The 57,671-nt window shown below is 45.8% G+C and carries 57 protein-coding genes (1 of these 57 running past the window's edge); 30 read left to right on the top strand and 27 right to left on the bottom strand.

Annotated features, from left to right (window positions below; all coding sequences use genetic code 11):
• Positions 1-168 carry the 3' end of a TAXI family TRAP transporter solute-binding subunit gene (locus tag A3763_RS16605; protein ID WP_068512041.1) on the top strand. 840 nt of this gene lie to the left of the window's left edge, so 168 of the gene's 1,008 nt are visible here — the last part of the coding sequence; the start codon falls outside the window, past its left edge; it ends in the stop codon at positions 166-168.
• A 174-nt stretch (positions 169-342) separates the two neighbouring features.
• Here A3763_RS16605 and glyS read toward each other — a convergent pair whose 3' ends face one another.
• The 3 genes from glyS to A3763_RS16590 all read right to left on the bottom strand — a co-directional run bounded on the left by glyS (position 343) and on the right by A3763_RS16590 (position 3,942).
• Positions 343-2,412, bottom strand: a complete 2,070-nt coding sequence (glyS, locus tag A3763_RS16600; RefSeq protein ID WP_068512038.1) for a glycine--tRNA ligase subunit beta — start codon at positions 2,410-2,412, stop codon at positions 343-345.
• Positions 2,412-3,413, bottom strand: coding sequence for a glycine--tRNA ligase subunit alpha (gene glyQ / locus A3763_RS16595; protein WP_082865010.1), 1,002 nt, complete (start codon positions 3,411-3,413; stop codon positions 2,412-2,414). Before glyQ ends, glyS begins: the two co-directional genes overlap by 1 nt.
• Before the next feature lie 88 nt (positions 3,414-3,501).
• Positions 3,502-3,942 (bottom strand): YtoQ family protein, encoded by a 441-nt coding sequence (locus A3763_RS16590; protein ID WP_068634511.1) that lies wholly within the window; start codon positions 3,940-3,942, stop codon positions 3,502-3,504.
• 159 nt (positions 3,943-4,101) lie between these two features.
• Between A3763_RS16590 and A3763_RS16585 the strand changes: the two genes are divergently transcribed.
• Positions 4,102-4,689, top strand: a complete 588-nt coding sequence (locus A3763_RS16585; protein WP_068634512.1) for a hypothetical protein — start codon at positions 4,102-4,104, stop codon at positions 4,687-4,689.
• 78 nt (positions 4,690-4,767) lie between these two features.
• On the opposite strand, the gene A3763_RS16580 is transcribed toward A3763_RS16585, so the two are convergent.
• Genes A3763_RS16580 through metG form a run of 7 tightly spaced genes read right to left on the bottom strand, consistent with a single transcriptional unit; the run spans position 4,768 to position 12,907 of the window.
• Positions 4,768-5,547 (bottom strand): electron transport complex subunit E, encoded by a 780-nt coding sequence (locus tag A3763_RS16580; RefSeq protein ID WP_082865008.1) that lies wholly within the window; start codon positions 5,545-5,547, stop codon positions 4,768-4,770.
• Positions 5,547-6,278, bottom strand: a complete 732-nt coding sequence (gene rsxG / locus A3763_RS16575) for an electron transport complex subunit RsxG (RefSeq protein ID WP_082865009.1) — start codon at positions 6,276-6,278, stop codon at positions 5,547-5,549. The genes A3763_RS16580 and rsxG overlap by 1 nt, the downstream gene beginning before the upstream one ends.
• Positions 6,279-6,281: 3 nt before the next feature.
• Positions 6,282-7,328, bottom strand: a complete 1,047-nt coding sequence (gene rsxD / locus A3763_RS16570) for an electron transport complex subunit RsxD (protein WP_068512028.1) — start codon at positions 7,326-7,328, stop codon at positions 6,282-6,284.
• 1 nt (position 7,329) lies between these two features.
• Complete coding sequence (gene rsxC, locus A3763_RS16565) at positions 7,330-9,639, bottom strand: electron transport complex subunit RsxC (protein WP_231872230.1); 2,310 nt, start codon at positions 9,637-9,639, stop codon at positions 7,330-7,332.
• Complete coding sequence (rsxB, locus tag A3763_RS16560) at positions 9,636-10,226, bottom strand: electron transport complex subunit RsxB (RefSeq protein WP_068512026.1); 591 nt, start codon at positions 10,224-10,226, stop codon at positions 9,636-9,638. The genes rsxC and rsxB overlap by 4 nt, the downstream gene beginning before the upstream one ends.
• Positions 10,227-10,808: an electron transport complex subunit RsxA gene (gene rsxA / locus A3763_RS16555; RefSeq protein ID WP_068512022.1), complete on the bottom strand. Its 582-nt coding sequence runs from the start codon at positions 10,806-10,808 to the stop codon at positions 10,227-10,229.
• A gap of 56 nt (positions 10,809-10,864) precedes the next feature.
• Positions 10,865-12,907 carry a methionine--tRNA ligase gene (gene metG, locus A3763_RS16550; RefSeq protein ID WP_156490485.1) on the bottom strand — a complete coding sequence of 681 codons (2,043 nt, stop codon included), beginning with the start codon at positions 12,905-12,907 and terminating at the stop codon, positions 10,865-10,867.
• A 266-nt stretch (positions 12,908-13,173) separates the two neighbouring features.
• Between metG and apbC the strand changes: the two genes are divergently transcribed.
• The 6 genes from apbC to bluB are packed head-to-tail and all read left to right on the top strand — an operon-like array spanning position 13,174 to position 19,005.
• Positions 13,174-14,271, top strand: coding sequence for an iron-sulfur cluster carrier protein ApbC (apbC, locus tag A3763_RS16545; protein ID WP_068509003.1), 1,098 nt, complete (start codon positions 13,174-13,176; stop codon positions 14,269-14,271).
• Between the two features lie 58 nt (positions 14,272-14,329).
• On the top strand, positions 14,330-15,370 hold the full coding sequence (gene cobT / locus A3763_RS16540; RefSeq protein WP_068553739.1) for a nicotinate-nucleotide--dimethylbenzimidazole phosphoribosyltransferase: 1,041 nt from the start codon (positions 14,330-14,332) through the stop codon (positions 15,368-15,370).
• Positions 15,371-15,412: 42 nt separating this feature from the next.
• Positions 15,413-16,183, top strand: coding sequence for an adenosylcobinamide-GDP ribazoletransferase (locus A3763_RS16535; protein ID WP_197470230.1), 771 nt, complete (start codon positions 15,413-15,415; stop codon positions 16,181-16,183).
• A 20-nt stretch (positions 16,184-16,203) separates the two neighbouring features.
• Positions 16,204-17,142, top strand: coding sequence for an adenosylcobinamide-phosphate synthase CbiB (cbiB, locus tag A3763_RS16530; protein WP_068552820.1), 939 nt, complete (start codon positions 16,204-16,206; stop codon positions 17,140-17,142).
• A 9-nt stretch (positions 17,143-17,151) separates the two neighbouring features.
• On the top strand, positions 17,152-18,276 hold the full coding sequence (locus tag A3763_RS16525) for an aminotransferase class I/II-fold pyridoxal phosphate-dependent enzyme (RefSeq protein ID WP_068552818.1): 1,125 nt from the start codon (positions 17,152-17,154) through the stop codon (positions 18,274-18,276).
• Positions 18,277-18,288: 12 nt separating this feature from the next.
• Positions 18,289-19,005, top strand: a complete 717-nt coding sequence (gene bluB / locus A3763_RS16520; protein WP_068552817.1) for a 5,6-dimethylbenzimidazole synthase — start codon at positions 18,289-18,291, stop codon at positions 19,003-19,005.
• On the opposite strand, the gene A3763_RS16515 is transcribed toward bluB, so the two are convergent.
• From A3763_RS16515 to A3763_RS16500, 4 genes are all read right to left on the bottom strand, one after another.
• Entirely contained in the window at positions 19,006-19,707 is a 702-nt protein-coding gene (locus tag A3763_RS16515) for a hemolysin III family protein (RefSeq protein ID WP_082865041.1), read from the bottom strand. It abuts the gene before it with no gap.
• A gap of 82 nt (positions 19,708-19,789) precedes the next feature.
• On the bottom strand, positions 19,790-20,221 hold the full coding sequence (locus tag A3763_RS16510) for a secondary thiamine-phosphate synthase enzyme YjbQ (protein WP_068552815.1): 432 nt from the start codon (positions 20,219-20,221) through the stop codon (positions 19,790-19,792).
• Positions 20,222-20,253: 32 nt separating this feature from the next.
• Positions 20,254-21,273 carry an NAD(P)-dependent oxidoreductase gene (locus A3763_RS16505; RefSeq protein WP_231872229.1) on the bottom strand — a complete coding sequence of 340 codons (1,020 nt, stop codon included), beginning with the start codon at positions 21,271-21,273 and terminating at the stop codon, positions 20,254-20,256.
• A gap of 53 nt (positions 21,274-21,326) precedes the next feature.
• A complete protein-coding gene (locus tag A3763_RS16500; protein ID WP_068633972.1) occupies positions 21,327-23,372 on the bottom strand; it encodes an EAL domain-containing protein in 2,046 nt (681 codons plus the stop codon).
• Between the two features lie 230 nt (positions 23,373-23,602).
• On the opposite strand from A3763_RS16500, the gene dcd reads away from it, so the two are divergent.
• From dcd to A3763_RS16480, 4 genes are all read left to right on the top strand, one after another.
• On the top strand, positions 23,603-24,169 hold the full coding sequence (gene dcd / locus A3763_RS16495; RefSeq protein WP_068508620.1) for a dCTP deaminase: 567 nt from the start codon (positions 23,603-23,605) through the stop codon (positions 24,167-24,169).
• 33 nt (positions 24,170-24,202) lie between these two features.
• A complete protein-coding gene (locus tag A3763_RS16490; protein WP_068508619.1) occupies positions 24,203-24,853 on the top strand; it encodes a class II aldolase/adducin family protein in 651 nt (216 codons plus the stop codon).
• A gap of 31 nt (positions 24,854-24,884) precedes the next feature.
• Positions 24,885-25,487, top strand: coding sequence for a DUF416 family protein (locus A3763_RS16485; RefSeq protein WP_068508616.1), 603 nt, complete (start codon positions 24,885-24,887; stop codon positions 25,485-25,487).
• A gap of 191 nt (positions 25,488-25,678) precedes the next feature.
• Complete coding sequence (locus A3763_RS16480) at positions 25,679-26,605, top strand: hypothetical protein (RefSeq protein WP_068508614.1); 927 nt, start codon at positions 25,679-25,681, stop codon at positions 26,603-26,605.
• 50 nt (positions 26,606-26,655) lie between these two features.
• Here A3763_RS16480 and A3763_RS16475 read toward each other — a convergent pair whose 3' ends face one another.
• Positions 26,656-27,309, bottom strand: coding sequence for a TetR/AcrR family transcriptional regulator (locus tag A3763_RS16475; RefSeq protein ID WP_068508613.1), 654 nt, complete (start codon positions 27,307-27,309; stop codon positions 26,656-26,658).
• A 170-nt stretch (positions 27,310-27,479) separates the two neighbouring features.
• Between A3763_RS16475 and A3763_RS16470 the strand changes: the two genes are divergently transcribed.
• From A3763_RS16470 to A3763_RS16445, 6 genes are all read left to right on the top strand, one after another.
• Positions 27,480-29,162 (top strand): acyl-CoA dehydrogenase family protein, encoded by a 1,683-nt coding sequence (locus A3763_RS16470; RefSeq protein ID WP_068508611.1) that lies wholly within the window; start codon positions 27,480-27,482, stop codon positions 29,160-29,162.
• A 248-nt stretch (positions 29,163-29,410) separates the two neighbouring features.
• Complete coding sequence (locus tag A3763_RS16465) at positions 29,411-29,686, top strand: hypothetical protein (RefSeq protein WP_068508609.1); 276 nt, start codon at positions 29,411-29,413, stop codon at positions 29,684-29,686.
• Positions 29,687-29,877: 191 nt separating this feature from the next.
• Entirely contained in the window at positions 29,878-30,375 is a 498-nt protein-coding gene (locus tag A3763_RS16460) for a hemerythrin domain-containing protein (RefSeq protein ID WP_068508607.1), read from the top strand.
• A 34-nt stretch (positions 30,376-30,409) separates the two neighbouring features.
• Entirely contained in the window at positions 30,410-30,799 is a 390-nt protein-coding gene (locus A3763_RS16455) for a putative zinc-binding protein (RefSeq protein WP_068508605.1), read from the top strand.
• Positions 30,800-30,895: 96 nt separating this feature from the next.
• Entirely contained in the window at positions 30,896-33,199 is a 2,304-nt protein-coding gene (gene mrcB, locus A3763_RS16450) for a penicillin-binding protein 1B (RefSeq protein WP_068508603.1), read from the top strand.
• Positions 33,190-33,723 carry a tetratricopeptide repeat protein gene (locus A3763_RS16445; RefSeq protein ID WP_068553114.1) on the top strand — a complete coding sequence of 178 codons (534 nt, stop codon included), beginning with the start codon at positions 33,190-33,192 and terminating at the stop codon, positions 33,721-33,723. Before mrcB ends, A3763_RS16445 begins: the two co-directional genes overlap by 10 nt.
• 87 nt (positions 33,724-33,810) lie before the next feature.
• Here the strand turns inward: A3763_RS16445 and A3763_RS16440 are convergent, their stop codons facing one another.
• Together A3763_RS16440 and A3763_RS16435 are read right to left on the bottom strand one after the other, a co-directional pair.
• Positions 33,811-35,709, bottom strand: coding sequence for an HD domain-containing phosphohydrolase (locus A3763_RS16440; protein WP_068633973.1), 1,899 nt, complete (start codon positions 35,707-35,709; stop codon positions 33,811-33,813).
• A gap of 86 nt (positions 35,710-35,795) precedes the next feature.
• Positions 35,796-36,899, bottom strand: coding sequence for a PilT/PilU family type 4a pilus ATPase (locus A3763_RS16435; protein WP_068510380.1), 1,104 nt, complete (start codon positions 36,897-36,899; stop codon positions 35,796-35,798).
• A gap of 198 nt (positions 36,900-37,097) precedes the next feature.
• Between A3763_RS16435 and A3763_RS16430 the strand changes: the two genes are divergently transcribed.
• Positions 37,098-37,403 (top strand): cytochrome c, encoded by a 306-nt coding sequence (locus A3763_RS16430; RefSeq protein ID WP_068509251.1) that lies wholly within the window; start codon positions 37,098-37,100, stop codon positions 37,401-37,403.
• Positions 37,404-37,544: 141 nt separating this feature from the next.
• Here A3763_RS16430 and A3763_RS16425 read toward each other — a convergent pair whose 3' ends face one another.
• From A3763_RS16425 to A3763_RS16395, 7 genes are all read right to left on the bottom strand, one after another.
• Positions 37,545-38,510 (bottom strand): GNAT family N-acetyltransferase, encoded by a 966-nt coding sequence (locus A3763_RS16425; RefSeq protein ID WP_068554061.1) that lies wholly within the window; start codon positions 38,508-38,510, stop codon positions 37,545-37,547.
• A gap of 52 nt (positions 38,511-38,562) precedes the next feature.
• Positions 38,563-39,330: a tRNA (guanosine(46)-N7)-methyltransferase TrmB gene (gene trmB / locus A3763_RS16420; protein WP_082865329.1), complete on the bottom strand. Its 768-nt coding sequence runs from the start codon at positions 39,328-39,330 to the stop codon at positions 38,563-38,565.
• A 116-nt stretch (positions 39,331-39,446) separates the two neighbouring features.
• Positions 39,447-39,878, bottom strand: coding sequence for an arsenate reductase ArsC (locus A3763_RS16415; protein WP_068509254.1), 432 nt, complete (start codon positions 39,876-39,878; stop codon positions 39,447-39,449).
• Positions 39,879-40,235: 357 nt separating this feature from the next.
• On the bottom strand, positions 40,236-41,216 hold the full coding sequence (locus A3763_RS16410; RefSeq protein WP_068509256.1) for a GlxA family transcriptional regulator: 981 nt from the start codon (positions 41,214-41,216) through the stop codon (positions 40,236-40,238).
• Between the two features lie 170 nt (positions 41,217-41,386).
• Entirely contained in the window at positions 41,387-42,898 is a 1,512-nt protein-coding gene (locus A3763_RS16405) for a YifB family Mg chelatase-like AAA ATPase (RefSeq protein ID WP_068509257.1), read from the bottom strand.
• A 194-nt stretch (positions 42,899-43,092) separates the two neighbouring features.
• Positions 43,093-43,341: an accessory factor UbiK family protein gene (locus tag A3763_RS16400; RefSeq protein ID WP_068509259.1), complete on the bottom strand. Its 249-nt coding sequence runs from the start codon at positions 43,339-43,341 to the stop codon at positions 43,093-43,095.
• Positions 43,334-43,630 (bottom strand): hypothetical protein, encoded by a 297-nt coding sequence (locus A3763_RS16395; protein WP_156490560.1) that lies wholly within the window; start codon positions 43,628-43,630, stop codon positions 43,334-43,336. Before A3763_RS16395 ends, A3763_RS16400 begins: the two co-directional genes overlap by 8 nt.
• 139 nt (positions 43,631-43,769) lie before the next feature.
• On the opposite strand from A3763_RS16395, the gene glnK reads away from it, so the two are divergent.
• The 4 genes from glnK (at position 43,770) to A3763_RS16375 (ending at position 46,727) form a co-directional block, all read left to right on the top strand.
• Complete coding sequence (gene glnK, locus A3763_RS16390) at positions 43,770-44,108, top strand: P-II family nitrogen regulator (protein WP_068507212.1); 339 nt, start codon at positions 43,770-43,772, stop codon at positions 44,106-44,108.
• A 67-nt stretch (positions 44,109-44,175) separates the two neighbouring features.
• A complete protein-coding gene (locus A3763_RS16385; RefSeq protein ID WP_231872228.1) occupies positions 44,176-45,435 on the top strand; it encodes an ammonium transporter in 1,260 nt (419 codons plus the stop codon).
• 175 nt (positions 45,436-45,610) lie between these two features.
• Positions 45,611-46,009 carry a PilZ domain-containing protein gene (locus A3763_RS16380; protein WP_068509265.1) on the top strand — a complete coding sequence of 133 codons (399 nt, stop codon included), beginning with the start codon at positions 45,611-45,613 and terminating at the stop codon, positions 46,007-46,009.
• Positions 46,010-46,118: 109 nt separating this feature from the next.
• Positions 46,119-46,727 (top strand): SOS response-associated peptidase, encoded by a 609-nt coding sequence (locus A3763_RS16375; RefSeq protein WP_068509266.1) that lies wholly within the window; start codon positions 46,119-46,121, stop codon positions 46,725-46,727.
• A 9-nt stretch (positions 46,728-46,736) separates the two neighbouring features.
• Here A3763_RS16375 and A3763_RS16370 read toward each other — a convergent pair whose 3' ends face one another.
• Entirely contained in the window at positions 46,737-47,477 is a 741-nt protein-coding gene (locus A3763_RS16370; RefSeq protein ID WP_068552962.1) for an SDR family NAD(P)-dependent oxidoreductase, read from the bottom strand.
• Positions 47,478-47,738: 261 nt separating this feature from the next.
• On the opposite strand from A3763_RS16370, the gene A3763_RS16365 reads away from it, so the two are divergent.
• From A3763_RS16365 to A3763_RS16350, 4 genes are all read left to right on the top strand, one after another.
• Positions 47,739-50,099: a molybdopterin oxidoreductase family protein gene (locus A3763_RS16365; protein WP_068552963.1), complete on the top strand. Its 2,361-nt coding sequence runs from the start codon at positions 47,739-47,741 to the stop codon at positions 50,097-50,099.
• Positions 50,100-50,142: 43 nt separating this feature from the next.
• On the top strand, positions 50,143-50,364 hold the full coding sequence (locus A3763_RS16360) for a YheU family protein (RefSeq protein WP_068509273.1): 222 nt from the start codon (positions 50,143-50,145) through the stop codon (positions 50,362-50,364).
• Positions 50,365-50,369: 5 nt separating this feature from the next.
• The gene (locus A3763_RS16355; RefSeq protein ID WP_068509275.1) at positions 50,370-51,401 is read left to right on the top strand and encodes a hypothetical protein; all 1,032 of its coding nucleotides are present in this window, start codon (positions 50,370-50,372) and stop codon (positions 51,399-51,401) included.
• A 99-nt stretch (positions 51,402-51,500) separates the two neighbouring features.
• The gene (locus A3763_RS16350) at positions 51,501-51,860 is read left to right on the top strand and encodes a hypothetical protein (protein WP_068509277.1); all 360 of its coding nucleotides are present in this window, start codon (positions 51,501-51,503) and stop codon (positions 51,858-51,860) included.
• Positions 51,861-52,312: 452 nt separating this feature from the next.
• On the opposite strand, the gene A3763_RS16345 is transcribed toward A3763_RS16350, so the two are convergent.
• Positions 52,313-53,116, bottom strand: a complete 804-nt coding sequence (locus A3763_RS16345; protein WP_231872227.1) for a MipA/OmpV family protein — start codon at positions 53,114-53,116, stop codon at positions 52,313-52,315.
• Positions 53,117-53,659: 543 nt separating this feature from the next.
• On the bottom strand, positions 53,660-54,019 hold the full coding sequence (locus A3763_RS16340; RefSeq protein WP_197469628.1) for a cupin domain-containing protein: 360 nt from the start codon (positions 54,017-54,019) through the stop codon (positions 53,660-53,662).
• A 102-nt stretch (positions 54,020-54,121) separates the two neighbouring features.
• Here A3763_RS16340 and rapA point away from each other — a divergent pair, with 102 nt between their 5' ends.
• From rapA to A3763_RS16325, 3 genes are all read left to right on the top strand, one after another.
• Entirely contained in the window at positions 54,122-56,881 is a 2,760-nt protein-coding gene (gene rapA, locus A3763_RS16335) for an RNA polymerase-associated protein RapA (protein ID WP_068509282.1), read from the top strand.
• Entirely contained in the window at positions 56,878-57,090 is a 213-nt protein-coding gene (locus tag A3763_RS16330) for a DUF3820 family protein (RefSeq protein WP_068509284.1), read from the top strand. The genes rapA and A3763_RS16330 overlap by 4 nt, the downstream gene beginning before the upstream one ends.
• A 268-nt stretch (positions 57,091-57,358) precedes the next feature.
• Positions 57,359-57,671: hemerythrin family protein (locus A3763_RS16325; protein WP_068760237.1), on the top strand; the 313-nt coding region annotated here is incomplete at its 3' end.

The raw sequence follows: 57,671 nt of genomic DNA, 5'->3' as shown, positions 1-57,671 counted from the left end.
GTTATCTACCAGTTAACCAAGTCAGTATTTGAAAATTTCCTCGAGTTTAAAAAACTTCACCCTGCATTCCATGCTCTCGATAAGACCAAAATGGTTAAAGAAGGCTTATCAGCCCCCTTACATGCCGGAGCAGTTCGCTACTACAAAGAAGTAGGTTTGTTGAATTAGTCAGCTGCCAATATTCTTTCAGTTGTTCTGTGGCCCACTAGAGGGTTAGCACAAGCTTAATCAAGCGCGAAGAAAAAACCTCTGCAAGAGATTAAGACCAGAAACAAAAAAGCACCACTCGAATGAGCAGTGCTTTGCTAGCAAGAAGGGAAAGCCTAACTTAGTGCTTAGGTGCTACTTAGAAAGCAGCGAAATATCTGCCACTCGCAGGAATAGCTCGCGCAGCTGACTCAACAAGGCTAAGCGATTATTCTTCAACGCTTCATCATCGGCCATAACCATGACATCTTCAAAGAACTGGTCAACAACTTTTTGAAGACTTGATAGCTCAGTCAAAGCAGCTTGGTAGTTACCTTGGTCAAACAATGGCGTTACAGTTTTTGCTAGGCTATCTACCTGAGCTGCCAAATCCTTTTCAGCTTGCTCAATCAGCTTACTCTGGTCGACCTGATCTGCCAACTCGCCCTTATTCTTCGCCAGAATATTGGAAACACGCTTATTGGCTGCCGATAAGGCTGAAGCCGCTTCGAGGCCCAAAAAGTTGCTAACCGCTTTGATGCGCTGATCAAAGTCGACCGGACGTGTAGGCCTACGAGCGTTAACCGCTAAGAAGACTTCAGCAGATACATTTTCATCCTGATACCAGGCACGGAAACGTTCCAACATGTAGTTCAATAAGTCTTCTTGGACACTATTGTTTTCCAAGCCTTCGTATTGCTCTAGCGACCAATTAATTAGGTCAACCAGATCAAGATCCAATTGCTCTTCAACAATGATTCGAAGCACACCTAAAGAAGCACGGCGCAAGGCAAATGGGTCTTTAGTACCCGTTGGAGGCTGATTGATACCAAATAGACCAACCAGTGAATCAAGTTTCTCAGCAATAGAAAGTGCACAACCCGTTTTTGTGGTCGGCAAGCTGTCGCCCGCAAACTTAGGCATGTACTGCTCATTCAACGCTAAAGCAACTTCTTTAGATTCTCCATCGTGCACAGCATAATGATAACCCATGGTTCCCTGTAAATCAGAGAACTCTAGAACCATTTCTGTCACCAGGTCAGATTTAGCTAGCTCTCCTGCACGCTCTGCATCGGACGCATTGCCACCAATTGCTGCGCCAATCTTCGCAGCTAGCTTTGATACACGTTCAGTTTTATCGTAAACCGTTCCCAATTTACTCTGGAAGACAATTTTCTTTAACTGCTCACGACGCGAGGCCAAAGTGGACTTCTTATCCGTTTCAAAGAAGAAGGCCGCGTCTGCCAGGCGAGGACGAATAACACGCTCGTTACCCTGAATTACCTGCTGAGGGTCCTTACTTTCGATATTCGCTAGCGTGATGAAGTTTGGTAGCATCTCGCCATTCTTATCCAAAGCATGGAAATACTTCTGATGCTCTTTCATCGAAGAAATCAGTGCTTCTGTCGGCACCTCCAAAAAGCGCTCGTCGAAGCGGCCGACTAAAGGTACGGGCCACTCATTTAGAGACGCGACTTCGTCCAACAAGTCTTCATCAATCACAGCCACACCACCAATACCTTCAGCAGCAGCCGTCACACCCTGACGAACCTTTTCCTTACGCTGATCATAATCTGCAATCACTTTGCCTAGCTCTAACAATAGAACTTCGTAGTCATCTGCTTTAGTAATTTCAATCTCACCCTGACTATGGAAGCGGTGACCGCGAGTCTTTCGACCAGCTGGAATATCCAGAATACTGCCTTCTACAACCTCATCACCGAAAATCATCAATACCCACTGCAGCGGTCGAACGAACTCAACCTTTTGAGCTCCCCAACGCATACGCTTAGGAATAGGCAACTTGTTCAATGACTGGGCAACAATGTCATTCAACAAAGATTTGGTTTCCTGACCTTTCTCTAGCGAGCGGTAAACTAACCATGTTCCTTTCGGCGTTTCCATTTCTTCTAGGTCTTCAGGCTTAATACCTAACGAGCCGGTAAAACCAGTCAAGGCGCGAGAAGGATTCCCTTCAGCATCATAAGCGGCTTTCTTTGACGGGCCTTTCTTTTCAACTGACTTATCAGCTTGCTGCACGTCCAAACCTTTAACTCGAACAGCTAAACGTCTGGGGCTAGCGAAAGCCTTTACCTCAGCATAGTTCAAAGCCGCATCTTTTAAGCCTGCTTCGATACCACTGGTAAAGGAGTCCGAGAGCTTCTTCAGTGCTTTCGGTGGAAGTTCTTCAGTCCCGATTTCAACGAGAAAATCTTGCGTAGACATTATTTCTTGCCTCCTTTGTCCGACTTTGAACCAGCGTTTTCTAAGCTGGCAAGGACTTCTTCACGAATCCCTTCAGGAGCCAGAGGGAAGCCTAATTCTTTACGACTATCAAAATATGCCTGGGCAACGGATCGTGCCAAGCCTCGAACACGCAGTATATAGCGCTGACGTTCAGTGACCGAGATCGCATGGCGGGCATCCAGCATGTTAAATGTGTGGGAAGCCTTAAGCACCAACTCATACGCTGGTAATGGCAAACCCTGGTCAATCATCTTCTGACTTTCAGCTTCACAGGTATCAAACTGTGCAAAAAGCGCATCAGTATTGGCGTGCTCAAAGTTGTAAGTCGACATTTCCACTTCGTTCTGGTGGAAAACATCGCCATAGGTCACATCACCATCTGGCCCATGCGCCCAGATTAAGTCATAAACGCTATCCACACCCTGAAGGTACATCGCGATACGTTCCAAACCGTAGGTAATTTCACCGGTTACCGGGTAACATTCGAGCCCGCCAACCTGTTGGAAGTAGGTGAACTGAGTTACCTCCATACCATTCAACCAGACTTCCCAACCCAAACCCCAGGCGCCTAGTGTAGGAGATTCCCAGTTATCCTCTACAAATCGAATATCGTGGACAGTGGTATCAATACCCATCGCCGCTAATGATTCAAGATAGAGTTCCTGAATATTCAGGGGTGAAGGCTTCATCACCACCTGGAATTGATAGTAATGCTGCAAACGGTTCGGGTTCTCGCCATAGCGACCATCTGTAGGTCGTCGACTTGGCTGAACATAGGCGGCATTCCAGGTCTCGGGCCCTATTGAGCGCAAGAAAGTAGCCGGGTGAAAAGTACCTGCTCCAACTTCCATATCAAGCGGCTGCAGGACTACACAGCCCTTACTCGCCCAGAAGTTTTGCAGGGCCAGAATCAGCCCCTGAAAAGTTTTAACGTCAGGCGCACCTGCACCGACTTCGTTTGCTTGGGTCTCGTTAGACACGATCGTACCACCAGATTCTTATAGAGTGAGAAACAAAAGAGCGGCATTATAACGTAAAACACGCCGCCTTGTAGCGAGATTAGCCCGACTATTGGTTGATATACTTCAAAATTTCAACTACTTGTTCCGGCGTTTCGGTCACCGCCATCGCTGCACCGTCAATTTCTTTCAAAGGATGCGTCAGTTCTGGCGCATGCATCACAATAATCGGCTTACCCTGACCAATCGCAATACCGGCGTCGAATGCTGCATTCCACTGCTTGTATTTTTCACCAAAACGCACCACAACAATGTCAGATTTTTCAATCAGGGTCATCGTACGTAAGGCGTTAATTTTTGCTGCTTTGTGGTCTTTCCAAAAGTTGTTATCTTCCTCTCCAAGAATACGAACACCAACCTCATCACTGGCTTCATGATTGGTAACTGGAGAATAAACGTCTACATCCAAGCCGTTTGATGCTAAACCCGCAACAATCCGCTCACGCCAATCACTATGAATTTCACCAGATAAATAAATGCTGTATTTCATGACAAGTGTCTCCCTAATTTCATATTAATGTTATATATTGTGCTTGTGATTTTATCGGAGTGCGAACTCTAACGAAATGTGATCTATTCAGCAAAATATTGATGTTGAAGCGAATAGATACGTTCACAAAGGACGAGCCCTACAAGGAGGGGGCAGTATATGGCAATTTATGATCACCAGTACGGCGAATTATCTTACTTCCGAGTCTTTCGAGCATGGGGAGGTAAAGAACACCAAGAGTATGTCCGTATCAAACGCAGTCGCAAAGCTGCGTATTCCAAAGCCCAGGAAATCGACGCTCGCTTTGCCAAAGCCCAGAAAGCTTACGGTTTGCAGCAAGCACTCTCTACCGAATATCATATTCGCGAAAAAGGCACGATCCGAGGTTTACGCCGCATTGTCGTTAAACGAAAAGGGCGTGCGCCGGCTGATGTTTTTGAGCTGCGTATTAACGTACCTTGGGAAGATGAAATAAAACGCACCACTATCTCCATAGCCGTCCACGGCGAGGAACAAGCTTTCCGTTTATCTGTAGAGAAGATCTGTGAATGGTATGGACTAAAGCCCCGTTCTGAGGCTGCCAAAGCAATGCAAGAATGTCTTCCTGCTTATCAAGTAAGCGCTGAAGAAGAAAGCAAACATCAAGAAACTGCAGCAATTTCTGAGCTTGTCGTTAAGAAAGCAAAAGATGAGTTTTCGAATATTACTGACGGTCTAATGAAAGGCCTGAAGCGATTTACCGCTTAAGTTGATAGAGTACGCACGATACAGCTGAAATGCTGTGTCGTGTCAACTGCACTATCTAAGCACCTTCCCCGTTATAGGCTAAGCAATCTTGCCGGTTACACGAACCCGCTTACTGCCCTTTTCTTTCTTTGTTTCAGTTTTCGCTTTTGCTGCCGCTGCACGTTGATCAATGATATTCTTCAGCGCAATGATTAAACCCATTCCAACAAACGCTCCCGGAGGCAAAATAGCAAACAGGAAGTTAGGGTAATCTTCGAAAACCTGAATTTCCCAAGCCAGAGCCATATCACCAAAGATCAGGTTCATTCCGGTAAACAGGGTTCCTTGACCAATGAGTTCACGCATGGCGCCCAGCAATACCAATACCACGGTAAAGCCTACTCCCATCATCAAACCATCTGTTGCGGCTGGCAATACAGGGTTCTTACATGCATATGCATCGGCTCGACCTAAGATTGCGCAGTTAGTCACGATTAATGGGATAAAGATTCCAAGAATTTCATACAATTCATAAGTGAAGGCTTGCATCAATAACTCAGCACAAGTCACTAGCGAAGCAATAATCATCACAAAAGCAGGTAGTCTGACTGAATCTCTCACATAGTTTCGAATCAACGAGACCGATACATTAGACCCAAGCAAAACCAAGGTTGTCGCCAACCCCAAACCTAAAGCATTAACTACTGTGCCGGTTACAGCCAATAAAGGGCACAAACCCAGTAGCTGAACCAAGGCTGGGTTATTGTCCCACAAGCCATTCTTAACTAGTTTGTTGAACTCGCCACTGCTAACAAAGCTTTGCTTCGCACCTTCGCTTTGTTCCGGTATTAAATCTGCGCTATTTTCTGCTGCTGCCATTATTGTGCCTCACCTGCTGCAGTATCAGTTCCCGACTTAGAACTCATTGCCTGATCCAGAATCCGATCTTTGTTCTCACTAAAGTAGATCAGCGCTTTATGCACCGCACTGACTATCGCACGAGGTGTAATGGTTGCACCTGTTAACTGATCAAAGTCTCCACCATCTTTCTTCACTTGCCACTGAGTTTCAGTCAAGTTCGCCAAAGACTTGCCGTTGAAGGATAAAACCCAATCAGACTTCTTCAAGTCGATTTTATCACCTAAGCCCGGCGTCTCTTTATGCTCTATCACTCTCACACCCTTAAGCTCCCCCGACATATCAATACTCATAATCAAACGTATAGGGCCTGTATATCCATCAGGCGCCACAACAGGCAATATTAGGTGGGTAGGAAGCTGATCTTTTAAAGCGATGAATGCCTCTACTGGTTCAATAGTCCCCAAGGCTTCAGATGGAGCTAGTGTAAAGGCATCATCGAGTAATTCATTATCGAACTCAGAAAGTGGCACAATCTGCAATAAGGCCTTTGACCTTGCTTGCTTCACCTGCTCTGCAATTTTCTCTTTCGTCCCCTGTTGGGTAAAGGCAATTAAACCGGCAGTAATAATTGCGAACAAACCCAGCCCCCACGCAGACCGAAGTATCGACAAGCCCAGGGTGTCTATCGTTTCAGAAAGCGGTTCGCCCAGCTCTTCTCGTTCGTCAGTTGGATTAAGCTTATCAGTCATCTCTTAAGCCTCCTCTTTCTGCTTGGCGCCGCGTTTTGCCGACTCATAGCCATAAGTTCTTGGCTGCGTATAAACATCAATCAGGGGTGCTGCAAAATTCATCAATAGCACAGCGAAAGCAAAGGCATCAGGGTATGCACCATAAACGCGAATAATATAGGTCAGTAAACCGATACCAATACCAAAAATCAAACGGCCACGAGTCGTGGTACATGAGGTAACGGGATCCGTTGCTATAAAGAAAGCTCCCAGCATGGTCGCACCAGACAGCATATGCAGGCTAAGCGGTGCGAACTGGTCTGCATCATAGCCCAAGACAAGCGCTGGCAAGGCCAAGCCAAGGATTACTCCCAAAGGCGTCTGCCAAGGTATGATCTTTTTCACAAGTAACACCAGGCCACCTGCCAGGAACATCAGATTTACCCATTCCCAACCCAAGGAAAATCCGGCACCAAATACCGGATTTTGCAGAACGACATCCGCAGTAGAGTGTGCAATTTCATGCTTATAGACATCCAAAGGCGTCGCCCCACTATAACCATCTGCTATGGTACCACCCCATATTGCATCAAGCGTTGCTCCCAGCGTTGCTGGAGAGTCCAATAAAGTCTGCGGTGTTGCCCAATTGGTCGTCATCGCTACAGGAAAAGATACCAGCACCAAAGCATAACCCACCATTGCCGGGTTAAAGGGGTTATACCCCATTCCTCCGTATAAGTGCTTGGCAAAAACAATAGCAAATGCTGTCGCTACCAAAGATACCCACCAAGGCGCAAAAGGAGGCAGAGCAATCCCCAGCAACACTGCTGTTACAAGCGCACTGTAGTCGTTAAGGTAAAACATAACAGGGCGCTTACGAATCTTCAGAATCAAGATTTCGCAAACAATCGCCACCACGCTGCACCAAAGAACATTGTGCAAGTTGCCCCAGCCGAAAAAAATCGTCTGTGCAATCAGGCCGGGAATAGTCAAGCCGATGACCCAGCGCATCATGTTTGCAGTTCGATTAGAACCTTTCGCATGCGGTGAAGTGAGCGTCAACAATGCCATCTTAGTTACCATTCTCTTGTGATTTCTGCACATCGCCTACTTTAGCGCGCGCACTATTCAGTTCATCTTGAGCGACTTTTACCCGCTGCTTGTTTTTATCAACGGCACGGGTTAATTTCTCGACTTGCTCTGGTTGAGCATTTGCTAAAGCGTCTTCCATCTTCATTAGCTTTGATTCCGCCTTTTCCACAGCTAGACTCAAAGCATCCAGATCAGGCAGTTCTTCCTTTTCACTTTCTTGTGAGCCTGACTGAGTCGAAGCTAATGCCTGTTGTGCCTCCTCGAATGCCTGTTTGGCTTGCTCAACACGCACTTTGTTCTTGTCGACAGCACGGGTTAGTTTCTCTACCTGCTCGGGCTGAGCATTTGCAAGTGCATCTTGCATTTTTGCCAACTTAGATTCGGCTTTCTCAAATGCTAGCTGCAACTCATCTACAGCAGCTTGATCTATGCCCTTAGCCTCACCCGCTTCTTCACTTTGCATCGCAGGTTCTGAGTTTGCTTTTTCCCAGGCTTGCTTAGCCTGGTTAACTCGCATTTGGTTCTTTTCTACAGCTCGGGTTAATTTCTCTACTTGCTCAGGATTATTTTCTTTTGCCGATTCAAGTGCATCGAGCATCTTATCCAGTTTCGATTGCGCCTTATCCCAGGCAGTTTTTAACTCTTCCGGGCTTTGCTCTATTGCTTCTGCAACTTCCTTAGCTTTCTTTGCTTCCGCTCTAGCCAAAGCTTCCGCAACCGCCGCTTTCTTGGCATCTATCTCTGGCGCTTTCTCTGGGGCCGCAGCAGCCTGAGCCTTTTTCTCTGCTTGCGCTTTCGCAGCGGCTTCGGCTCTGGCTTTACGCTTCGCCGCTTTTTCAGCCGCTTCACGATCGAGACGCTCTTGACGTGCTTCAAAACGCTCGCGCGCCTGATCCGACTTCAACTGATCAGCGCGCTGCTGCTTAATTTCACCTTTAGCATGACGATAATACTGAACAAGAGGAATCGAACTTGGGCAAACAAAGGAACAAGCACCACACTCAATACAATCGAACAAATTGTGATGCTCTGCCTTTTCATATTCCTGCCCGCGCGCAAACCAATACAGCTGCTGAGGCAAAAGCTCTGCAGGGCAGGCTTCAGCACACAAGCCACAACGAATACAGGCTTGAGCCGGCTCAGGCAAAGGCATTTCTTTTAGATCAGGAGCCAGAATACAGTTAGTGGTTTTCACGACGGGCACATCAGTATCTACTAGATTGAAGCCCATCATCGGACCACCCATTATCAGGCGTTCGTATTTGGCCGGCTTGTAATCATACTGACTCAATAGCCAACTAATCGGCGTCCCCAGAAGCACTTCGACATTGCCACGTTTGCCTATTTGCTGCCCGGTTAAGGTCGTAATCCGTGAAATAAGCGGCTCACCAAAGCGCACGGCACGATACATTGCAACGACTGTACCTACGTTGTGACAAACCACACCAATATCCGCAGGAATCTTAGCACTCGGCACTTCCTTCCCGGTAAGGATTTTTATCAGCTGTTTTTCACCACCGGAGGGGTACTTGGTTGGCACAACACAAACTTCAATGGTGCAGTTGCCGGTTTCAATACTCGCCAAAGCTTGCTGAAGAGAACGAATCGCTTCAGGTTTATTATCCTCAATACCAATCAAACACTCTTTCGGCTGAAGCACTTTGATCAGCAATCGAAGCCCTTCAACAAGTTGATCAGCCCGCTCACGCATCAATCTGTCGTCTGAGGTAATGTAGGGTTCACACTCTGCCGCATTCAGAATAAGCGTAGAAATGTCTGCACCTTTTGGAGGGTTAAGCTTCACATCACTTGGGAAACCAGCTCCGCCCATTCCGGCAATCCCTGCAGCACGAACTTTCGCTCTTATTGTGTCAGCATCCAGAGATAAGTAATCCTCACTCGCATCCAATTCACACCACTGGTCCTGGCCGTCTGTCTTCAAGGTAATACATAAATCTGAATTACCAGAAGGGTGCGCCACAACTTGCTCAGCAATACTTTCTACCACACCTGAGCTGGGTGCATGCAAGCCGACACTGATATAACCGTCTGCTTCAGCCAATAACTGGCCTTTTTTTACTTGTTGACCCACTTCAACCAAGACCTTGGAGGCTTGACCAATATGTTGCTGTAAAGGTAAAACAAGTAGTGGCGGAATGCCCGCCTCAGTAATCGCTGTCTCGCTCGATAGCGACTTCATTTCCGCCGGGTGAATACCACCATGAAAGTCTGATAAGGAACGTCCACTCGTGGCAATGATCTGTGTATTGTTCTGTGTCATGGCACTCATACAGACTGCACCTCCACAGGCTGAGACTTATCCGTAGCAATAATATGTACAGGCTTGGGTAAGTCCCAATGCCATGCTGATAGCCCCTTATCTACTGGCACCATATCGATACAATCTACCGGGCAAGGCTCTACACACAAATCACACCCAGTACATTCAGATTCAATAACTGTATGCATGTGCTTAGCCGCCCCTAAAATCGCATCGATAGGACACGCCTGGATACACTTAGTGCAGCCTATGCACTCATCTTCACGAATTACTGCGACCTGCTTGGCTTTTTCTTCACCGTGCTCAGCATCCAAGGCCATCGGTTCAACGTCTAATAAATCGGCCAGGGCCTGAATAGTCGCTTCGCCACCGGGAGGACATTTGTTGATATCTTCGCCCGCAGCAATACCCTCAGCATAAGGTCGGCAACCTGGGTGACCACATTGGCCACATTGAGTCTGAGGTAATAAACCGTCGATCTGATCAACGATTGGGTTGCCATCAACTTTAAACCTGACGGAAGCAAAACCCAGTAATGCGCCAAAAACAACAGCTAGCGCTAATAGCGCGACAATGGCGGTAATAACAATACTCATCTAGATATTCACCAAACCAGTAAAGCCCATAAAAGCGAGAGACATCAGCCCCGCCGTGATCATACCAATAGCTGAACCTTTAAAAGGCGTTGGCACATCAGCCACAGCAATACGTTCTCGCATTGCTGAAAATAGGATGAGCACTAAGGAAAAACCAAGCGCGGCACCAAAGCCATACATAATCGACTCAACAAAGCCGTTCTGCTTTTTAATGTTTAACAGCGCCACACCCAATACTGCACAGTTAGTGGTAATCAGCGGCAGAAAGATCCCAAGTACTCGATAGAGTAAGGGGCTGGTTTTACGAACAACCATCTCGGTAAACTGCACGACCACAGCAATCACCAAAATAAAGGTAATGGTCTGCAAGTACTCCAAACCTAGCGGCTGTAATAAGTAGGTAAAGGCCAAATAACTGCATACTGAAGACAGAGTCAGGACGAAGGTTGTCGCCAAGGACATCCCCATCGCTGTTTCCAGCTTGTTGGATACCCCCATAAACGGGCATAACCCCAGAAACTGAACCAGTACAAAGTTATTCACCAGAATCGTACTGACAAGAATTAGCAAATATTCAGTCATTCATTTCTCTCTAAAATTGAGACCCGTTATTATCCTTTTTAGTGCCACAAACCCAACTACATGATTCTCATGCCTGGCTGTGCACCGGAATGAGGCTCAAGCAACCAGATATCTTTGCCACCAGGGCCTGCAGCCAATACCATGCCTTCCGACATACCAAACTTCATCTTACGAGGTTTAAGGTTCGCTACCATAACCGTTAGCTTGCCAATCAAATCTTCTGGCTGATAAGCCGACTTGATACCAGAGAATACTTGCTTTTGCTCTGTTCCCAAATCCAAAGTAAGTTTCAGTAGCTTTTTAGCCCCTTCAACATGCTCTGCGTTCTTAATCAATGCAACGCGTAAATCCACTTTGGCAAAATCATCAAACTCAATTTCTGGCGCAATTGCCTCACCACCAGGCAAATCACTTTCTTCAACTGGCTTCTCTTCTTTCTTTCCTAGCTGCATTTCTGCCGCCGCAGCTTCTTTAGAAGCTTCAACCATCTTATTGACCTTATCCATTTCGACACGCGTCATCATCGGCTTAAACTTGTTGATTTGATGATCTAACAATAGCTCGGTACGCGCATCCCAGTTCAATTCAATGTTTAAGAAGCCTTGCGCCTTTTCAGTCATACCCGGTAGCACTGGCGCTAAATAGGTCATCAGCTGGCGGAACATATTGATACCATTGGAGCAAATTTGCTGTAGCTCAGCTTCTTTGCCTTCTTCCTTGGCAATCACCCAAGGTGCCTTTTCATCGATATACTGATTTGCCAGGTCAGCAAGCTCCATAATCTTACGAATCGCCTTACCAAACTCTCGACCTTCGTAGAAAGCTGCAATCTCGTCACCTGCATAGATAAACTTCTGAAGCAGCTCGGTTTCTTCACAACTCGCTGCTAACTTGCCATCAAAACGCTTAGTAATAAAACCGGCACAACGGCTGGCAATATTCACAACCTTACCGACCAAGTCAGAATTAACACGTTGCGCAAAATCTTCCAGATTCAAGTCCAGATCATCGACCGCATTAGTCAATTTGGCCGCAAAGTAATAACGCAGGTATTCAGGGTTTAGGTGCTCTAAATAAGTACGCGCTTTAATAAATGTGCCTCGTGACTTGGACATCTTCTTACCATTTACGGTAACGAAGCCATGAGCATGCACCGCATTCGGTGTACGATAACCCGCGCAGCTCAGCATTGCTGGCCAAAATAAAGCATGGAAATTAACGATATCTTTACCGATAAAATGATAAAGCTCGGTATCTGAACCTGCCTTCCAATATTCGTCGAAGTCCAAACCCTCTGTCTTATCACACAAATTTTTGAAACTCGCCATATAACCGATCGGCGCATCCAGCCATACGTAGAAGAATTTACCTGGCTGATTTGGAATCTCGAAACCGAAGTAAGGCGCATCGCGGCTGATATCCCATTCTTGCAGACCTGAATCCAACCACTCCGCTAGCTTGTTAGCAATTTGTGGCTGTAAGGCACCACTACGCGTCCACTCTTTAAGGAAGTCCGAAAAATCAGGTAATTTGAAAAAGAAGTGTTCAGATTCTTTTTCAATCGGTGTCGCACCGGAGATTACTGACTTAGGGTCAATCAGCTCCATCGGCATATAGGTCGCTGCACAGACTTCGCAGTTATCACCGTACTGATCTTCTGCCTTACATTTAGGGCAAGTACCTTTTACGTAGCGATCAGCGAGAAATAGATTCTTCTCAGGGTCAAAAGCCTGGGTAATGCTACGCGTGGCAATCTTGCCGTTAGCGGCACACGCCTCGTAGATAGAAGAAGAAAGAGCTTTATTTTCTTCGGAGTGGGTGGAGTGATAGTTATCAAAATGAATCTGGAAATCAGCAAAGTCCTGCTGATGCTCCGCTTTTGTTTTATCTATCAGCTGCTCTGGCGTGATGCCTTCCTTCTCGGCACGCAGCATAATGGCTGTACCGTGTGCATCATCTGCACAAACATAGGTACATTGCTCACCACGTGATTTCTGGAAACGAGTCCAGATATCGGTCTGAATATATTCCAACAAATGACCCAGGTGAATCGGGCCGTTAGCGTAAGGAAGGGCACTGGTTACCAGAATTTTTCGCACTGAATTCTCTTCTCTTGTAGATAAACAATTGCCCACGTAAGTTGGAAATAAGAACTCACTGGACAATCAAAACAATTCGGGAGTAAAAACCGCGCTATCATACCTATCTATTGGACATTTTTCATCCTGATATCGTGGTAAAGTTTGTTTCCAAACCAGGACGCTTAAGATTATATCCTCAAGAGACAGAAATTAGCCCTGCCCTTTCGTGCTATTTATTCTTTATAATGCGCCTTTCTTTCAAGAACCTTAGCAATGGTAGCAACATGTCATCAGTTAATCAGCGCGAGCTAGAAGATGCGATTAAAGGCTTTAATGACCCTTATCTAAACAAAGATTTGTTTTCCTTGGAGGCCATCAAGTCCCTTACTTACGACAATAAGCAAGTAAAGCTCGATATTGAAATGCCTTACGCCTGCAAAGGTACTTTAGGCGCAATGCAGCAGATACTTACGAGCAACCTGGAGTTTGTTGATGGCGTCGAAAGTGTCGATATATCTGTCTCTTTCAAAATAAAGGCGCATAAAGCGCAAGGCCAGGTTCCTGCTTTCGAACGCGTCAAAAACGTCATTGTGGTAGCGTCTGGCAAAGGTGGTGTTGGTAAAAGCACCAGTTCAGTTAACCTGGCACTGGCACTCGCTCAAGAGGGCGCAACTGTTGGTATTCTTGATGCTGATATTTACGGCCCAAGCGTAGGTATGATGCTGGGCATTCCAGAAGGCCAACGCCCTGAAACTGAAGAAGAAAAGTTCTTTGTGCCTATCGAGGCTCATGGCATACAGGCAATGTCGATGGCCTTTCTTGTAGATAATAACACCCCCATGGTTTGGCGCGGCCCCAAAGTTAGCGGTGCTTTGATGCAACTAGCCACGCAAAGCCTATGGAACAACCTGGACTACCTGATTATCGATATGCCACCAGGCACGGGTGACATCCAACTCACCTTGGCGCAGAAAATCCCTGTAACCGGCTCCGTTATTGTCACCACACCTCAAGATATTGCCTTGCTTGACTGCAAAAAAGGCATCGAGATGTTCCGCAAAGTAGACATTGATGTACTCGGCGTAATCGAGAACATGAGCACTCACATTTGTAGTGAATGCGGCCACCATGAACCCTTGTTTGGTGAAGGTGGCGGTGCACGTATCGCACAGACTTATCAGACCGAAGTACTTGGGGAGATGCCCTTACACAAAACCATTCGTGAACAAACCGATGCAGGCCAACCAACCGTTGTGGCAGAGCCTGATAGCGAAGTGTCTCACTTATATAGGGATATAGCGCGCAAGGTTTCGGCAGCAATTTCGCAGAAAGCACTCGACCCAAAACGAGCCTTCCCGAATATTGTTGTTAGCCGGGGCTAATCACCAAGAAACAGCAACTAAGACAATAGACACTTAATTTTATATCAGGATACCTCCTATGCAATGGCTTAATGACGCTGCTCAAGCAATTAATCTGGAAGCCCAAACAGCGGCAAGTACTCGTCAGGGGCAACTAACCAAGCCACCCGGTTCATTAGGCCAGCTGGAATCGCTAGCAATCAAATTTGCTGGCTTACAAGGCAAGGAAGTACCCACTATAGACAAGATCATGATCCGTATTTTTGCTGCAGACCACGGTGTTGTTGATGAAGGTGTTTCGGCCTTCCCTCAAATCGTGACAGGTGAGATGGTAAAAAACTTTGCCGCTGGCGGTGCCGCGATTACCGTATTAGCTCGCCAATTGAATGCTGATTTCGGCGTAATTAACCTAGGCACAGTCAATGAACTCGCTCCCTTAGATAGCGTGACTGACCAGCGTATTACTGCCGGCACCGCGAACTTCTGCCAGCAAAGCGCGATGAGCGAGGAACAACTAAGCCAAGCACTAGAAGCCGGGGCTCAATCAGCATCACAAGCAAAAGAGTTGGGTATCGAGCTGTTTATTGGTGGTGAGATGGGCATAGGTAATACCACCAGCGCTTCCGCTTTAACAGCAGGCTTGACTGACTTACCTGTGGAGCAGCTCATCGGAAGAGGAACGGGTATTGATGACGAAGGTATCCAGCGAAAGCTCAAGGCTGTACAACAAGGCTTAGACCTTCACAAAACCAGTGATACGACAGCAAGCGAACTATTGGCCAAGCTTGGCGGCTTTGAAATTGCCGGACTGGTTGGCGCCTATATTCGCTGCGCTCAACTGGGTATTAGCGTTTTGGTAGACGGTTTTATCAGCTCGGCAGCAGCCTTAGTAGCAACGCGAATTAACCCCTCTATTCGTCCCTGGTTGTTTTTCTCTCACTGTTCAGAAGAAGCCGGTCATAAACACCTATTGCAAACACTTGAAGCCGAACCCTTGCTGAGTCTAGGTATGCGGCTGGGCGAAGCTAGTGGTGCCGCCGTCGCTGCGCCCCTCTTACAGTCTGCCTGTCTGCTTCATGCCCAAATGGCAACCTTTGATCAGGCTGGCGTCAGTCAGTAATTTGAGCTGCCATAATCGCCTGCTACACACGGAGCATTTTTTGTGAGCCAACGAGAAACACCCGCTGCTAATCAAATTAAAGCGGCGATCATTGCCCTTCAATTCTTGAGTGCAATCCCTGTTGGCCAGCAATCTGCTCCGACTGAGAAAGAGATAGGCGCATCACTCAGCTGGTATCCACTTGTTGGTCTATTGCTGGGTATAATCTTGTGCTCAGCATCATTACTTTTGAGCTTTGTTTTTCCAACACTTCTAAGTGCGGCTCTAATCTTAACGCTATGGGTAGTGCTTACCGGCGCTCTACATCTCGACGGTTTTGCCGACAGTGCTGATGCCTGGATGGGTGGGCTTGGCTCAAAAGAAAGAACTCTGCGACTTCTGAAAGATCCAACATCTGGCCCAATTGCTATTGCAGCGACTGTTTTATTAATGCTTTTGAAGCTCTTAACTATTGAGCTAATCATCAATCAGGATATTTGGCTGCTTATCTGGCCCCTGGTATTTGCTCGCATCAGCGCCAGCCTGCTATTTGTTACCACACCCTATGCACGAAAAAGCGGTTTAGGAAGTGCAATTGCCGAGCACAAGCAAGATCACCAAGTTTGGCTTGGTTCTATCATCCTCATGCTCGCTTCCTGCTACTTTCTAGGCTGGGCAGTCATCATCCCCCTGCTATTCGTAAGCTGCTTAAGTTTCTACTACTTGCGCTCTCGCATGATGAAGCGGCTTAAAGGGTGCACAGGTGATACAGCCGGCGCCATGATCGAGATACTCGAATGCATCACCCTGCTAGTTCTCGTTGCCTGCCAATAAATATAACAAGGAAATAACACATGTACTTTTCAATTTGCCTCTTATTGGCCTTGTTCCTCGATAAGGTCTTTGGCGAAGCCAAGCACTTTCATCCTCTCGTTGGCTTTGGCAATCTCGCCACCGACCTTGAGCACAAGTTAAATAGCGGGTCCGGCAAACGGCTTAAAGGCATCATTGCACTGACATTCCTATTAGTGCCTACCGTTCTACTCGCTTTCTATTTGGAGTTACTTACACTCAGCGAACCGATCGCTCACGTCGCCTTTGCCTCGTTCGTCTTATATACAGCGCTAGGTTGGCAAAGCCTCAAAGAACATGCTGAAGCGATTATTGAACCTTTAACCAAAAGGCATCTAGGTGAAGCTCGGAAGAAAGTCGCTCGAATTGTTAGTCGTGACACCAAGCATTTAACGCCCGAAGACGTCGCAAGCGCCAGTACAGAGTCTGTACTCGAAAATGGTGCTGACGCAATCTTTAGCACTATTTTCTGGTTTATTGTTGGCGGCATACCGGGCGTTGTTCTTTTCCGCCTGGTGAATACTCTCGATGCTATGTGGGGCTATAAGAACACTCGCTACAAGGACTTCGGGTGGGCTGCTGCTCGCCTTGATGATGTAATGAACTACCTTCCGGCTCGACTGACTGCACTTAGTTATGCGCTATGCGGGCAAACACGCAGCGCTTTTCAATGCTGGAAAACACAAGGTAAATTATGGAAGAGCCCCAATGCAGGCCCAGTCATGGCTGCTGGAGCTGGTGCACTTGAATTAAAACTAGGCGGTAGCGCCTGCTATGACGAAACACTTGAACAGCGATCTACGCTTGGCCCTAAACATGGTCAAGCGGCTTGTGCGCAAAGCATTCAAGAAGCGCTCAAGCTGATTAAACGCAGTCTAATTCTTTGGTGTGCTGCACTTATTTTTCTTGAAGGCTACTTCTTTCTGATTCGTTTCTATTAGGCCCCCAGGATGACAACGCAACAAACACATATTGTCCATGGTGGCGACTTAGTCAGCGCCTCGATTCGCTATAACATTCCCGAATCAGATTGGGTGGATCTGTCAACCGGCCTTAACCCGATCACTTATCCTTGCGATGACATTCCGGCAACCGTATTCTCTAGATTGCCTTACCCTAGCCCGGAATTCAGGAAAACAGTCGAAGGCTATTATGGCCCGCATGCCTACCGCTCACTTGCTGGTACTCAAGAGATTATTCAACAACTGCCTTTGCTATTAGCAGATCTTCCTGTGATCTTGCCGTCCCTGGGTTACCAAGAGCATCAGTGTGCGTGGACAAACAAAGGCGCTGAGATTAGTTTTTACGATGCCTGCATCTTATCCAAAGCTGACGCCATGATTGAGCGGCTGATTGAAGCTAACTCACAACAGCATTTACTTATTATCAACCCGAATAATCCAAGCGGGCTCATGATTCCTCTAGAGAGCCTGTTCTCCTGGGCTGCCATGCTCGGAACTGACGCAATGCTGATCGTGGACGAAGCATTTATCGATCTAACACCTAAAGCCAGCCTACTCTCACGCCCACCCCTGCCCGATAACATTTTAGTACTGAGATCTTGCGGCAAATTCTTCGGCTTAGGCGGTATTCGGGCCGGCTTCATATTTGGCTCACCTAAAAGTCTCTCTCGCATACAGTTTCCGAGCAACCCTTGGCCACTCAACGGCCCAGCTATGCACATATTAAGCAAGGCCCTGCCCGATCGATACTGGCAACATGCCAGCCGAAAGCGCATCCAAAAGAGCGCCCAAGAAATCCAAAGCTTATTTGCGCCCTTGGTTCACAACAAAGCGCTCAAACTATTAGCTGATAGAGGCCTGTTTATTAGCTTCCAAGGTAGCCCATCTTATCTCAGCGAACTCTATGAGTTCTTCGCAAAAGCAGGTATTCTCTTGCGCCTTATATCTGTGAACAACGATTTTGCCATGCTACGAGTCGGCCTTGTTGATCATTTGGATAAAACGAGCATTGAACGAATCCGGCAGTGTGTTGCCCAAGTTGCCAGCAAAAATGCCTTTGATTCGTTTATAAAAACCAGGCCTCGAAGGTCAATTTCTGAGCGTAACAAATAGAGTATTTTTTCAATGTCCGCCGAAGACCAGACTGTAAACTTTACGCACGATGAACGCGAAGCGCTCTATAAAACCATTTTTAATCGACGTGATGTCAGAGGAGAATTCAAGCCCGACCCGATTCCGGATGAGGTCTTGGCCCGCATATTGAAAGCCGCACATCATGCGCCCTCGGTTGGCTTTATGCAGCCCTGGAACTTTATGTTAGTTCGCTCAAAAACAGTTCGACAACAAGTACAAGAGGCTTTTACTGATGCCAATAACGAAGCAATGGAAATGTTTCCGGACAACAAGAAGCCCCTGTATCAGTCTCTGAAGCTCGAAGGAATTTTAGACTCACCGCTTAACCTTGTCGTCACCTGTGACCGTCAACGCGGCGGCCCTGTTGTGCTAGGCCGCACACATATAAAAAGCATGGACTTAAACAGCACCGTCTGTGCCGTTCAGAACTTATGGCTGGCAGCACGCGCTGAGAATGTAGGTATTGGCTGGGTTAGTATCTTTGATCAGGACAGAGTAAAAGCAATTTTAGGCATTCCCGAACATGTCGTACCTGTCGCCTACCTATGTATGGGCTATGTCTCTGAATTTAAAGTGAAGCCCGAACTCGAAAGCAAGGGGTGGCGAGAACGTCTGCCATTGGAGGACTTAATCTACTTTGATCAATGGCAGCAACAAAACCGTGACGACAGTCTAATAAAAGTTATCTCTGACCAGCCCGAAGTTTAATTATACAGCGACCTGAGGTGGCAAAACGTAGTAATAAACACTGAAGAAATGACAAATACTGCCCCCCAGTACAAACAGATGCCAGATTGCATGGTTATAGGGAATTCGTTCGACCAAATAGAAGACAACACCAAGAGTATAGATTATTCCGCCCAAAGCGAGTAAAAACACTCCTCCTTCCGGTACTGATGCGAGCAAATCCTCAGCACTTAGAATCACCAACCAACCCATAAGCAGATAGCTCGCGACGCGCAAAAGTGAAAACCGATGCTTGAAACGTATTTTCAAGAAGATACCGAAAAATGCAATGCCCCAAACAAGGGCTAATAAGCCCCAACCACCGACTTCTCTCATACTCACCATGAGGTAGGGTGTATAAGAACCTGCAATCAGGAGGTAAATAGCACAGTGATCGAACATCTTCAGCTTATCTTTTTTAACCGGGCATCGCTCGGCATGATAAAGCGTCGAAGCTAAGTATAAAGCCGTTAGACTCAAGCCAAATATACTAAAACTGGCGACTCTCCATACATCATCCATTGGAATTGCAGCGATTAACAAGACAAATAAACCCGCAATGCTTAATAGCACACCTAGCCCGTGAGTTAAGGTATTTAGCAACTCGTCTAAACTATGTTCCAGGGTTTCCACCCGCTTATTATCAACTGGCTGATCGCCCGTTTTGTCCACCACTTTGCTCATAATCACAACTTGCGCCTCAAATTTAAGTGCACACATGTTAGCTGAAGTTGGACAGAATAAGTAGTCTATTTTTTAACCATAGTTAAGTCTGACCCTGCATAGTGACTACTAACTTACGTGAACCAGCTTGATTTCTATGCTCCCCAAGATAAATCCCTTGCCACGCACCCATCGAGAACCTTCCCGAGTTAATCGGAATAGTTAAAGAGCAGCCTAGCAGCGAGGCTTTGATATGAGCGGGCATATCGTCAGAACCCTCGAGTATATGATCATAATAGGGTGCATTTTCCGGCACAAACTTATTAAAGTGCTTTTCCATATCACTGCGGACATCCGGGTCTGCATTTTCATTTAATGTGAGTGATGCTGAGGTATGTTGAATAAACAGGTTCGCTAGACCTATTGAAATCGTATTGAGCTCAGGTAAGGCTTGCTCAATTTCCCGAGTGATCAGATGAAAACCGCGGGAGCGGGCTTGAAGCTCAAGTTCTTTTTGTAGCCATACTGTGCTCATCGTTAAAGTCGCGCCCTCTTGATTCAAATTAACTAAACAATGTAAGCCTGGGGTTCTCCCTCGGCAAATCTTCTAATATTTGCGGCAGCTTTGTCCAACAAGCGCTGACGCGCCTCTTTACTCGCCCAAGCACAATGAGGGGTAACAATTAAGTTTGGAATTTCTCTATCCAGTAGTACATTTCCACCCTTAGGCGGTTCAACGGATAAGACATCTGTTGCTGCGCCGGCCAAGCGGCGTTCTTTCAATGCCTCGGCCAAAGCGTTTTCATCCACAATGCCACCTCGAGCAAGATTTAATAAATAGGCCGAAGGCTTCATTTTAGACAGGGCATTGGCATCGATTAGATTTGTAGTTTCATCACTCAGCAGGCAATGAATAGATAAGACATCAACTTGCGGCAATAGCTCTTCCAAAGCCAAGCGAGGATAGCCATCAACACTTTCCAAGCTTTGACCGGAACGAGCTGCCAGTATAACCTTCATGCCAAAGCCTTCGGCCATTTTTGCAACACCCTGTCCAAGGTCACCATAACCGAGCAGGCCAAGCGTCTTGCCTTCCAGTTCAACAATAGGGTAGTCCATCAAACAAAAAATCGGACTTGTACACCAGCGTCCATCTTGAACATCTTTAGCGTAATCCAATAAACGGTTTGTTAGTGCCAGCAACAAAGAAAAGGTATGCTGAACAATAGCCGGGCGCCCATACTGTGTGACATTACAGACCCTAACACCGGCCTCTTTAGCCGCTTGCAAGTCAATATTGTTCGTCCCTGTCGCCGTAACGGCTATCAGCTTTAGGCTGGGGTTACTTGTTATTTCTTTCTTCCCCAATAGCACTTTATTGACAACGACCACCTCAAAGCCTTTTATTCGTTCACAGACATTCGCTGATTCCGTCGTATCATAAGATTGATATTGGCTAAATGAAGACTCGATATCACTCAGGTCCAGACCATCTCCCATACTTGCTACATCAAGGAAAACCCCTTTCATCGCGCCACCTGCCTTAAGATCAATTTTGCTTCGCCAAGAAAAACGAGAGTATGTCATATCAAGCTAATTGATGACAAAAACCTGTTTAGGTACCCGAAGCTTTTTTCTTTCTAAGAGCTTGAGCTGACAATATGCGGTGTCTGTTGCCACTTTCGAATGAAGGCCGGGATTTCGGGTGCTGGGATTGGCTTAGAATAGAAAAAGCCTTGAGCATAATCACAACCAAGCCCGATTAATGACTCTTCCTGCTTCTTAGACTCGATACCTTCAGCCAAGACCTCGATAGATAAGCTATCAGCTAAGGTAATGATACTCTTGACCAGTGCTTGATCAGAGCTGTTGTTAATTAACTCATTGACAAACATACGGTCAATTTTAATCTTTGACAGGATATGGCTGAATTTTTTGATATAACCAAGAGACGAATAACCTGTACCAAAGTCATCAATACTGAATTTAAGCCCTGACTTAAGTAGCTGCTTAATACCCTTCATCACAACAGGGTCGTCGTCCAACATCAAACGTTCTGTTACTTCCAGCTCCACCCAATCCAAGGTTTGCAAAAATACCTGGTGATTATGCGTCCAGTCAGATAACTCGCGATGGTGAAAGTTAGTTGGGCTAAAGTTGATAGCAACGATAAATTCTTCATTGAAATCACTGCGCCACTCTTTAACCTGCGCAATGGCATGTTCAAATACCCAGATGTCGATATCAAATATCTGACCGGTTTTTTCGGCAACCGGAATAAACAAGTCCGGCCTAACCTTACCCAGGTCTTCATCTTCCCAGCGTAATAAGGCTTCGAAACCGGTAATACTCATATCGCGCAAATCAATCAAAGGCTGAAAATAGAGCTCTAGTTGATTATTAACGATCGCATCTTTCAATTTACTCTTAATCGTATTGTGCAACACGATGTTATACATCATTGACTCGTCAAAGAATGCAAAGGTATTACGGCCTGCTTCTTTGGCTTTATACATCGCGGTATCTGCACGACGAATCAAATCTTCAGTATTCTCGCCATCTTCAGGGTAAAGCACGACCCCGATACTACAACCTAATTGAAGCTGCGAGTCACTTAAGACAAAGTTTTCTTTAAAGGCCAATATCGTTTTATCAGCAACATCCTCAGCATCTGCGCGAGTGTTGCACTGAAAGCAAGCGATGAACTCATCGCCACCAAAACGGGCCACATAACCTCCGTAGCGAGTGATCAACTTCTTCAAGCGGGAAGCACTATCCAGCAGAATCTTATCGCCTGTACTATGCCCCAGGCTGTCATTCACCTCTTTAAAACCATCCAGGTCAATAAAAAAGATTGCCAGCTTCGAGTATTCGGCGTTTTCCTGCTGGTTAAGCATTTCATTTTTCAGGTGATATTCAATATGGCGACGGTTAGGCAAATTTGTCAGCATGTCGAAATTTGCCTGATGCTCTAACTGGTCTTCATAGGACTCTTTTGCCAAAGCAAACTCGGCAACCTGCTTTCGTCCCCGGTTCAAAGCTTCAACCAAGTCAGCAATTTCATCACTGTATTCGGGGCGATTCAGCACAATGGGCTTATAGGTTTTACTTGTTAGCTGAGCCGGCTGAACGGTTTCACGGCTAATTTTGGAAAGGTGGCGCGTCACTGCATTTTTAACAATCGTACTGAAAACAAAACTAATCAAACCGATCATCAAAGTGGAACTAATAAGGATCACGATCATCTGGTCTAATACAGACTCGGTAATCAACTCATCTTTCACATCAACTTCAATCTTACCCATATTCTGGCCGTTAAAGACCAAAGGGCTCGACAAACTTACTGGCAATTCAATATCCCCGTACTGATATTCATTGCCCAAGGCTTCTACAATTCTAACACCCTGAATTGAAGGCATACGATAGACGCCTTCCAGCAAGATATGAGTGCTATCCTGATCGACGTTCCATAAGCTTCTAGCTAACTGCTGATTAACGGCTTTGATGGTATCATTCGCTTCTTCGTAAACAGAAAGCCTTCCATCTTGATATTGTTTTACCAGCAATACCGATACCGTCACCACGGTAAAAAAGATACCGAGTGATACAAAATAAAAGGTCAAGCGGTGGCCCAGTTTCTTAAACCTTAAACCATGCTTCAACTTTTCTAGTGCGGAAAGGCCCAAAACCGTGTCCTACCTCTAGGTGAATTCGAAGAATCAATCTATCTACACTTTACATACAGCGTGATACAAGCTTAGACCATATTTTCAACAAACCTATTAAGTCTGCTCGAAAAGTTAAGCCATCGTTGTAAGTAGATACTTTGCTTATATCTTAAGCAAAGGTATTATAGCCAGCTTTACGGAAGCATTACTTTGACAGCTTCTAAACTTTTTATTTGGAACAGCGAAACATGGCAATAAAGTCTGACAAGTGGATACGTAGAATGGCACAAGAGCAAGGCATGATTGAGCCATTCGAACCAGGGCAGGTTCGAACCGGTGAAAATGGCCGAATTATCTCTTATGGAACATCCAGTTATGGCTACGATGTTCGCTGCAGCAGTGAATTCAAGATCTTCACAAACGTCCACTCAGCAACCGTAGACCCTAAACAGTTTGATGAAAACAGCTTCGTCGATATTGATAGCGATGTTTGTATCATCCCACCAAACTCCTTTGCTTTGGCTCGAACTGTTGAGTACTTCAGAATTCCTCGTAGCGTCCTCACTGTTTGTTTGGGCAAATCTACTTATGCACGCTGCGGCATTATCGTTAACGTCACCCCATTAGAACCCGAATGGGAAGGTCACGTCACACTTGAGTTCTCTAACACCACCAATTTGCCAGCAAAAATTTATGCTAACGAAGGTGTTGCACAGATGCTGTTCTTCGAATCTGACGAAGTATGTGAAACAAGTTATAAAGATCGTGGTGGAAAATACCAGGGCCAGACTGGCGTAACGCTGCCGAAAACTTAGTTTAACTGCCTCTTCAAGTCTGAGAGAACACAAGTGGAGCAAGAAGGCGTTATCAAATATCAGCTGGTATTCGAGCATCGAAGCATCTCGATTGACGATACCAGTTTGGCTGAACTGAACCAATGCCGCCAACAAATGATGGCTCACGGGTTAATCGGCCAGGATGATAATCGCTATGAAGGCTATGGCTTTGGCAACCTATCACTGCGTTGCCAGTCAGACTCTAGCATTGAAGCGCCTCCTTCTTTCTGGATCAGCGGCACTCAAACAGGCCACCTTCCAACGCTATTCCCTCGGGATATATGCCTCGTAAACCAAAGCCACCCTGAGACAAATACAATACATGCAGAAGGTGAAACAAAGCCCTCATCGGAAAGTATGACGCATGGCGTCATCTATAAGCTTAGTGCCCGAATAAAAGCTGTGGTGCACGTTCACTCCACAGAAATATGGAAGCAACGTTCAGCGCTCAAGCTAGCTTCCACCCCCAAAGAAATACCTTATGGCACGCCAGAGATGGCAGAATCAGTGCGCCAACTATCCGCTCAATTATTACTATCTGAGAAGTCTATTCTCTTTTGCATGGACGGCCATGAAGACGGCGTTGTTGTGGCTGGTGAGTCTCTTTCTCAGTGCACCCAAACGCTAATAAACACTTTACATAGAGCAGCGACATACTCGTAAGCTTATACCAACTACCTGCAGGCTAGGCACAATGAACCGATTGAAGTTTCAAAAATCTCTCAACTCTCTTAGAGGCTGGCGTGAACGGGCATTTATGCTTGCAATAGCGGAACGCGCCCTTCCCAACGCCCTCCTATATCTTGACAGTATCGAGTCTGACAGCCCTTCAGACTCTCCACTCAAGCTTGCAGACATCGACAGCGCCTGGAACATGCTCATAATTGAGCAAGACGAAGAAGGTATTGTAGAGCTCCTCGATCTGACCCAGGCGAACATGCCTGATACCGAACAGAGCGAACATTATGGTGCCCTGCCAACTCACGATTGCCTAAGCATTCTAGAACAGGCTCTATTGGCTGGGATCAACGATGAAAAACCACGTGCATTGAGCGTTAGCCAACTGTCCTTGGAAACCATCACTCAGTTTATAGAGTTTTCCGAAGGCGACTCACTGAGCGAAAACCAGCTAATAAAGTTATTCGATTCACATCCGCTCATTGAACGCGAGTTTTCATTTCAAGCCGAACTGAGCGAGCTACTAAGATCTGCAAGCCACCCTGGAGAAGAACTGATTCTTGCCATTCGAGAGCTTGCTCAAGATGAAGGCATTAGTAATATCGGTATCAGCCTATAGACCTTAAGAGCCCTAATCTAGGGCTCTCAAAATTTGCAAGCAATTACTTGCAAAAAAATCTGCTAAATTATGTAAAAACTTCCTTGTCAATTCTACCGAAAAATTCTTTCTTCATTATAATTCCGCGCCTCCATCATTTTCTATATTGATCCATTTTCTTACTACATTTATATAACAGAGGTATCGCTTATATGATCGTTTTTACTGCCACCAATAGAGTCAACAACGAAGTTTATGTCGGCAGTGCAAGAGATAGTATGGAAGAACATTGGGCCAGACTGATCGTTCAGGCAGAAGAAGGTGGTTCAGGTGAGTTCTTAGACACTGTACGTGAATTCGGTGTTGATAACTTTACAGTAGAAACCTGGGCTTATGCTGACTCCCCTGCTGAATCCCGAGAGCTGGTTCGCGATGCCTGCGACGAGTTCAATGGCAAGCTTATCAAAACCGGACGTGCACCTGCCCCCACGGTAAATAAGGTTAATCAAGAAGTACATAGCGAGCCCAAAGCAATACAAGAAGCAAAGGCGACGAGTAAGGTAACATCAATCCATAAACAAAGCCCCGCGGCTAAGGCCGCCAGCAATACGCCTGAAGACAAGAGCAGCATTAGCCAAAATCGTAGCACAAAAAAAGAACACGGCCCTGTCACCAGCATCGATGTAAAAGCTTATCTTGCTGCCCAAGCAGAAACAGTCAAGAAAGAAGAAAAGAAAGCAGAAGTCGTCGAATTGCGAAAGTCTGATTCAACCAAAGACTTTGACGATATGAAAGCGGTCATGATGAATATCGAGATGAAGCGTCGGCAAAACCGCGCAGGTAGCAGCACTAAAACGAGTGCGCCGAAAACCAAAACATCCACTGCAAGCAAAACTAGCAATACCAGATTAAAGACCAACAAAGCTAAAACCAGCCCAGCTAAAGACAAACTACCAGAAGGACGTGTTGGCTCAGCTGCCAAGGAAAAGCGAATTAAAGAAGCCATCGCCAAAGAGAAAATGGAACGCGAAGCTGCACAGGCTGCCAAAGCGGCTGCAGAAGCAAAAGAAATGGCAGAAATTATGGCCAGACTTGACCAGCGTACGAAGGAAAAAGAAAGCCTACGTCGTAGGCGCTAGAAGCTGAGGCTCATCTCTTAAATGTTCAAACCTTTCAGGCTCAAAAGCGCTTAGGCGCGACGAACACCTGAAAGGCAAAAGCTCAATATTTCTTCAATCCATTCTTCGGGCTTGAATTCGCCAGGCGTTTGTTGGGCACTGGCGATAGAGCCAAGTAATGTTTCTGCCAATGCACCAACCATCGCACCAGCAGATATCAACGCATTCTGGGGTGCAAACTCATTTTTTTCGACTCCCTCTGTCACCAAGGCCTCAAATATCTCGGCATAGGCTCGTCGATATTTTAAGCGCTCTTGCTGAACCTTTGAGTCTACCGGTTCGGCTATCAAGGCATAAGCCAGACCACGCCCTTCTAAAGCTCTTCTAGAGAAAATCTCTAACGCCATTTTCAGACGTTGCTCACAGCTCAATGCCTCGCCTTCTTGCTGACCTTCGAGTTCATCTTCCACCTGAGGAAAAGCTGCTAGCTGTACATTCCTGACTTCTTTTTCAGTGGCCACCCGAAACACTTCTGCGCACAGTTCTGCTTTCGATGCGAAGTACTTATATACAGTACCGGTCGCAACATCTGCCCTTTCAGCCAACAAAGCAATGGTTAAAGACTGAAAACCTCCCGAAGCGACTAACTGCAAAGCAGTATCCAAGAGCAGTTTGCGCTGTGCTTTCTTTCTGGCTTCAGTTTTTTCTGTCGGGCGATATGCCATGGAATACTCTTTAGTTTTTCTCTTCACACGAGCTTATGAAGAGCTCTTAGAACTGGGTCCTTGAATTTTATCCTAAATGCGCAGAATTGACTATTGAAGCATCGCGTGATTCAATAGCACAAACAAATGAATACAAGTTCACTTTATCTAAAGGTACGGAGTAAGCGACCATGACCTCTTCTGAATCTTTCAAGCCGAGCAACGCCTATTGGCCAGAAACTCACACTGTCGAGAATCAACCCGAAGCATTGGAAAACTACAATGCCTATGAAGAAGATGCCGCACTCAAAGATGCAGTTAAAGCTCATCAAGGACAAGCTTACAGCGAGGATCTTTCACGTTTTGGCAGGGTCACCGGGTCAGCCGAAGTGCTTGAATGGGGCTTTCAGGCGAACGAGAATAAACCGGTATTCTTTACTCACAACCGCCATGGTAAGCGTATCGATGAGGTACGCTTCCACCCTTCTTACCACCAACTCATGGCGCTCTCAATTAAGGAAGGCATCCACTCTTCCCATTGGACTAAACCTGGCCCAGGCGCTCATGTCGCACGTGCCGCCAAGAGCTATATGATGAGCCAGGTTGAAGCAGGTCATGGCTGCCCTATAACTATGACTTCTGCCGCTATTCCGACACTAAAAAGGCAGCCAGATATCTATGACATATGGGCCCCCAAAGTTATGCATCGAGAATATGACTACCGAAATGTCAGCCATGAAGAAAAGGCAGGCCTCACAATAGGTATGGCAATGACCGAGAAACAAGGTGGTTCCGATGTTAGACAAAACAGTACGCGCGCCTTTGCAATGGGTGCCCAGGGACCCGGACAGGTTTACGAACTAATCGGGCACAAATATTTTGTGTCAGCCCCCATGTCAGACGCATTTTTAGTACTCGCCCAAACTAGTTCGGGTGTTTCTTGCTTCTTGGTGCCACGCTGGCGACCCGATGGCAGCAAGAATCCGATGCAAGTACAACGCCTGAAAAATAAAATGGGGAACGTCTCCAATGCTTCCAGTGAGACTGAGCTACGCGGAGCAATGGGGTGGATGATCGGCGAAGAAGGTCGAGGTGTATCGGTAATTTTAGAGATGGTTGCCATGACCCGCTTTGACTGCATGATTGGCACCTCGGGCATGATGCGCCAGGCAATCTCCCAAATCACTCATCACTGCCGCCAACGCAAGGTGTTTGGCAATACACTCGATAAACAACCACTCATGCAAAATGTACTCGCCGACCTGATTATTGAGCACGAAGCAGCTACGGCTTTAAGCATGCGCATGGCGAGGGCACTCGACTTAAGCAGTGAACACGAGCAGGAAAAACATTTAGTGCGCATGGGAACTGCTATCGGCAAATACTGGATCTGCAAGCGGGCCCCCGGCCACGCCTATGAAGCAATGGAGTGCATTGGCGGTAGTGGCGTAATGGAAGATAGTATTATGCCCCGACTATTCAGAGAGTCTCCTGTAAATAGCATTTGGGAAGGTAGTGGCAACGTCCAGTGCCTGGACATGCTTCGCGCCACGCGTCGTAATCCTGAATCTCTACAAGCCTTCCTGACCGAATTGCATACTGTAGAAGGTAAGCATTCACTGATGGATGAAGCCCTAAATGATCTTCATCAAGAATTCTCTAATCAGAAGGATATAGAATACCGCTCCAGAGGAATCGTTGAAAAGATGGCACTTTGCTTCCAAGGGGCAAGCCTACTCCAATATGGAAATGAAGAAATCGCCAATGCGTTTTGCCTCGCCAGACTAAAAAGTGACAACAAAGGTTGGGTTTATGGTACCCTACCAGGCGATATTGATTGTTACTCGATCATTAATCGAGCAACACCGAACTAAGACGAAGCGAATAAGCCCGGGACATTACCGGGCTTAATAGTCTATGAAGGCTTGTTTTTCTTCTAAAGACATAGGTGATTTCGTCTTATAAATTTTGAACTAGCAACGATAATAATTATAAAAGTCACTATTCGACACCGCTGGTTAACTGCTAACACAGTAGAAAAGAAACAGCATTTAGTAAGGTCTAAACACTAAGTTTGGCCTCAGTAAGAATTGAATAGTGTTTAATATACGGGAGAGAAACTATGTCTGTAGCACAAGAAATCGATGAAGTAATCGTGGTCGATGAAAACATAGAAAAAGGATATTTCTACCTCGAAAACCGCCAATTTCATGGCCCTTATGAAACAGAGGAACAAGCCTCTCAGGCAGCTTTAGAAAACTGCAAATTGTCTTCACCTGGTGAGTGCAGGGCAATCTATCACGGCTCAGCAAAACGCGATAGCGATACCAACCTTAACGTGCCACTTGGCGACATGCGCGAAGCAGGCTCAATAGAATGCCCTGAAGCCGCTGAATAAGCGCTGCTAACTGCTCAGGAGCCCCTCCTGAGCAGCCTATTATTTTTCTATCTGCTCTACCCCCTTTTATCCCTCTTATATCAACTAGGTTGTATAGCTTCGGCTCGGCAATGTTCTTAAGATAAAAGCTCGCCCTGAAAAGAATTCCGATACTATAGTTGCCCACCCCGTTCTTATGAAGTGGAGGAAGTATGCCCGATCAAACTTTAACAGACGGCAATAGCACCCTTGAGCCTCTAGAATCTCTATCAAACCCTGAACTAATTGCTCATATCTTGCAGCGCTACCATGAAGTCCATCGACAACAGCTTAGCGAACTAAATGAAAAGGCTGCTCGAGTTGAATCTGTACACGGTGAACACCCAGAGTGTCCTCATGGCCTATCTAATCACCTGCAAACAATGAAGATAGAGCTCGAACAACATATGTTTAAGGAAGAAAACATCCTCTTCCCTATGCTGGAACAAGGAATGGGAGCAATGGCTCAGGGCCCTATCTCGGTGATGCGTCATGAGCACGATGAACATGCTGGTGCAATCTCCCAGCTATCAGAGCTAACGAACCAGCTGACATTACCAGAAGACGCTTGTAATACCTGGACAAGGCTTTATGCCTTAATTTCTGAATTTATCGAAGATTTGCAAAGTCATATCTCGATTGAAAACAATCTACTCTTTGCTCGCGCCTAACAGTTCTGGCACTCACTGATATTGATAGTAAAAGATGAATCATAGAGAACAGCAGCCTATCGTGTACTCATGCTCTGGCTGCTCTAATGTCGCCCAGCTTACCAATCAATTAGCCCTAGAATTGAACCGTCTAGGACAAGCTGAAATGTCTTGTATAGCAGGCGTTGGCGGACAGGTTAAATCATTAGTTAGACAAGCGAAATCAGAGCGACCGATCCTGGCCCTAGATGGCTGTGCTTTGCATTGTGTAAAACAATGCCTTAACAAAGTTCAAGTCACCCCCACACTTCACCTCACACTGACTGACCTAGAACTCAAGAAAGTAAAGCATCAAAACTTCTCAAAGCAAGAATTTGAACACGCTTACACTTATGTTTCGAAAAAGCTTTCGTCGATCCAAAGTAAGCCTCAGACGCACTTTTAGTCTTATCGTATTAAGCCTCACACATTCCGCTTGGCTCTGATACACTAGCTCTTTCAGCCCCTAGCAGCTTCTGCAACAATAAGTACTTGACGCGAAATGACTAACTCCGCCAATTTCAGGCACAAGCGCCCTCTCCTTCTTCGCCCAACTAGCTTGAAGATACTAAGTGTTTTGGCCTTACTGCTCTTTGCCTGGTGCATATATCTCGATGCTCAGGTCAGATATAAGTTTGAAGGCAAGCGGTGGGCGCTTCCAGCTCAAGTATTTGCCCGCACCCTCGAAATTTATAACGATAAGGCGCTAAACGCCAACAATCTGCTTGATGAACTCAATATGCTAGGTTATCAAGCCCGTTCGGAACCTAAATCCGAACGCAGCTACTCCATTCGTCACCTATCAAGCACCCATCAAGTTGTTGAACTAAAGGTACCTGCTCATCAAACACTTGAAGGTTATCAAGAGAGTAGTCACTTTCGTTTTCATATAGAAAACGATATCGTCACCCAGCTGCAAGGCCTGGGTAGTCATCAAGCGCTCTATACACTAGAGCCTTTAAAAGTGGGCGGCATTTATCCCCGCACTAAAGAAGAAAGAATCCTACTACCCTACGAAGACATACCCGACCAACTCATTGCCAGCCTTCTTGTCACTGAAGATCGTGACTTTAAACATCATTTAGGCATTTCACCGCTATCCATAGCGCGTGCTGCATGGGCAAACCTGAAAGCGGGCAGAGTTGTTCAAGGTGGCAGCACGCTTACCCAACAATTGGTCAAGAATTTTTATCTCAGTCGAGAGCGATCACTTAGCCGAAAGGTAAATGAAGCACTGATGTCTCTGATGCTGGAAGCCCATTATGACAAGCAGTCCATCCTAGAAACTTACATGAATGATGTCTTTCTCGGTCAATCTGGCTCACTCGCTATCCACGGGTTTGCAGCAGCCAGCCTCTACTACTTTGGCAAGGATTTACGTGCCTGCTCTATCTCCGAACACGCTCTACTTGTCGCCATGATCAAAGGCCCGTCCTATTATAATCCTCGCCGTTTTCCTGAACGAGCACTAAAACGACGCAACCTGGTTTTGTCTCTTCTGAACAAGGAGAACCTCCTTGACGATCAACGCTATCAAGAGGCGATCACTCACACATTAAACGTTATCGATAAGCCGACTCTACAGACTAATCCCTACCCGGCATTTATGGACATGGTAAAGCGTCAGCTGGGAAAAGATTACCATGAAGACGACCTACGCACTGAAGGGCTAAAGATATATACCAGTCTAGACCCCCAGCTCCAGCACCAGCTAGAGAATACAATCGCCAGCAAACTTCCAACACTCGAATCAGGGAAACAGACAGGAACGCTTCAAGTAGGCGCCGTGGTCACCGCAACCGGCACCGGGGAAATACTCGCCATGGCTGGGGACAGAAAAGCACGATACCGCGGTTTTAACCGTGCTCTTGATGCAAGAAGACCTATCGGCTCGCTCATTAAACCGTCAATATTCCTTAGCGCACTGGAAAAACCCTCACAATATCAACTCAGCACGCTGGTATCAGATCAGGCATTCAAAATAGAGTTTGAAGATGGGCAAATCTGGGCGCCGCAGAACTTTGATCACGAAAGCCATGGAGAAGTCCCCTTATATCTAGCGCTTGCTAAATCCTACAATCTGGCAAGTGCCCGCTTAGGTTTAGAGCTAGGAATTGACACAGTGCATGACATGCTCAGGCGTTTAGGTGTCAAAAGAGAGCTCACGCCCTACCCTTCTCTATTCCTAGGATCTCAATCATTGTCACCGCTTGAAGTGACGCAGCTCTACCAAACTATCGCCAGTAATGGCTTCAACATGCCCTTAAGAGGAATTCGCGAGGTCACCAACGCACAAGGTGAAACTTTAACCCGCTACCCTTTCAAGCTTAGTCAAGTAGTTGCACCCGAGGCGATTTATTTATTACAAGAAGCACTAGTAAAGACCATGCAAACCGGCACCGGGCGCTCTGCATACAAACAACTACCAGAGCAACTGGTGGTTGCGGGTAAAACCGGCACCACTAACGATAATCGGGATAGTTGGTTCTCAGGCTACTCGGGAGATTACCTAGCAACCTTTTGGCTCGGCCGCGATGACAATAAAGAAACACACCTAACCGGCAGCAGCGGTGCCCTGCAGCTATGGAGCGACTTTATTCGCCGCATCCCTCAATATCCCTTGAGTATGGAAGCTCCTGCTAACATCCAGTACCATTGGTTTGATCAAAACACGGCTCACCTCACCGATGAACGATGCAAGGGCGCTATAGACCTTCCTGTCTGGGGTGAACCAGATACATCTGAATATCAAGCATGTAAAAATGGTTATTCATCGGTGAAAGGGTGGTTAAAATCATGGTTTTAGAAGGCCTCAGTTATTTATTAAAGGCATCTCCTCTGGCTTTAGTGCTCAGTACAGTTCTCCTACTGAGCGCTTGTTCTTCACTCAACACACAGACTAAGCCTAACATTGTCCCCGTAACACCGAGTTCAAAGGCCGACTCACCGATCACATCCAAGCCTCACAGCATACTTAATAAAGCTGTAACACCAGAGGAAAAAAGCATAACTGTCGATAGTGATGCAGCCAAAAATCAAGATGTAGAAGTAAAAGAAATAAACAAGGTAGAAAGCAATATATTAAGCGTTCTACTTGCTAAAGCCGAAAAAGCAAAAAACTCTCAACAATGGCTACGCGCCCAACGAATATACGAACAAGCCATACGGGTCGCCCCAAACAACCCAGAGGTATTTATCAAGTACGGTGATTTATATCGTTTAATGGGAGGAGATGACAAAGCAAAAAGCATGTACCAGCGAGCGCTTTATCTAGCGAGTGGCGACAAGCGTTTAAGAGACCTTGTACTTGAGAAACTAGAGTCGTTCTAACTGTGCGCGTGTAAGTCAGCATTAAGTTTTAGATACTTGTGTTTCCAGCACGGCTTGATTGGTAAGGATAGAAGAACATGTTTTTAACTATGAATACTCATCTTTCAATATCTCAATAAATACGCCAGCAATACTTGGGTCAAACTGCGTCCCTGAGCAGCGCTTAATTTCAGCAATAGCTTCTAAGCGGCTACAACCCTTTCTATAAGGTCTATCAGCGGTCATCGCATCGTATGTATCTGCGAGCGCTGCAATACGGGCGAGAATCGGAATATCTTCGCCCTTTAATCCATCTGGGTAGCCTGTTCCATCATATTTTTCATGATGACTTCTTACTATAGGTAGAATCGCTTTAAACTTATGGATTGGTTTAAGAATAAGCTCCCCCTTTACTGGATGTTGACGAATGATTTCAAGTTCACTATCCGTAAGTGGCTCAGCCTTGTTTAGAATCTGCTCATAGGTACCGATTTTCCCAATATCATGGAGAATGCAGCCCACCTTGAGAAGGTTTAATGATTCGGAATCAAGTGATAATTTCCGTCCAATACGTAATGCCAGAGCTGTCATGCGCTTCGAATGCCCCTTAGTCCAGTGAGACTTAGCATCAATTGCAGAACTCAAGGCAGAGGTTGTATCCAAAAACATTGAATGCAAAGACACATAGTTTTCTGCATTTTCGATCGCTATAACAGACTGGTTGATTAGCGTCTGGCAGAGGGCGATTTTTTCTTGAGAAAAAGGTTCCCGGTCCCACACTCTTGACTCACCCAAAATAATAGCACCCTCTGAGCGTCCTTTAATAACTAAGGGAAAGATTAAACCGGAATGTGTTTCAGAAGTGAAAATTTGTTCCAACTCAACTTTATGTCTCCGATCAAACATTTCTGTATTAGAAACTGATACGTATCGTCCAGTGTCAAAAGCCTTCTGTAAGTCAGGACAATATTTTACGTCTAACTCGTTTCCAATGCCAGGCTCCCAATCTAGCATCCTGATGGGATAGGCTGCGCGAATTACAGGGCCTGCATGCTCACTATCTTTTAGAGCAATACGGCAATAGGTTACTTTCAGTGTACTTGTTAGTTTCTGCGCCATAAGCTTTAGCAACTGCTCAATATCTAACTCGGACGAGAGTTCAGCGCTTGCCAATAAAAGTATCTCAAGGTCTAAAGAACGTTCCTTTAGCTGAATACTGTGTCTATCCAGTTGGTCTTTGAGGCTTAGGTGTTGATGGGAAAGCTGTTCAGCCATGCTGTTGAAACTGTCAGCAAGTTCCTCCAATTCGTCCCCGGTATCTAAATTGACTCGATAATCCCATTCTGAGCTTTTAAGCCTCTGAGTCGCCTTAACCAGGTCGTTAATGGGACGTGTAATCGAACGAACTAGCTGGAAGCTAAAAAAGACAAGGAAAAAGACGAGAAGCGTGCCGCTAATGACAACGCTTTTTTGTGCGCCATAACGCATCTCAGATGCTTCATGAAAAGCTTTTTCTAATTCATGGTCAAGAAAAATATGAATCTGGTCTAGCTGTGTGGTGATTTTCTGGCCTAATGCATCGAACTCACTCAACAAGCTGTTTTTCCCGCTAGTTTCGGTAGAACCCGCTAAAACTAATAGGTTCGAGCTCAGGCTAGATAAGCGAGCAATGTCACTTCTAACTCGTTTCAACAGAAATTGTTCTTTTTCAGCTAATATGGGTTTATGCTCAATTGTTTCCAAGAGAGCGTTTAGCTCGTCAATAAGATTACTGAACTGTGAACCTTCTTTTTTGACTCGAATAGAAGCCCGTTGTTCGGCTAATAGGGATACAAACACAGTTTGTGCTTGATCGACTATTCCAGTATGGCTAATAATTTTGTCTACCAACAAAAACTTCTTATCTATCCTAGATTGCTCAAATAAAACGTAGGCTAGTGTCGCGGAAATTAATACCAGACACACAACAACGGCTATAATAATGCGGCTTCGAATATTTGTTTTCAATAAACTCGTCCTAATAATTCAGAAAGAAGGTAAAAAGATCTATTTTCCAGTAAGAAATGATTTGGCATGATACCGACATTTGCACATTAGCTTTTTATTTGCCAACCTTCAGAGGCCGCACTGGGGTCGTCTTTAAGGCGGATTTTCACTTGGACATTATGTTTCGAATCTGCGTTGTTAATAGCTTCTTCCGCTGAGATTTTCCCTTCTTTATAGAGTTTAATTAGAGATTCATCGAAAGTAACAACATTTTGATCCATGTCTCTCTCAAATGCTTCAGTTAACTCTCCAATTTTTCCTTTCTGAATCAACTCACCAAAGTAAGGAGAATTTCGCAATATTTCTAATGCTGGAGTTAATGAACCATCCTTACTTTTTACAAGTCGCTGGCAAACAACAGAATGAAGGTTTCTTGATAGATCAATCAATATTTGTCCTCGGTCATCTGGAGGGAAAAAGTTAATAACTCGATCCAATGTTTCAACGGCATTGCTGGCATGAATAGTGGCTAAACATAAATGACCTGTTTCAGAATATACGATCGCCTGTTTCATTGTGTCGGTATCTCTTATCTCCCCAATCATGATTACATCTGGAGCTTCACGCATTGCACTTTTCAAAGCATCTGAATAACTCTTGGCATCGATCGAGATTTCCCGTTGATTAACAATTGATTTTTTGTAAGAGAATAAGTATTCAATTGGGTCTTCTATAGTCAGAATATGTCCTGTTGAATGCTTGTTTCGAAAATCGATCATTGCTGCTAGCGTTGAAGATTTACCTGAGCCGGTGGCGCCAGCAACCAGAACCAGCCCGCGTTTCTCAAACATAAACTCACCCAGATCTTCTGGTAACCTTAGCTCTTCTAGAGTTGGCGGTGAGGTTTTAATACAACGAATCACCATCGCAACAGAACCGCGTTGCCTAAAAACACTCAGGCGAAATCGCCCCAAGTTAGGAACGGAAATACCAACGCTAGTGCTCAGATTCTCATCAAAATTCTTAATTTGCTGATCATTCATCAGAGAATAAGCAAGCTCTTTGGTTTGGGCTGATGTTAAAGCCGTGTCTTTATTAATCGCACTACAAACACCTTGTATTTTTACTAAGACAGGAAAGCCCGCGCTAAAAAACAAATCCGAGGCTTGCTTTTTAATCATGTACTGTAAGTACTGCGAGATATTGGTCATTAGTCAGCCTTAGCTTTATTTTTGAACATTATTTAGTGATTGATATAATTATAGGTGAGATTAGGTTTGGTTAAATTTATATAGACAGAATTAAGTATAGCTATTTATTTTTGTAATGCTTAAATGGATCAGTACAAGGAATTATTTGCTAATTCAATACGTTAATTGTCCGGTTTAGAACATGAAAGGATATTAAATATGCCTATCGTTTATACAATCACCTTGTTATGTATCTTCTTAGTTGGGTGTGGCAATGACCAGCACAACCACCCAGACCTAGCGTCAGGAAAAGACCTATTCGAACACCATTGCTCTGAGTGTCATAACTCAACAGGCTTAGGAAAATTTCTAAGGGCTGTTCCGCCTAATAAGGGCACTAAACTAAGTGCTTGGCAGGTATCTCATAAAGTTAGGGTGGGAAGTGATGCTAGTAAGATGACGACTTTCGAGAATATGAGTGTAGAAGAGTCAATGAAGATCTCCGCATACTTAAAAGGTCTGTAGCCAGATATATCGAGACCTAAAAAGGTCTTTAGGTGGTTGCGAGCATTGAACTATTGCTCAAACTGACTGTTTTGTCCTTATCTAAGCAAGCTCGTTGAGCGTCTTAAGTGCTGAGCAATGAGACCCAAACAAACAATAATACTAAGATGAAACAAGCCGATGCGTCAGCAAACCATAGCGTTTTCGTTTTTGTCCTGACATTTGATCAATATCGACCACGACAAAGCCGTCAACGCAATCACTAAAGTCCGAGTCGATATTGAAGCCTAAAAAGCGCGTCCCGCCTGGTTCTGACAATTCTGCATACTGTTTGTATAAAACAGGAACAGCGAAGCCAAGATACCTTAGCTGTTTCTTGAGCTTAATGAAGCCTTCCTTTAGATCTAAACCTTCAAAAAATTGATCTAGGTGCTTTTTTGAAGCCTCACTTAGCTGGTATGGGTGATGACAGACTAGATACTTTGTCTCAGTTCCATAGTAGTGCTGATAGAAATAGATAAGTAAGTCTTTAGCTGGTGCAGATAAGGTATTGCTAATACTTACTGCGCCGAACAAGTAACGGTATTGAGGGTGTAGCCTAAGAAAGGCTGCGATGCCATACCACAAATATTCCAGGCTTTTGGAACCCCAGTATTGTGGCTGAACAAAACTTCGGCCCAGCTCCAACCCATGCTCTAGAATGCTACGCGATGCTGGTAAGTAGTCGAATAAGCTCGCAGTATAAAGAGGAGAATTAACAATCAGCCGATCAGAATCTTCCTGTACATCGAGCTGATCAGTACCTCTTAGGCGATACGCGCCGACCACCTCACCTTGCTCTTCATCCCAAAGGACGATGTGCATATAGTGGGCATCGTACTCATCGAGATCACGTTCACGCCCTGTTCCTTCGCCCACCAAGCGGAAGGACTCTTCTCGCAAACGGCCAATTTCATTCATTAGCACCGAAGATTGGCGGTGATGATAAAGCAATATTTTCTTGGCATCCTGGGTTTCACCCAGAAGCTCGCAGTTGGCAATATCGGCTCTCAAACGGTCACGGCACTCTTTTGGCGCTATCTCAGCAACAACACCTTCAGTGCTTTTCGAGTTATCGTGCCCTGACATACATACAAACCTTGTTTTAGCTATTATTGCTTCTTATGAAGACTCTATGTATTTAAGCAATACGTCGGTAGAGCAAATCCCAAACACCATGCCCTAAACGCTGACCGCGCTTTTCAAACTTAGTTAAGGGGCGGTTTTCAGGGCGTTCAGAGTATTGCCCGGCTCCGGCCACGTTTTCATAGCCTGGCGCGGCTTCCATCACTTCCATCATATGTTCTGCGTAAGGCTCCCAGTCTGTTGCCATATGGAAGACACCTCCGATTTCAAGCTTTGACCTGATTCGCTCAGCAAACTCGCTCTGTACAAGGCGACGTTTATTATGGCGTGCTTTATGCCATGGGTCGGGAAAGAAAAGCTGTAGGCGACTAACGGAATCATCAGCAATATTCCGTGCCAGCACTTCGTTGGCGTCGGCGCAGAATACTCGTAAGTTTTCCAAGCCTAGATCACCCGCCTGATTTAGGAGCGCACCAACTCCGGGACGATGAACTTCAATCCCCAAATAGTTCTCATTAGGCGCCTGATGAGCCATTTCACTTAGTGATGCACCCATGCCAAAACCAATTTCTACCACTAAAGGTTGCGCAAGAGGAAAACTCTCACGAACATCAGAAGGCGCTTTCGCTAACTCCAAGCCCATCGTTGACCAACACTCTTCAAAGCCTCTTTGCTGGCCTGCGGTCATCCTTCCACTGCGAACAACGAAGCTTCTAATCGGCCTTTTCTTGAGGTTAGCCACTTCAATTTTAGGACCTTTGGTATTCGTCTCTTTTGAGTCAGTTTCGTCCGTCTGTGCGGAATCCTGATGTTCTTCGGTCATTATGTTGAGCCTTGTTACGTCAGTGCAAATGCAGTTTATTAAAGAAGCTTAGTATTGATTAAAAAGCGCGCATAATAGGACTGCATGGAGCAAAGATCAAGGTATCTCAAGCCGCTTTAGCTAGAAAAGCTAGACGACTCAACAAAAGCCCTGATTTCATCTCGCACACGCCTATAACTCTCCAACTCATCTTCCTGATTAGCAGCTAGTTTCGCTAACGATGGCGGGTCATCAAAAGGAACATGCTTAATCTCTTTGAACTCCGATAAGTTTGGGCAATGTTCAGCAGCATGACCGCAAACTGTCACGATCAAATCGAACTGTTGCGCTTCGAGCTCTTCAATATGCTTAGAATAATGTTTGCTCATATCTACCCCAAGTTCCCCCATCACTGAAACAGCATTAGGGTTCATACCGTGGGTTTCTATGCCTGCAGAGTATGCTTGCCACTCTTTATTTCTGATCGTATTTACCCAGGCTTCGGCCATTTGGCTTCGACAAGAGTTACCGGTACACAGAAAAAGGACTTTTTTGGGTGCCTGAGACATCTCGGTTTAGTCTTCCTTTTGTAAGGGGATGAATGCTAATAGACCACGTAAATCTGAAAAGATTCATCAAGTATTATTATTTTTTTGAACCAAGTTACATTTCCATTGTCTGAACTTACGACAGCAAGGCTAAATGTTGTGAAAGGACTGCTATGTAAGTAATTCTTGGCATGCGATAGCATGTTATAACGAATCATTACAAATATAGCTCACTTTTTAACCACATTACGGAAATTTTAGTCTTATACTGTTATTACAGATCACGAAGAAGCGATCGTGATTCTGTCTTCCTTGAAGAAACCCCTATTATAGGAGCCCTAAACAGGCTCCTCTTTTTTTGTCCCAAATTATTACTCTTTAATCTAACTGGAAGAGTTTTGGACGCACCATTTTCTTATAATCACTTGGCGTCAGCCCTACCTTGGTTTTAAACACCCGAGAAAAGTAAGCCGTATCTTTATAGCCAACGTTTTCAGCCACATCCTGAATGCTTAGATCGGTTGATTTCAATAAGTCACGGCCATTTTCAATGCGTAAGTCCTGAAGGTACTGATTCGGTGTCATGCCTAATGCTTGCCTGAAACGACGTGTAAACGTTCGTACTGGCATGCCTGCTCTTTCGGCCATCTGGGGAATATCAATATCTTCATGACACGAGGACTTTAACCACGCCTGAATCTCGATAATATCTTCATCTGCATGCGCGGCTCGTCCGACTGAAAACATAGGCAAGTCGTAGCTGCTGCCTACTTCATGGGCAAAATGGCGCTCCGCTAACTGACGTTTTTCCAAACCAAAGGCCTGGCCAATCAAGTGAAAGACCAAGTCTGACAGCGCGTTGATACTGCCAGCACAATAAATTCGGTTACCATAAGTAATGAAGTGCTGGCGTTTTAGTTCAACGTGAGGGTAACGCTTTTCAAATTTATCAAAAAAGAACCAGTGAGTCGTAGCAGGGGTCTTGTCTAAAAGGCCTGCTTCTGCCAAGAAATAGGCACCGGCCCCTGTGGCAATAAAGTTAGTCCCTTCCTCATAGCGCTGCCTTAACATCTCTGGCAACTTGGGATAACGTTTCAATAAATGTACCGGATCTCTCCAATTTGGTGGAATAAAGATCCAGTCCATATGACCAAGAGATTCAATACGCTCTTCGATATTTAAAGGAATATCGCCAGCAACCTGAGGCTGTTTATCTTCGAGCTTAACCATATGCAGCTCAAGCGGCCTGGATTCCCGCGCCATGCGCGCCATTGCATTAGCGGCCTTCAGAATTTCATAGGGCCTGGTTATCCCTGAAAAGAGTGCGCGGTCATAAACTAGAAACGCAGCTTTTATCATTAGCTATTCCTCAACTTCCCTTCAGCAGTTTCGCTCACTTCACCACGCATTCAAAAGTGGCTATTTATTTATGATGCGTAAGTTTAGGCCATCATCTTAGCCAATTTCATAAAGCGATGGAAGTCACAGCTGTACGCCATAAGCTTTAAAGACTTTTCTTTACATAGCACTCAGCTACCAGACTTTCTATCCAAACCCCGGTAAGCCAAAGCTTCACTTAAATGAAGCATTTGAATACTCTCACTTTCCTGTAAATCTGCCAAAGTACGCGCGACTTTAAGAATCCGGTGAGCCGCCCTTGCCGACAAAGCCATCCTATCCATGGCGGACTCCAGAAAAGTGCGCATATCGTCTTGCATGGCACAATGTTCTGCAATCTCCCCACCCTCAAGCGCACTATTAAGCTTGCCCTGCCTGGTGATTTGCGCGTCTCGGGCTTTGCTCACGCGAGCCAGTACCTCATTCGAAGACTCACTAGCCTGAGCTTTGCCAAGTAAAACCGATGCAGGTTGACTCGCCACTTCGACATGCAAATCGAAGCGATCCAATAAGGGGCCCGACAACTTCCGCCGATAGTTACTTATCTGCTGGGGGGTATCAGTACAACTCACTGTAGGGTGGCCGCTATAGCCACAAGGGCATGGGTTCATTGCTGCAATTAACTGAAAGTCTGCCGGAAATGTCAGGCTCGCACTGGCTCGGGAAATTCTGATCTCCCCACTTTCAATCGGCTCCCGAAGTACTTCAAGCACCGAGCGTGCATACTCTGGCAACTCATCCAAAAACAATACACCATAATGGGATAAGGATATTTCACCAGGCTTTGGCTGTGCGCCACCACCAACGAGCGATACGGAAGAAGCTGTATGGTGAGGAGAACGAAAAGGCGCTTGCATCATCAAGCCCGGTTTTCTGGGAATACCCGCCAGCGAATAGATTGAGGCCACCTCCACTGCCTGAGCATTGCTTAAGCGTGGCAGAATACTTGGCAGGCGAGAGGACAGCATGCTCTTGCCTGTCCCTGGAGGGCCGTAGAATAATAGGTTATGGCGTCCAGCTGCTGCCAACTCCAAAGCACGTCTCGCTTGGAACTGACCCTTAATATCAGCCATATCCGGCTGCTTTTCGTCTTCCAAAATCATTTCTTCATAAGAAAGGGCTTGCAAAACACCGGGTGATTTAAGGTGCTGGCAAATTTCGCTCAAATGGCGTGCGGGGAAAATTGTATCGCTGCCAGCCATTTTCCCTTCATCAGCGTTACCATATGGGATAAATAAACATCGGCCGTCTTTTACGCTGGCAATAGCCGTGGGTAATACACCGGCAACCGGGCGCAAGTCTCCGGTTAAGGCCAGCTCACCAATAAACTCACTTTCACCAAGCTTTTCCGAGTCTATTTGACCTGTCGCAGCCAGGACTCCAATAGCAATTGCCAGATCATATCGTCCCCCTTGTTTAGGCAAGTCTGCAGGCGCCAAGTTAATGGTCACACGCCGATTCGGAAATTCGAAGCCAGAGTTGATTAAGGCACTGCGTACCCTTTCTTTGCTCTCTCGAACAGCCATTTCTGGAAGCCCAACAATCGCTAGGGATGGCAAACCATTTGAGAGATGAGTTTCGACTGTCACCAAAGGTGCATCGACACCGAGCTGAGCCCGGGTATAGATAATAGATAACGACATCGCATTCCTTTGCTAAGTTCATATCTGTTTAAGAAGGTAAGGAGCTGTATCAGGTAGACCGGAAAGCGCCTCATTAATACGCTTTGTATTAACTATTGCGCCATTTTAGATCAGCAGCATTATGCCCCTCAGTAGTGCAAGCACTGCATAAGTACAGTGCAAGAACGAACAAGTTCCATCTGTTCGTCATTAAATCAAGCTGACTTTTTCTCTAATTCAGCAAAATCTTTTTCTAGTTGTTCCAATTTGGCGCGTGTTGTTTCCAGCACCAATTGCTGAGTCTCAAACTCCTCACGAGTGACTAAATCCAGCTTGGAAATGACACCATTAATAAGAATTTTCAGTTGCGCAGTCAGATCCTCTTGAGCCGACTTTCCGGCGTCAGGTAATATCTGACTAACCTGTTCGTGGATGGTGTTAAGTACTTCTTGAGGGCTAAGCAACAAACGCTCCTTGGAATGCCTGGGACATTCTTTCTACATCAAACAAAAGAGCTATTCTAACACGCCCTGCCAGCGAAACCCACAACCCTAAAAAGGACAGATCTATTTTCAAATAATCAGATCCTCCCCCTATAAAAATCACCAAAGAGATGCGCTCGCCGCCAACCCGCATCAGATATTGCGTCATTATGGTGCGCCAAATCCAAGCCCGCACCACAAGACCACAACAAAACCACCACTCAACAATAACACTTAATCTTATGTAACTGTTATATAAGCTTTTTTTCAAACTGGCACACCCCCTGCTATATACCGATCAGATTTGTTATTCCGAATGAGAGATTCGTTTTTCATTTTGAATAGCAAACAAGAACTAAAACACATTTTTTTAACTAGTAAATATTGCAGCGACAGCACAGGAGATATCCATGAAACTCGTAACTGCCATAATCAAACCATTTAAGCTGGACGATGTACGTGAGTCATTGTCTGAAATTGGCGTACAAGGTATTACCGTAACTGAAGTTAAAGGTTTCGGCCGTCAGAAAGGTCACACGGAATTATACCGTGGCGCTGAGTACGTTGTTGACTTTCTTCCTAAGGTTAAAGTTGAAGTTGCCATTGGTTCCGACTTGGTTGACCAAGTTGTTGAAGCTATCAGCAAAGCAGCTAATACCGGCAAAATTGGTGACGGTAAAATTTTCATTTCACCGCTTGAGCAAGTTATTCGAATCCGTACCGGTGAAACCGGCACTGATGCGGTTTAAATCTCATTCATCACTAAGCAACTAATTTTTTAGAATACAGTACGGAGATTTCCTTATGGAAAACGTAATGAACAACATTTATGAATTGCAGTATGCAATGGACACCTTTTATTTCTTGGTGTGCGGCGCATTAGTTATGTGGATGGCAGCAGGTTTTGCCATGCTGGAAGCAGGCTTGGTTCGCGCCAAGAACACCACTGAGATCCTAACCAAGAACGTTGCACTGTTTGCAGTATCATGCACCATGTACCTAATCTGTGGTTACGAGTTCATGTATGGCGGCGGCTTCTTCCTATCAGGTACTGACAGCGTTGCAACTATAGACGTTGCTCAAGCTCTAGCAGATTCTGCTGAAAACGGCTTCGGCGGTGACTCTGTTTACTCAGGCGCTTCTGACTTCTTCTTCCAGGTCGTATTCGTTGCAACGGCAATGTCTATCGTATCGGGTGCGGTTGCTGAGCGTATGAAGCTTTGGGCTTTCCTAGCATTCGCAGTTGTTATGACGGGTTTCATCTACCCAATGGAAGGTGGCTGGACTTGGGGTGGTAACTCTGTGTTCGGTATGTACGACCTCAGTAGCTATAGCGATTACGCTGGTTCAGGTATCGTTCACATGGCAGGTGCTGCAGCAGCATTGGCTGGTGTTATCATGCTAGGTGCTCGTAAAGGCAAGTACGGTGCTAACGGTCAGGTTAACGCTATCCCAGGTGCGAACCTTCCTCTAGCAACGCTAGGTACATTCATCCTGTGGATGGGCTGGTTCGGTTTCAACGGTGGTTCTACTCTTAAACTGGGTGGTATCGAAGTAGCTAACGAAGTAGCAAGCGTATTCTTGAACACTAACGCTGCTGCGGCAGGTGGTTTGATCGCTGCATTGATCGTTGCACGTATTCTATTCGGTAAGGCTGACCTTACAATGGCATTGAACGGCGCACTAGCAGGTTTGGTTGCGATCACTGCAGAGCCTGCTGATCCTTCTCCACTACTAGCAACGATCATTGGTGCGATCGGTGGTGTTATCGTAGTATTCTCAATCGTAACACTTGATAAGCTTAAGCTTGACGATCCTGTTGGTGCAATCTCGGTACACGGTGTAGTAGGTCTATGGGGTATCTTCGCAGTACTTCTATCAGACGCTGACGCTACATTCGCTGGCCAGCTGGTTGGTGCACTAACGATCTTTGTTTGGGTATTCGTATGTAGCTTGATTGTTTGGGGCGTTCTTAAAGCAATCATGGGCATCCGAGTAACTGACGAAGAAGAGTACGAAGGTGTTGATATCTCTGAGTGTGGTATGGAAGCTTACCCAGAGTTTACTCGCGACTAATCTCGAGTTAAACAAACTAAAAAGCGCCTCATTGTAGGCGCTTTTTTATGCCCGCCTTTTGCGTCAAAGCAGCCAACAAAAGACACATATAATTACTATCAAGACATTGATACTTCCGCAGCTCTAGACTATTGTTGTTAACTCCTCGCCAACTCTGACCAGGAAGTTTCACATAGTGCCCGATAAAAAGAAGATTACAGAAGCTCTTGAAAACACTCAGGAAATTACGGCGGAAGCTTTGAATGACGGAGCCGAGCGCCGTCAATACACAAGGCGTTCAGCCCATTGGCGTGCAACAATTACAACCCGCAAGAAACAAGTCGTTCAATGTAAAACGAAAGACATCTCTGAACGTGGAACCTCACTGGTAAGCCCCGTAGACTTCCGAAAAGATGCTTTGGTGCTACTTCAAATTGCCGCTTTCTACAATGGCAAGAAAATGGAGTTCAAAGTACTGGGCGAGATCAAACACACCTCGATCGCTCCGGACGGCTTCACGCTTGGCGTATTTATTAAAGAAGCGCCGGACACTGCTTTTGCATTTTTTAAAAAATATGCTGAAGGTCAGATCTAAATCAAGGGAATCAGTAATTTGCCTCTGACTTTTCGTTAATTTTTCATCACAGCCTATGATAATATTCCAATAAGGTAATAAGCTTAGTTTCAGGCAGAGGCTCCTTTACATGTGTGGAAGATTTGAAGTAGACAAAGCCATCGTCGATACAGGCGTATTCGAAGCATTTCATATACTTTTTCATGCCATAAACAATCATGACCAACGCCCTTCACAAGAGGTCGCCTGCCTTCACTATCAGCATGAGAAGCTATCGCAAACGCCTGCTCTCTGGGGGATCAACCCTCACTGGGCACATCACACCATATTCAACGCTCAGGCAGAAACCGTCGCCACCAAGAAGACCTTTAGTTCTGCTTATGCACTACACCGTTGCGTAGTACCCTGCTCGGCCTGGTTTGAATGGACAGGAGAGCCCGGGCACAAAATAAAACACCGTTTTTCACCGGCAATAGACGACGTTCTGTTTATGGCAGGAATACTATTTCCACTGAACTCAGGTGGCTTCCAGCTTGTTACCCTCACATGCGAAGCCGACCCTAATTGTGGAATTTATCACCATAGAATGCCTTTGTTAATCGAAGCATCAAAGGTGAAGGACTGGCTGGCACTGCCACGACCAGCCAATGAGATAAATCAATTTCACGATCATCACGCACTCCAGATTCACCCACCGATCAGTTCAACCCCGGCGACCTTCGAGCGCATAAGTGACTAGTAACCAAAACTACATTTTAGCAATCAGAGAATCCGGTAAAACACGCATAAGAGGCGCAACAATCGCCCAAGGCATTCGAGGAAGGGTAGAAGCTTTAACTTTCTTTTCAACCAGATCGGCAAACTGCTTAGCGCCCTGCTCTACATTGATAACAAAGGGCCTGCTGGGCAAACTACGGTTAATTTCCGTATCGATAAAACCGGGGTTAATGACACTCACATCAACATTGTCATTTAAGGTCTCCAGCCTAACCGCCTCCATATAGGTAGCCAAACCCGCTTTTGAAGCAGAATACGCAGCATTTCTTGGTAAACCTCGATAGCCCGCAACGGAAGCGGTTGCCACAATATGCCCACCACCTTGGGTCCGGAATGCTTTAAGCGCAGCCCTGACGGTAGCGATAGCACCATTTAGATTAGTATTGATTACGGCGAGCTGGTCATCTAAAGAGGCAATCTCGGCTTTGCCTGAGCGGGCAATCCCGGCATTAGCAACGATCATATCTAAACGCCCCAAAGAAGATTGAAAGCCCTTAATCACCTCATCCACCTGCGAAGTATCAGTGACATCAAGCCGCGCTATTTCTATCCTTGCTTCAGGGTAGGCTTTATGGATCTCGGCTTTTAATGATTGCAGCAGGGTTTCTCTACGTGCGCTAAGACCAAGATCATAACCTCGCTTTGCCATCTCCCATGCCAAGGCCTTGCCAATACCATCACTGGCTCCGGTTATTACGATTGTTTTATTCATTGCTAGCCTACCCTACAGTTGCTGCGGTCATCTTCAAATGGAGAAGTTCATATATTGTGCAGACGAAAGCCTAGCACAATAGCCAAGCCCAAATCATTAAGGAGGCAACAAAGCGGGATTCACAAAGCAGTAAGTCTATGAATAGTTCTAATCGTCTAGACTTCTCGTTTATGGCAGGCATATAATCCTGACTAGCTGTTCAATAACAACAATAGTGGTGTACATTCACTCTTAGCACCCATTCAATGACGGATCAAATCTATGCCTAGCTCAGACGCTTTTACTCATTACCGCACCTGCAACCTTTGTGAAGCAATGTGCGGTGTCGCGATCAAAGTTGAAGACGCACAGATTATCTCTATAAAGGGCGATCCTGATGACCCGTTAAGCAAAGGCCATATTTGCCCGAAAGCGCTCGCCTTAAAAGATATACAAGAAGACCCGGACCGGCTTAAAGTTCCACAGCTAAAAACCAAAGATGGCTGGAAACCCATCACTTGGAACAGAGCGTTTGATTTAGTTGCAAACAAAATTGGTGATATTCAACAACAGCACGGTAAAAATGCTGTAGGTGCCTACCTTGGTAATCCGAACACCCATCATCACGGCAATATTCTATTTGCACCAATGCTGCTGAAAGCACTGCGTACCCGCAATAAATTTTCTGCCACCTCCAATGACCAGCTACCGCATATGCAGGCAAATCTGGAACTGTTTGGGAATCAATATTTATTCCCAGTGCCTGATATTGATCATATGGATTTGTTTATTCTTCTCGGCAGTAATCCGGCAGCATCAAATGGTAGTTTAATGAGCGCGCCTGACTATTCAGCAAGGCTCAAGAAAATCATTAAGCGTGGCGGTGAGGTGATTCTACTTGACCCAAGAAAGACTGAAACAGTCAAAACAAGTACCGAGCATTTATTCATCAAACCCGGTACCGATGCCTTCCTGATACTCGGAATTATTAACACTTTATTTAATGAGAATTTAATCGAGACAGGCCGGCTATCAAGCCATCTTGAAGGGATCGCCGAAATACAGCTTATCTCGTCCGACTTCAACCCAGAGCACGTGAGCAGCATTACAGGTGTTACCGCCGAAGATATCAGAACACTAGCCCGCAAACTGGCTACCACCCCAAGGGCTTGCCTGTTCGGTAGAATGGGCACCTCAACTCAGGAGTTTGGTGGCCTGGCGACCTGGTTAGTTTATGTGGTAAATATTCTGACAAACCATATGGATGAGCGCGGCGGTTTAATGTTTAGCAAACCCGCAGCAGATATGGTTGAGCTAGCAGCATGGACAGGCCAAAAAGGCCATTATAATCGTTATCAGAGCCTTTCAGGTCTACCGGAATTTGGTGGAGAATTGCCTGCCAGCACCATGGCTGACCAAATCCTCTTGCCTAGTGATGAGCAGATAAAAATGATGATCGTCATGGCTGGCAATCCTGTGCTCAGCAGCCCGAATGGTCAGCACCTTGATCAAGCCCTCGATTCGCTGGATTTCATGGTTTCTATTGATTTTTATATCAATGAAACCTCAAAGCATGCCGATATTATCCTGCCTCCGACTGCGCCTTTGGAGCAGTCTCATTATGATATTGTTTTTAACCTGCTTGGTGTTCGGAATGTCGCTAAATACTCACCCGCCTTATTCGAGGTAGATAAGTCTGCTCGTCATGACTGGCAAATAGCGCTTGAGCTTCAGCACCGACTTGGCAAAGGCTCTATTAAGCAAATTATTGGTGAACAATTTTCTTACCAATCACTGAAGCGCTTAGGACCCGACGGCTTATTGGATATCATCCTTCGTACCGGCCCTTATGGTACGCAGCTCCCTGGCACTAGCCAAGCAGGGCGTTTCCTGGTCGATGCCTTACAGGGGTTCTTACCAAGCAAACACCCAGCCCGGAAGATTCTGGATCTCAGCCCTTATGGTTCTCAAAACAGAAGTTTGAGCAAAGGCCTTTGTGTTAGCTCTTTACTTAATTACCCTCACGGTATCGACTTAGGCCCCTTGCAATCTCGCCTACCCGAACGGCTCTACAGCGTGAAGAAACGAATTCGACTCGCACCGAATACTTACTTAAAAGATATGACTCGCCTACGTAAACGCGGCGAGCAACTGCTTGACAGTCACAAAGCCGAAAACGGACAACTCTTATTAATTGGCAGGCGTCACGTCCGCTCTAACAATTCCTGGCTACATAACAGCAGGCGCCTGGTAAAAGGTAAAAATCGCTGTACTCTGATGATCCACCCTGACGACGCGAAACAAGTACAACTTAAAAACGGAGAACTCGCTCACGTAAGTAGCAGAGTTGGACAGCTTGAGATTGAAGTAGAGTTAACTGAAGATATCATGCCGGGCGTTGTCAGCATTCCTCACGGCTGGGGGCACCAGCGCGAAGGCTCAATGCTATCTGTTGCAAGCAAGCGGCCCGGGGTTAGTGTCAATGATCTAACAGACGACAGATATGTAGACAAACTGAGCGGCACCTCTGTATTGAACGGCGTTCCAGTGCAAGTTCTTAAAGTTGGTCAAGACAAGAGAAAACGTACAACGCGTTCTCGTGCAAATAAATCCAGGGTACGTATGAGTGCCAAGCTTTCTTAGCCGGAATAAGTAAAACATATACTCTTATGCACCAGGTTCTAACATGATTATCGACCCCTCTTTTTTAAGCCCGGATGCATTAGATGGCCTAATAAACGACTATTGTTTAAGAGACTGGGGACTCAATGATGTCGAAGCCCCTTTGGAAACAAGAAAGTCTCAGGTGCAACAGGCGCTAAAGCAAGGCAAACTGGTCATACAATATAGCGAAGAGGAAGAAAGCGCTCATATCATGTCTGCAGACTCTCTCGGCCTGGATAATTAGATTAGATGCCCTTACAAGATCAACACCCGCCGATCATCCCCCACGAACAACTTGCCAAGTTGATTGGTGAATTACGGTTTGATGAACTTCTTCAGCAGCTGGAACAGTTTCTCATAGATGGGCTTGAGTCAAACAAGACAACTGCCAAAGCTAAAATAAATGGCTTTGAGGTCAAGCTCAATTATCGGAATAATACAGTCGAAGGTGCCTGCCAATGTCCAGAGTCTGATGGCTTTGACTTCTGCCCACATTGCGCAGCACTCTGTCTGCATGTTAACCGGAATACCCAGCAAATATCATCTCTCGCCAAAGGCCCCGACAAAAGCCGGGTACTTGCCTACCTGCTTAGTCAAGATAAACAGAACCTAGCAAAAGAGTTCTTATCTTTATTGAGCAAGGACAGTGAGCTATTCGAACGCTATGTGCTCAGGGCATCCTTAAATCAAGGCGAACTAGATTACTCAGGACTGAAAAGCCAGATAACCGAGTTAACACGCAAACCTGAAAAACTGTTCAGCCAACGGCAGGTTAAACACTTTTTCGCAAAAATCGAGCGCTTTCTAGACGAGCTAAACGCTTTGGATCACTATTCTGACGCGGACAAAATGCTCAAACTAATGGAGCATATGCACCAGCGTCTGGTGCGCCTGCTCGATACAATTGATGACAACTCAGAGCAGCGTAGTGAAGCCGTTACGACCTACAGAGCACTGTATAGTAAATTACTATTGCAGCTGCAGGGGCGAGAAGAAACTAAAGCCAAGCGTTTCTTCAAACTATGGGTGAATGATCACCACGCTATTCTACCTCTTGATATTGAAGCCTTCCTGGATCAGAACATAACAAACAAGTTTATATCCCTACTCAATAAAATACTAAAAGATAAACTAGCTAAAAAAACCTCCAAGGCAACTGACGATCTCAAGCAAATCCAGCGAGAAAAAATTCTCCGGTACTTACTCGACTCGGCCCTTAAGAAAAACGATACCGACAAGGCCCAACAAATGAGAACTATGATTGAGCAAGGCCGCCAGTAAAGGCTGGCTATTTCCTATCAAAATTGCCCCGTGCTTTTCAATTTTCATGATAGGATAGCGGGCACATCAATACAGACTACAGCGTACTAAGGAAATATTATGAGCGACAACGCGCCTGAAATAAGCATGAACCCTGATGAACTTTATCTTGAAGAAGTCTATACAGACAACAAAGTCGGCACTATTCGTCGCATGACACCTGTCGATGCAAATGGCGACGCAGACAGCGCTAGACCCGTTCTGTTTATCGGCAGCACTCAAATGATGACGCCAGCTGGACCACTTCCTTTGAACTTCGAACTTCAAGGTTCTACTCTGGGTCAAGCGGCAGCTAACTTTGGCGAAGCAGCAAACAAGTCGCTTGAAGATACAATGAAAGAACTTCAAGAAATGCGTCGTGAGCAGGCTTCTCAGATCGTCGTACCGGGCCAAGGCGGAAGCCAAATCCAAATGCCTTAAAGCATTTTTTCAATGGGGTCAGACTCGATTGAAAAATAGCCATACTTATGTAGGCGGGGCCTCCAGTCGCGCAAACCGAAACCAGGGAATCGTTTGAAAGCCCCGTGGCACAGCAAGCGCCCCGAGGACGGGCCGCCTACAAAGTCATAATACTTATATGTAAAAGTTGGCACGCAGTCTGACCTACTGAAATAGCGGTTTCGACTAGAGCCTACAAATACCCTGCCCAAACTTAGTCAGCAAAGTGCCAAAACTTGCCGTTGAAGGTTGATTTTGGTTTGGCCGAATGTTACTGGCTTCAAATTCCTGGGTGATGTCTGTAGATGGTGAACAACCAACTTAACAAAGTGTTAAGTCGGCTTTCGGGTCTTCCCTAATATAATTTGAGCTAGCTTGATTGTTTATTAAATAAACTAAAAATGAGGCTTCTAGGTGAATACTTGATAGGTGTTCTAGAAAACGTAAATGAATCCAACGCCGACCTCAGCTTCATAGTTGTTGCGTGCGATTGGGCTATCCGCAATGTCACTACTATAACGCTCATAAACCGCCTCGCCGAAAACCTGCCAATTCTCATTTACATAATGGCGATAATTGTAATTAAATCCAAACGAGCGAAATCCTCCACTCAGGTCGGTCTCATTCAGTCCCGATGCAACTGACTGCTCTGCATCTATACCAAAATCTTTATTGACATAATCACTATCGTGAAATACCAAAGCGATGGCAATTTCATGGCCGGTTCCGTCGTTCTGACCACCGAAGCGGTGCCCCACGCCAAAAAGACCAAGACTTCCGTTTTCACCGGTCACCACTCGAGCATCCAGCCAATAACGCCAGTCGGTATCGAAAGCATGGCGTGCTTGCAAAACTAGTTCAGTTCCCTCATCTCCTTCACCGAGACCATCCAAACGACCGTCATCAGAGTCACTTTCTTCACGCCCCTCATCGAAGCCCACGACAGCCTCGAATAGCCATGTGTCAGAACGAAGACCACGCCACCCGAGCGCCTCACCGGCCCAGAAGAAAATATTATCACCTTTACGCCATTGCACCGCACCGGCAGGATCGACTTCTGCGCCAAATTCATCAGACCCTTCGTAGGCTGATTCGTATTCAACAGCCAGGCCAAGTCCGAAGGCCCAGCCATCATTGCCCCGCGTAAAGTCATCAATTGAAGGTAAGGGCACCATAGCTGTTTTTGTGTCCTGGGCTAATGCTGTTTGAAAGGAGAGTGTATATAAGCAAGTTGTCAAAAGCATGCCAGTAATTTTTTTCATTTAAATTCAACTTATAGAGTGAAGAACAATAAAGTACGTGAAGAATATATTATTGGATCACGCACAATTATTTTCGCTTGAAGGTTCGATTCTAGTGACTAAAAAAAGTGTTCTAATATCCCAAAAGCACTTTTAATAAACTCTATCAGACACTCATCTGGCCTTAATATAACTAAAGCGATAACTATGGTTGTGTACTCTTGGCGATAAATTTCAGTGTTTTCAACGGCATTCACTTCATCTCTTCTTCGTTAATGTCTCAAAGCTAAAATTGACTGTATTAACCTGATACAAATAAGGCTGAAGAGTGACAGAATATCGGATAGTTACTTCTAAAACGAATGTTTGCATCTTTCACTTTCCCAAAGGTACTGCTTTGGTGGCTTGTGGCCTAAATATTCAAGCTTTATGATCAAAGCCGAATGGCAACTTTGCGGACCTAATACGCCTTTGCCATGTTATTTGGTAATGTCACGCTCGGTATTTCAAACTGTAAGGTCGGGGTTGAGCCGATACAACTTATACGTCTAAGTCCTCATAACACGCAGGCATAAAGCGTGGCGTACACACAGCTAAAAACACCAAGTCACCCTCCCCGTCGTTATATATCTTCTGCCTAATGCCTTGCGGGATCAGTACTACATCCCCAGCGCTAACCTGCTGTTCCAGATCTCCAACATAAACCTTGCCTGAACCCTGCTGAATCACATAGCGCTCACTGACTTCTGTTAAGGCATGCCAGCGCGTTGTTTTACCCGGTTCAACTCTAGCTCGCGCAATCGAAAGTGCGGGATCATCGTCAGTATTTAACATCTCCAAGATATAGCAGCCCTCGTGAAAGTAATACTCTTCCCTTTCTGGCGTTCTATAGATACTCAAATTATTCCTCCATTCACCTTCATCTGTGTTATCAACAGGCTTTTCTTGTTAGTATTCGCGCCATATTTGTTCCCTTATTGAATACTGTAAAGAGACGCCAAAATGTCGTATATCATAGGCCAACGCTGGGTCAGCCAGACCGAACCCAAATTAGGATTAGGAATCATCAGCGAGTTTGAAAACCGCCGAGTGACGATCACATTTCCGGCAGCCGGGGAAACTCGCACCTACGCCAGCGTCAACGCGCCTATCAGCCGTGTAGTGTATAAGGCTGGCGACACGATCACCAGCCATGAAGATATCGATTACCTGGTTCTCGACCTCGACCAAAGCGCAGACATTATTACTTACATTGTTGAAAATAAAGAAAGCTCTCAACACGAAGAACTGAGTGAAGTTGAACTTAACTGTTTTATCCAATTTACCTCACCACTTCAGCGCCTGGTTAGCGGCCACTATGACCGAAATAGAGCCTTCCGACTTCGCTATGAAACGCTGCAGCACAAGCACCGCTTACAGCAGTCGTCAACGGATGGGCTGCTTGGTTCACGCACAAGCTTACTTCCTCATCAAGTATATATCGCTGATACTGTCGCGAAGCGCCATGCCCCGAGAGTATTGCTAGCCGATGAAGTAGGACTAGGTAAAACCATTGAAGCAGGCATGATTCTCCACGCCCAGTTGCACAATGGTTTAGCCAAAAGAGCTTTGATCGTCGTTCCTTCTACACTGGTGCATCAATGGCTGATCGAAATGCTACGCCGCTTCAATCTCAGCTTTTCTATCTTTGATCGTGAGCGTTTTGATAGTTTGACCGAAGAAGGTATCGAAAAGCCCTTTGAGACCGAGCAGCTAGTTCTCTGCCATCAGGACTTCCTGATTAATGAAGATATAAAAACCGCAGCCTTAGCGGCCGACTGGGATTTACTGATTGTCGATGAAGCGCATCACTTACATTGGAGCGAATCAGAAAGCAGCATCGAATACCAGTGCATTGAAGCCTTGGCAGCTAGAAGCCGCGGCGTACTATTGCTTACGGCTACGCCTGAGCAAGCCGGTATCGAGAGCCACTTCGCCCGTTTGCGCTTGCTCGACCCTGACCGTTTTCACTCCTTAGAAAAATTTATTGAGCAAGAACAAAACTATCAGGAAATCTCTGATTTGGTCGGAGAGCTTCAAGGTCTTGAAGACGGCTCGTCACTGCCAATTAAAGCCCTTTCCCTACTCGGTGATGATGCACAAAATATCGATATTCCGGAAGCAATACAAAGGCTACTTGATCAGCATGGCACCGGTAGAATACTGTTCCGCAATACTCGCCAAGGTGTTGAAGGCTTCCCGGATAGAATCCTACAGCCTCACCCACTCGATGCAGCTGTTGGTGATGATCAATTTGAAGATGAAGCCGGCATTAAACAGAATCCGAAAGTCACTTGGCTAACCCAGTTCCTGAAAGATAACAGAGATGAGAAAGTCCTGATCATCTGCGCCAGTGCTGAAACGGCTTTAGCGCTGGAGTCCTATCTTCGACTACGAGAAGGCCTGCGAACAGCAGCCTTCTACGAAGGTTTAAGTATTATTGAACGTGATAGAGCCGCTGCCTACTTTGCTGATAAAGAGGAAGGTGCACAAGCCTTAATCTGTTCAGAAATTGGCAGCGAAGGCCGAAACTTCCAGTTTTCACACGACTTAGTGTTATTCGACTTACCAGAGAACCCTGACCTACTCGAACAACGTATCGGCCGCTTAGACCGAATCGGGCAAACACATGACGTCAATATTCATGTGCCCTTCATTCCTGGCAGCCGCCAAGAGGGTTTATTCAACTGGTATGACCAGGCTCTGGATGCCTTCACTCACAGCTGTGCGGCAGGCTTTGCAATTTATGAACAGTTTGCCGTCGAACTGGAAAGTTACTTAAGCGAAGGTGACTTTCAATCTGATCAGGCCTTGTCTTTTATCAAACAAGCCCGTGAGCATCGCGATGCGGCTATGGCAGCTCTTCAAACGGGTCGTGACCCCCTACTTGAGCTTAACTCCTGCAATCCTGAAGAAGCCGAGAAAATCATTGCCTTGATCGAATCTGAGGAAGCAAGCCAGGACCTGTCCTCTTACATGGAAAAGCAGTTCAACCTTTACGGTGTTGAACAAGAGTACCAGTCAGACCAGACTCTGATCATTCGCCCTGGAGAGCACATGCTGGAGCAGCACTTTCCCGGCTTAAACGATGAAGGCAACACCTTAACCTTCCACCGTTTGAAAGCGCTTGTCCGGGAAGATGTCGAGTTTGTCTCATGGGAACACCCGATGGTGACCGATCTAATCGAGCAAACCTTAACAGGAGAGCTTGGTAATGCAGCCTTGGCAACCATGTCGGTAAAAGGTGTTGAACCTGGTACTTTATTTTTGGAAGCCATATTCGCGCTGAACAGCATGGCACCAAAGTCTCTGCAGCTTGACAAATTTTTGCCGGTATCGCCTCAGCGGATCGTTGTTAATATTACCGGCCGCGACCTTAGCGAAGTTTTACCCTACGAGCAGCTTAATGAGCTCTGCAAAGGGCTTAAGCGATCGATGGCGCATGCCGTATTGAAAGAGATCCGTAACGATATTGGTACACTACTTGAGCATGCTCAAAAAACTGCCGAAGCTTCGGTTCCTTCATTGATCAGCCAAGCTAGCGAAGACATGAACAGGGAGCTAGGTAATGAAATTCAGCGCCTGATTAGCCTCCAGGAAAAGAACCCTTTAATTCGCGACGAAGAAATCGACGCTCTGCGTCACAGACAAAGTGCTTGTCAGGAATATATTGAAAAAACAGGGCTAGAAGTTCAAGCCATGCGAGTTATTATCAACACATGATCGAAAAGCAGCACCTGGTAAAAATAGCCAATACACAAATGCCCTTCGGGAAGTACGGTGGCCGTCGTTTAATCGATCTACCTGAAGAATATTTACTCTGGTTCAGAAAAAAAGGCTTTCCGAGCGGCGAGCTAGGTACACTGCTTGAACTGACGCTTGAGATTAAAATTGAGGGCTTGGATAAAGTTATACATCCCCTTAAACGATAGTGCAGTACGTTAGGCGCTGTAGAGCTAAAAAATGGCCTCATGTAGGCAGAGGGTTCCACCCCTCGCTAGTCGATGCCTCGCGCTAAACCTCAGCGAGCCATGAAAGGCTCTGCCTACAGATTTAGCCGGGATGTTTAACTCGATACAGAGTAAGACCCTTATTTTTTACAATAACGCCTAATATTACACCGTTCAATTTGCAGACAACTTTTCTATTTCTAAACTAGACTCATACTAACGTGCACCTTCACTTGGGTAGAGTTCAGTAATGGAAAAGACCAGCGAGCTAATTTGGCAAGACACTCAGCACCAAGAGCTTTTCAGGCTGATTGATGCCTTGAAGGCCCCTAATTCCGGCCAAGAAATCTTTACCCGGCTGTCCAGCTACGCCGACCACCACTTCTGTCTCGAAGAAGCCTACATGCTCCAACTTAACTACCCCAAAACCGAAGCCCATATTAAAGCGCACAATCAATTTCGTGATGAACTGGATGACATGGTAAACAGTATGGGTAAGTTTGACGCTCTGGTTCGTGAATCTATTTCAATATTTCTGCGAGAGTGGTTACAAAGACATGTAT

The organism is Oleiphilus sp. HI0128, assembly GCF_001635365.1.
This window is presented reverse-complemented; position numbering and strand designations above follow the sequence as displayed.

Coding starts and splice junctions, on each gene's coding strand:
- glnK (WP_068507212.1), top strand. CDS start 43,770: ATGAAACTCGTAACTGCCATAATCAAACCATTTAAGCTGGACGATGTA.
- A3763_RS16445 (WP_068553114.1), top strand. CDS start 33,190: ATGGTTTTAGAAGGCCTCAGTTATTTATTAAAGGCATCTCCTCTGGCT.
- dcd (WP_068508620.1), top strand. CDS start 23,603: ATGGCAATAAAGTCTGACAAGTGGATACGTAGAATGGCACAAGAGCAA.
- A3763_RS16375 (WP_068509266.1), top strand. CDS start 46,119: ATGTGTGGAAGATTTGAAGTAGACAAAGCCATCGTCGATACAGGCGTA.
- bluB (WP_068552817.1), top strand. CDS start 18,289: ATGTCCGCCGAAGACCAGACTGTAAACTTTACGCACGATGAACGCGAA.
- rsxB (WP_068512026.1), bottom strand. CDS start 10,226: ATGAGTATTGTTATTACCGCCATTGTCGCGCTATTAGCGCTAGCTGTT.
- A3763_RS16515 (WP_082865041.1), bottom strand. CDS start 19,707: ATGAGCAAAGTGGTGGACAAAACGGGCGATCAGCCAGTTGATAATAAG.
- apbC (WP_068509003.1), top strand. CDS start 13,174: ATGTCATCAGTTAATCAGCGCGAGCTAGAAGATGCGATTAAAGGCTTT.
- A3763_RS16465 (WP_068508609.1), top strand. CDS start 29,411: ATGTCTGTAGCACAAGAAATCGATGAAGTAATCGTGGTCGATGAAAAC.
- A3763_RS16415 (WP_068509254.1), bottom strand. CDS start 39,878: ATGTCTCAGGCACCCAAAAAAGTCCTTTTTCTGTGTACCGGTAACTCT.
- A3763_RS16585 (WP_068634512.1), top strand. CDS start 4,102: ATGGCAATTTATGATCACCAGTACGGCGAATTATCTTACTTCCGAGTC.
- A3763_RS16455 (WP_068508605.1), top strand. CDS start 30,410: ATGAATCATAGAGAACAGCAGCCTATCGTGTACTCATGCTCTGGCTGC.
- A3763_RS16425 (WP_068554061.1), bottom strand. CDS start 38,510: ATGTCAGGGCACGATAACTCGAAAAGCACTGAAGGTGTTGTTGCTGAG.
- rsxG (WP_082865009.1), bottom strand. CDS start 6,278: ATGACTGATAAGCTTAATCCAACTGACGAACGAGAAGAGCTGGGCGAA.
- A3763_RS16590 (WP_068634511.1), bottom strand. CDS start 3,942: ATGAAATACAGCATTTATTTATCTGGTGAAATTCATAGTGATTGGCGT.
- A3763_RS16510 (WP_068552815.1), bottom strand. CDS start 20,221: ATGAGCACAGTATGGCTACAAAAAGAACTTGAGCTTCAAGCCCGCTCC.
- A3763_RS16385 (WP_231872228.1), top strand. CDS start 44,176: ATGAACAACATTTATGAATTGCAGTATGCAATGGACACCTTTTATTTC.
- glyS (WP_068512038.1), bottom strand. CDS start 2,412: ATGTCTACGCAAGATTTTCTCGTTGAAATCGGGACTGAAGAACTTCCA.
- trmB (WP_082865329.1), bottom strand. CDS start 39,330: ATGACCGAAGAACATCAGGATTCCGCACAGACGGACGAAACTGACTCA.
- A3763_RS16355 (WP_068509275.1), top strand. CDS start 50,370: ATGCCCTTACAAGATCAACACCCGCCGATCATCCCCCACGAACAACTT.
- rsxD (WP_068512028.1), bottom strand. CDS start 7,328: ATGGCATTGTTGACGCTCACTTCACCGCATGCGAAAGGTTCTAATCGA.
- A3763_RS16460 (WP_068508607.1), top strand. CDS start 29,878: ATGCCCGATCAAACTTTAACAGACGGCAATAGCACCCTTGAGCCTCTA.
- cbiB (WP_068552820.1), top strand. CDS start 16,204: ATGTACTTTTCAATTTGCCTCTTATTGGCCTTGTTCCTCGATAAGGTC.
- mrcB (WP_068508603.1), top strand. CDS start 30,896: ATGACTAACTCCGCCAATTTCAGGCACAAGCGCCCTCTCCTTCTTCGC.
- A3763_RS16365 (WP_068552963.1), top strand. CDS start 47,739: ATGCCTAGCTCAGACGCTTTTACTCATTACCGCACCTGCAACCTTTGT.
- A3763_RS16330 (WP_068509284.1), top strand. CDS start 56,878: ATGATCGAAAAGCAGCACCTGGTAAAAATAGCCAATACACAAATGCCC.
- rsxA (WP_068512022.1), bottom strand. CDS start 10,808: ATGACTGAATATTTGCTAATTCTTGTCAGTACGATTCTGGTGAATAAC.
- A3763_RS16485 (WP_068508616.1), top strand. CDS start 24,885: ATGAACCGATTGAAGTTTCAAAAATCTCTCAACTCTCTTAGAGGCTGG.
- A3763_RS16410 (WP_068509256.1), bottom strand. CDS start 41,216: ATGATAAAAGCTGCGTTTCTAGTTTATGACCGCGCACTCTTTTCAGGG.
- A3763_RS16505 (WP_231872229.1), bottom strand. CDS start 21,273: ATGACATACTCTCGTTTTTCTTGGCGAAGCAAAATTGATCTTAAGGCA.
- A3763_RS16435 (WP_068510380.1), bottom strand. CDS start 36,899: ATGACCAATATCTCGCAGTACTTACAGTACATGATTAAAAAGCAAGCC.
- A3763_RS16370 (WP_068552962.1), bottom strand. CDS start 47,477: ATGAATAAAACAATCGTAATAACCGGAGCCAGTGATGGTATTGGCAAG.
- A3763_RS16480 (WP_068508614.1), top strand. CDS start 25,679: ATGATCGTTTTTACTGCCACCAATAGAGTCAACAACGAAGTTTATGTC.
- cobT (WP_068553739.1), top strand. CDS start 14,330: ATGCAATGGCTTAATGACGCTGCTCAAGCAATTAATCTGGAAGCCCAA.
- A3763_RS16470 (WP_068508611.1), top strand. CDS start 27,480: ATGACCTCTTCTGAATCTTTCAAGCCGAGCAACGCCTATTGGCCAGAA.
- A3763_RS16350 (WP_068509277.1), top strand. CDS start 51,501: ATGAGCGACAACGCGCCTGAAATAAGCATGAACCCTGATGAACTTTAT.
- rsxC (WP_231872230.1), bottom strand. CDS start 9,639: ATGAGTGCCATGACACAGAACAATACACAGATCATTGCCACGAGTGGA.
- A3763_RS16580 (WP_082865008.1), bottom strand. CDS start 5,547: ATGGCAGCAGCAGAAAATAGCGCAGATTTAATACCGGAACAAAGCGAA.
- A3763_RS16430 (WP_068509251.1), top strand. CDS start 37,098: ATGCCTATCGTTTATACAATCACCTTGTTATGTATCTTCTTAGTTGGG.
- A3763_RS16475 (WP_068508613.1), bottom strand. CDS start 27,309: ATGGCATATCGCCCGACAGAAAAAACTGAAGCCAGAAAGAAAGCACAG.
- A3763_RS16525 (WP_068552818.1), top strand. CDS start 17,152: ATGACAACGCAACAAACACATATTGTCCATGGTGGCGACTTAGTCAGC.
- A3763_RS16360 (WP_068509273.1), top strand. CDS start 50,143: ATGATTATCGACCCCTCTTTTTTAAGCCCGGATGCATTAGATGGCCTA.
- A3763_RS16405 (WP_068509257.1), bottom strand. CDS start 42,898: ATGTCGTTATCTATTATCTATACCCGGGCTCAGCTCGGTGTCGATGCA.
- rapA (WP_068509282.1), top strand. CDS start 54,122: ATGTCGTATATCATAGGCCAACGCTGGGTCAGCCAGACCGAACCCAAA.